The 56,914-nt window shown below is 69.6% G+C and carries 46 protein-coding genes (1 of these 46 cut by a window edge); 25 read left to right on the top strand and 21 right to left on the bottom strand.

The window, feature by feature from the left end:
• Nucleotides 1–44, top strand: the 3' end of a protein-coding gene (locus ACP93_RS11215; protein WP_048490775.1) for a transcriptional repressor. The gene continues 478 nt to the left of window position 1, outside the view; the window shows 44 of its 522 coding nt (coding positions 479–522); the start codon falls outside the window, past its left edge; its stop codon occupies nt 42–44.
• Nucleotides 45–296: 252 nt separating this feature from the next.
• Here the strand turns inward: ACP93_RS11215 and ACP93_RS11210 are convergent, their stop codons facing one another.
• Both ACP93_RS11210 and rtcR read right to left on the bottom strand, forming a co-directional pair.
• The gene (locus ACP93_RS11210) at nt 297–1,598 is read right to left on the bottom strand and encodes a sugar MFS transporter (protein ID WP_048490774.1); all 1,302 of its coding nucleotides are present in this window, start codon (nt 1,596–1,598) and stop codon (nt 297–299) included.
• Between the two features lie 470 nt (nt 1,599–2,068).
• Complete coding sequence (rtcR, locus tag ACP93_RS11205; RefSeq protein WP_048490773.1) at nt 2,069–3,679, bottom strand: RNA repair transcriptional activator RtcR; 1,611 nt, start codon at nt 3,677–3,679, stop codon at nt 2,069–2,071.
• A 184-nt stretch (nt 3,680–3,863) separates the two neighbouring features.
• Between rtcR and ACP93_RS11200 the strand changes: the two genes are divergently transcribed.
• From ACP93_RS11200 to ACP93_RS11185, 4 genes are all read left to right on the top strand, one after another.
• A complete protein-coding gene (locus tag ACP93_RS11200; RefSeq protein WP_048490772.1) occupies nt 3,864–5,411 on the top strand; it encodes a TROVE domain-containing protein in 1,548 nt (515 codons plus the stop codon).
• Nucleotides 5,412–6,216: 805 nt separating this feature from the next.
• Nucleotides 6,217–7,437, top strand: a complete 1,221-nt coding sequence (locus ACP93_RS11195) for an RtcB family protein (protein ID WP_048490771.1) — start codon at nt 6,217–6,219, stop codon at nt 7,435–7,437.
• A gap of 97 nt (nt 7,438–7,534) precedes the next feature.
• Nucleotides 7,535–8,554, top strand: a complete 1,020-nt coding sequence (gene rtcA / locus ACP93_RS11190; RefSeq protein WP_048490770.1) for an RNA 3'-terminal phosphate cyclase — start codon at nt 7,535–7,537, stop codon at nt 8,552–8,554.
• An 8-nt stretch (nt 8,555–8,562) separates the two neighbouring features.
• Complete coding sequence (locus ACP93_RS11185) at nt 8,563–9,921, top strand: hypothetical protein (RefSeq protein WP_131721618.1); 1,359 nt, start codon at nt 8,563–8,565, stop codon at nt 9,919–9,921.
• A 170-nt stretch (nt 9,922–10,091) separates the two neighbouring features.
• On the opposite strand, the gene ACP93_RS11180 is transcribed toward ACP93_RS11185, so the two are convergent.
• From ACP93_RS11180 to ACP93_RS11160, 5 genes are all read right to left on the bottom strand, one after another.
• Nucleotides 10,092–10,691, bottom strand: coding sequence for a hypothetical protein (locus ACP93_RS11180; protein ID WP_048490768.1), 600 nt, complete (start codon nt 10,689–10,691; stop codon nt 10,092–10,094).
• Between the two features lies 1 nt (nt 10,692).
• Entirely contained in the window at nt 10,693–12,435 is a 1,743-nt protein-coding gene (locus tag ACP93_RS11175; RefSeq protein WP_048490767.1) for a S8 family serine peptidase, read from the bottom strand.
• A 425-nt stretch (nt 12,436–12,860) separates the two neighbouring features.
• A complete protein-coding gene (locus tag ACP93_RS11170) occupies nt 12,861–13,640 on the bottom strand; it encodes a LytR/AlgR family response regulator transcription factor (protein WP_048490766.1) in 780 nt (259 codons plus the stop codon).
• On the bottom strand, nt 13,637–14,716 hold the full coding sequence (locus ACP93_RS11165) for a sensor histidine kinase (RefSeq protein ID WP_106407092.1): 1,080 nt from the start codon (nt 14,714–14,716) through the stop codon (nt 13,637–13,639). The genes ACP93_RS11170 and ACP93_RS11165 overlap by 4 nt, the downstream gene beginning before the upstream one ends.
• Before the next feature lie 44 nt (nt 14,717–14,760).
• Nucleotides 14,761–15,615, bottom strand: a complete 855-nt coding sequence (locus tag ACP93_RS11160; protein WP_228136015.1) for a DUF2306 domain-containing protein — start codon at nt 15,613–15,615, stop codon at nt 14,761–14,763.
• A gap of 222 nt (nt 15,616–15,837) precedes the next feature.
• Between ACP93_RS11160 and ACP93_RS11155 the strand changes: the two genes are divergently transcribed.
• The 3 genes from ACP93_RS11155 to ACP93_RS11145 all read left to right on the top strand — a co-directional run bounded on the left by ACP93_RS11155 (nt 15,838) and on the right by ACP93_RS11145 (nt 18,884).
• A complete protein-coding gene (locus ACP93_RS11155; RefSeq protein WP_048490763.1) occupies nt 15,838–16,986 on the top strand; it encodes a winged helix-turn-helix domain-containing protein in 1,149 nt (382 codons plus the stop codon).
• Nucleotides 16,987–17,226: 240 nt separating this feature from the next.
• Nucleotides 17,227–18,279 (top strand): XdhC family protein, encoded by a 1,053-nt coding sequence (locus tag ACP93_RS11150; protein WP_082143435.1) that lies wholly within the window; start codon nt 17,227–17,229, stop codon nt 18,277–18,279.
• On the top strand, nt 18,279–18,884 hold the full coding sequence (locus ACP93_RS11145) for a nucleotidyltransferase family protein (RefSeq protein ID WP_048490761.1): 606 nt from the start codon (nt 18,279–18,281) through the stop codon (nt 18,882–18,884). Before ACP93_RS11150 ends, ACP93_RS11145 begins: the two co-directional genes overlap by 1 nt.
• Nucleotides 18,885–19,170: 286 nt before the next feature.
• Here ACP93_RS11145 and ACP93_RS11140 read toward each other — a convergent pair whose 3' ends face one another.
• The 4 genes from ACP93_RS11140 to ACP93_RS11125 all read right to left on the bottom strand — a co-directional run bounded on the left by ACP93_RS11140 (nt 19,171) and on the right by ACP93_RS11125 (nt 25,938).
• A complete protein-coding gene (locus ACP93_RS11140) occupies nt 19,171–21,366 on the bottom strand; it encodes a xanthine dehydrogenase family protein molybdopterin-binding subunit (RefSeq protein ID WP_048490760.1) in 2,196 nt (731 codons plus the stop codon).
• Nucleotides 21,367–21,388: 22 nt separating this feature from the next.
• Nucleotides 21,389–22,390, bottom strand: a complete 1,002-nt coding sequence (locus tag ACP93_RS11135; protein ID WP_048490759.1) for an FAD binding domain-containing protein — start codon at nt 22,388–22,390, stop codon at nt 21,389–21,391.
• Nucleotides 22,377–23,210: a 2Fe-2S iron-sulfur cluster-binding protein gene (locus ACP93_RS11130; RefSeq protein ID WP_048490758.1), complete on the bottom strand. Its 834-nt coding sequence runs from the start codon at nt 23,208–23,210 to the stop codon at nt 22,377–22,379. Before ACP93_RS11130 ends, ACP93_RS11135 begins: the two co-directional genes overlap by 14 nt.
• A gap of 337 nt (nt 23,211–23,547) precedes the next feature.
• A complete protein-coding gene (locus tag ACP93_RS11125; RefSeq protein ID WP_048490757.1) occupies nt 23,548–25,938 on the bottom strand; it encodes a TonB-dependent receptor in 2,391 nt (796 codons plus the stop codon).
• 453 nt (nt 25,939–26,391) lie between these two features.
• Here ACP93_RS11125 and ACP93_RS11120 point away from each other — a divergent pair, with 453 nt between their 5' ends.
• Nucleotides 26,392–26,724, top strand: a complete 333-nt coding sequence (locus tag ACP93_RS11120) for a DMT family transporter (protein WP_010343489.1) — start codon at nt 26,392–26,394, stop codon at nt 26,722–26,724.
• A gap of 57 nt (nt 26,725–26,781) precedes the next feature.
• Here ACP93_RS11120 and ACP93_RS11115 read toward each other — a convergent pair whose 3' ends face one another.
• Entirely contained in the window at nt 26,782–28,854 is a 2,073-nt protein-coding gene (locus tag ACP93_RS11115) for a TonB-dependent receptor (RefSeq protein ID WP_048490756.1), read from the bottom strand.
• A 155-nt stretch (nt 28,855–29,009) separates the two neighbouring features.
• Here ACP93_RS11115 and ACP93_RS11110 point away from each other — a divergent pair, with 155 nt between their 5' ends.
• Together ACP93_RS11110 and ACP93_RS11105 are read left to right on the top strand one after the other, a co-directional pair.
• Nucleotides 29,010–29,423, top strand: a complete 414-nt coding sequence (locus ACP93_RS11110; RefSeq protein ID WP_048490755.1) for a MerC domain-containing protein — start codon at nt 29,010–29,012, stop codon at nt 29,421–29,423.
• 111 nt (nt 29,424–29,534) lie between these two features.
• The gene (locus tag ACP93_RS11105) at nt 29,535–29,720 is read left to right on the top strand and encodes a 30S ribosomal protein THX (RefSeq protein WP_048490754.1); all 186 of its coding nucleotides are present in this window, start codon (nt 29,535–29,537) and stop codon (nt 29,718–29,720) included.
• A 172-nt stretch (nt 29,721–29,892) separates the two neighbouring features.
• On the opposite strand, the gene ACP93_RS11100 is transcribed toward ACP93_RS11105, so the two are convergent.
• The 4 genes from ACP93_RS11100 to ACP93_RS11085 all read right to left on the bottom strand — a co-directional run bounded on the left by ACP93_RS11100 (nt 29,893) and on the right by ACP93_RS11085 (nt 35,038).
• Nucleotides 29,893–31,326: a chloride channel protein gene (locus ACP93_RS11100; protein WP_048490753.1), complete on the bottom strand. Its 1,434-nt coding sequence runs from the start codon at nt 31,324–31,326 to the stop codon at nt 29,893–29,895.
• A 331-nt stretch (nt 31,327–31,657) separates the two neighbouring features.
• On the bottom strand, nt 31,658–32,932 hold the full coding sequence (locus ACP93_RS11095; RefSeq protein WP_082143434.1) for an alkaline phosphatase family protein: 1,275 nt from the start codon (nt 32,930–32,932) through the stop codon (nt 31,658–31,660).
• A 109-nt stretch (nt 32,933–33,041) separates the two neighbouring features.
• Nucleotides 33,042–33,569 (bottom strand): methylated-DNA--[protein]-cysteine S-methyltransferase, encoded by a 528-nt coding sequence (locus tag ACP93_RS11090; RefSeq protein ID WP_048490752.1) that lies wholly within the window; start codon nt 33,567–33,569, stop codon nt 33,042–33,044.
• Nucleotides 33,566–35,038 carry a DNA-3-methyladenine glycosylase 2 family protein gene (locus tag ACP93_RS11085; RefSeq protein ID WP_048490751.1) on the bottom strand — a complete coding sequence of 491 codons (1,473 nt, stop codon included), beginning with the start codon at nt 35,036–35,038 and terminating at the stop codon, nt 33,566–33,568. Before ACP93_RS11085 ends, ACP93_RS11090 begins: the two co-directional genes overlap by 4 nt.
• Before the next feature lie 223 nt (nt 35,039–35,261).
• On the opposite strand from ACP93_RS11085, the gene ACP93_RS11080 reads away from it, so the two are divergent.
• The 5 genes from ACP93_RS11080 to ubiM all read left to right on the top strand — a co-directional run bounded on the left by ACP93_RS11080 (nt 35,262) and on the right by ubiM (nt 39,016).
• On the top strand, nt 35,262–36,290 hold the full coding sequence (locus ACP93_RS11080) for a COG3904 family protein (RefSeq protein ID WP_228136016.1): 1,029 nt from the start codon (nt 35,262–35,264) through the stop codon (nt 36,288–36,290).
• An 86-nt stretch (nt 36,291–36,376) separates the two neighbouring features.
• A complete protein-coding gene (locus tag ACP93_RS11075; RefSeq protein WP_048490749.1) occupies nt 36,377–36,643 on the top strand; it encodes a hypothetical protein in 267 nt (88 codons plus the stop codon).
• Between the two features lie 62 nt (nt 36,644–36,705).
• Nucleotides 36,706–37,296, top strand: coding sequence for a DUF4019 domain-containing protein (locus ACP93_RS11070; protein WP_048490748.1), 591 nt, complete (start codon nt 36,706–36,708; stop codon nt 37,294–37,296).
• Nucleotides 37,297–37,339: 43 nt separating this feature from the next.
• Nucleotides 37,340–37,729 carry an MAPEG family protein gene (locus ACP93_RS11065; protein ID WP_048490747.1) on the top strand — a complete coding sequence of 130 codons (390 nt, stop codon included), beginning with the start codon at nt 37,340–37,342 and terminating at the stop codon, nt 37,727–37,729.
• A gap of 99 nt (nt 37,730–37,828) precedes the next feature.
• Nucleotides 37,829–39,016 carry a 5-demethoxyubiquinol-8 5-hydroxylase UbiM gene (gene ubiM / locus ACP93_RS11060; protein ID WP_048490746.1) on the top strand — a complete coding sequence of 396 codons (1,188 nt, stop codon included), beginning with the start codon at nt 37,829–37,831 and terminating at the stop codon, nt 39,014–39,016.
• Nucleotides 39,017–39,247: 231 nt separating this feature from the next.
• Here ubiM and ACP93_RS11055 read toward each other — a convergent pair whose 3' ends face one another.
• Entirely contained in the window at nt 39,248–39,577 is a 330-nt protein-coding gene (locus ACP93_RS11055) for a hypothetical protein (protein ID WP_048490745.1), read from the bottom strand.
• Nucleotides 39,578–39,644: 67 nt separating this feature from the next.
• Complete coding sequence (locus ACP93_RS11050; protein ID WP_048490744.1) at nt 39,645–39,866, bottom strand: RNA-binding S4 domain-containing protein; 222 nt, start codon at nt 39,864–39,866, stop codon at nt 39,645–39,647.
• A gap of 263 nt (nt 39,867–40,129) precedes the next feature.
• On the opposite strand from ACP93_RS11050, the gene ACP93_RS11045 reads away from it, so the two are divergent.
• From ACP93_RS11045 to ACP93_RS11035, 3 genes are all read left to right on the top strand, one after another.
• The gene (locus tag ACP93_RS11045) at nt 40,130–42,097 is read left to right on the top strand and encodes a DEAD/DEAH box helicase (protein ID WP_048490743.1); all 1,968 of its coding nucleotides are present in this window, start codon (nt 40,130–40,132) and stop codon (nt 42,095–42,097) included.
• A 227-nt stretch (nt 42,098–42,324) separates the two neighbouring features.
• Nucleotides 42,325–43,044, top strand: a complete 720-nt coding sequence (locus tag ACP93_RS11040; protein ID WP_048490742.1) for a pseudouridine synthase — start codon at nt 42,325–42,327, stop codon at nt 43,042–43,044.
• A 133-nt stretch (nt 43,045–43,177) separates the two neighbouring features.
• Entirely contained in the window at nt 43,178–44,245 is a 1,068-nt protein-coding gene (locus ACP93_RS11035) for a GGDEF domain-containing protein (protein WP_048490741.1), read from the top strand.
• A 284-nt stretch (nt 44,246–44,529) separates the two neighbouring features.
• Here the strand turns inward: ACP93_RS11035 and ACP93_RS11030 are convergent, their stop codons facing one another.
• From ACP93_RS11030 to ACP93_RS11020, 3 genes are all read right to left on the bottom strand, one after another.
• Nucleotides 44,530–45,477: a DMT family transporter gene (locus ACP93_RS11030; RefSeq protein WP_048490740.1), complete on the bottom strand. Its 948-nt coding sequence runs from the start codon at nt 45,475–45,477 to the stop codon at nt 44,530–44,532.
• 52 nt (nt 45,478–45,529) lie between these two features.
• Nucleotides 45,530–46,504 (bottom strand): 2-keto-3-deoxygluconate permease, encoded by a 975-nt coding sequence (locus ACP93_RS11025; protein WP_048490739.1) that lies wholly within the window; start codon nt 46,502–46,504, stop codon nt 45,530–45,532.
• A gap of 201 nt (nt 46,505–46,705) precedes the next feature.
• Nucleotides 46,706–47,545 (bottom strand): DUF72 domain-containing protein, encoded by an 840-nt coding sequence (locus ACP93_RS11020; RefSeq protein WP_048490738.1) that lies wholly within the window; start codon nt 47,543–47,545, stop codon nt 46,706–46,708.
• A gap of 382 nt (nt 47,546–47,927) precedes the next feature.
• On the opposite strand from ACP93_RS11020, the gene ACP93_RS11015 reads away from it, so the two are divergent.
• The 6 genes from ACP93_RS11015 (at nt 47,928) to secF (ending at nt 56,589) form a co-directional block, all read left to right on the top strand.
• On the top strand, nt 47,928–49,541 hold the full coding sequence (locus tag ACP93_RS11015) for a serine hydrolase (RefSeq protein ID WP_048490737.1): 1,614 nt from the start codon (nt 47,928–47,930) through the stop codon (nt 49,539–49,541).
• Between the two features lie 274 nt (nt 49,542–49,815).
• Nucleotides 49,816–51,645: an ABC transporter ATP-binding protein gene (locus ACP93_RS11010; RefSeq protein ID WP_048490736.1), complete on the top strand. Its 1,830-nt coding sequence runs from the start codon at nt 49,816–49,818 to the stop codon at nt 51,643–51,645.
• Between the two features lie 237 nt (nt 51,646–51,882).
• Nucleotides 51,883–53,028 carry a tRNA guanosine(34) transglycosylase Tgt gene (tgt, locus tag ACP93_RS11005; protein WP_048490804.1) on the top strand — a complete coding sequence of 382 codons (1,146 nt, stop codon included), beginning with the start codon at nt 51,883–51,885 and terminating at the stop codon, nt 53,026–53,028.
• A 276-nt stretch (nt 53,029–53,304) separates the two neighbouring features.
• The gene (gene yajC, locus ACP93_RS11000) at nt 53,305–53,649 is read left to right on the top strand and encodes a preprotein translocase subunit YajC (RefSeq protein ID WP_010343515.1); all 345 of its coding nucleotides are present in this window, start codon (nt 53,305–53,307) and stop codon (nt 53,647–53,649) included.
• Nucleotides 53,650–53,705: 56 nt separating this feature from the next.
• On the top strand, nt 53,706–55,550 hold the full coding sequence (gene secD / locus ACP93_RS10995) for a protein translocase subunit SecD (protein WP_048490735.1): 1,845 nt from the start codon (nt 53,706–53,708) through the stop codon (nt 55,548–55,550).
• Nucleotides 55,551–55,623: 73 nt separating this feature from the next.
• A complete protein-coding gene (gene secF, locus ACP93_RS10990) occupies nt 55,624–56,589 on the top strand; it encodes a protein translocase subunit SecF (RefSeq protein WP_048490734.1) in 966 nt (321 codons plus the stop codon).
• Nucleotides 56,590–56,914 lie beyond the last annotated feature (325 nt).

Raw genomic sequence — 56,914 nt, 5'->3', positions numbered from 1 at the left:
GCGCAGGTGCGAGCGACGCCCCTCGCGCGGCGCGCGCGACCTGAGGTTTTGCGCCTCGCTTGATCGCTCTGTGCTGCGATCGAGGTGTTGTCAGGCTTCGCCCGTACCCTCATCCGCCCCCTTCGGGGGCACCTTCTCCCGGTGGGAGAAGGGCCTCAACGCCCCTCTCCCACCGGGAGAGGGGTTGGGGTGAGGGTCCGGCGAACACGTGGAGCAGCGATGCCGGCCGTCTGGCCGAAGCCGATCAACCCACGTTCTCGGGCATCCGTGGAGCCGGCCGCGTCGTCCTCACCGCATCATGGTGCGCGCGGCGCCGGCGTCTTCGCTCCCCACAGGGCATAGAACAGCACATACAGTTCGCAGGCGGCGGTGAGCAGGAAGGCGCGCTGCAGGCCGACGTGGTCGGCGAGCCACCCCTGTACCACCACCAGCGCGCCGCCGGCGATGGCCATGATCAGCAGGCCCGACCCCTCCTCGGTGAGCGGACCCAGGCCCTTGATGCCGAGGGTGAAGATGGTCGGGAACATGATCGAATGGAACAGGCCGACCGCGATCAGCGACCACATCGCGACATGGCCGCTGCTCAATACCGTCGACAGCATCACCGCGAAGGCGCCGATCGAGAACAGCGCCAGCACGGTCTCCGGTGCGACGCGGCGCATCAGCGCGCTGCCGGCGAAGCGCCCGACCATCATCCCGCCCCACAGCAGGAACAGGTAATGCGAGGCCTGTTCGTGGCTGAGGTTGCCGATCTGCGGCTGCGACACGAAGTTGATGAAGAGGTTGGAGACGCCGATCTCGGCGATCAGGTAGATGAAGATGGCCGGGATGCCGAGCATCAGGTTGCGATGCTGCCACAGCGAATGGCGCGCGCGTTGCTGGTGCGTGGCGCGCCGGGTGTCCTGGCCGAGCGCAGGCAGCGTGAAGCGGGCGACGACCACGGCCAGTGCCACCAGCACGGCGGCGACGATGAGATAGGGCAGTTGCACCGATTGCGCGTCGGCCAGGCGTTCGGCCTGGGTCAGTAGCGCATCGCCCTTGGCGGTGCCGGAGGCCGAACGGCCCAGGATCAGATAGCCGCCGAACAGCGGCGCCAGGGTGGTGCCGACCGAGTTGAACGCCTGCACCAGGTTGAGTCGCGCCGAGGCGGTGTCCGTGCTGCCGATCACTGCGACGTACGGATTGGCCGCGACCTGCAGCAGGGTGATGCCGCTGGCGATCACGAACAGCGAGCCGAGGGTGATGCCATAGGAGACCAGGCGCGCGGCGGCGATCATGCCCAGCGCGCCGAGCGCCATGATGCCCAGTCCGGTCACCAGCGCGCGTTGGTAGCCGATCCGCTCGATCAGCTTCGCCGCCGGCAGCGAGGCGAAGAAGTAGGCGATGAACCAGACCGACTCGATCAGCGTGGCCTGGGTGTAGCTCAGCGCGAACACGCTGCGCAGATGCGGCAGCAAGGTGTTGTTGATGACGGTGATGAAGCCCCACATGAAGAACAGCGAAGCCAGCAGCGACAGTGCGGCACGATAGGAGGGTGCCTGCCCGGCGCGTGGCGCGGAAGGCGAGAGCGGAGCCGTCGGCCCCATCGGTCCTGCCATGGTGTGAGTCCCTCTGCGCGGTTGCGGTGTCTTCGGCGGCAGGCGTTCCCGTCATGTGATCGGCGGTGCCGGCGCTGGGGCGAGGATAGGCGGCCATCGCGGCGGCATACCAATGAATTAAATCGCGGCGACCATACGCGCATTGCAATGCTGCACTGCAGAGGCTGCGTGATCGGCCATCCGCCTGCGCTTGGGTTTCCGGCGCGTTGGTGCAGATGCTGGAAGTGCGTGGGCGGTGCGTCGGATTCCCGGGCTGGGCAAGGCCGGCGCCGCCGTGCGCTGGATGCCGGTCACGTGCGGCGTCTGATACGCGGCTGGCCGTCGCCCGCGCTTGCCTCCGGCGTTGTCGCTGCTGCGCCGCGGGCAGGGTGGTTTCGGCCTGCGGCGTTGCGCGTCAGCGGCGCCGTTCCGGTCCTGCCGTCGTCGCAGGGCGGTGTGCCAGATTGTCTGGGCCAGACATGCGGCCTCGGTCAGTCCTGCGATGCGGCGCGCCCACCCTCGCGCACCTGCTCCCAGTCCAGGCCGAACCGCGCCAGGTACTTGCGCAGGCGGTCGGCGTCGTTGGTGCTGGCGCGCTGCGTGCGCGAGACCGCGAACAGTTCGCGCCCGGCCTGCGACAGCGACTTGGCGGTGGCGCAGACCCGGACCACGTCCTCCAGTTGCACGCGGTCGAAGCGGTCCAGCGCCGCCGCCGCCTCACCGAGCAGCGCGTCCAGCGGGGAGGGCGGGGTGCCGTCGCGCCACTGCCGACGCAGGCGCTCGATTTCCTCTTCCACCAACTCGAGCTGGATGCGCCCGGCATTGGCCAGCGTCGCCAGGCGCATCACCGAGGCGCTGAGGTCGCGGAAGTTGCCGTGCCAGCGCGCCTCCGCGCCGGTGGCGAAGGCGAGGTAGCGGCTGCGCGCCTCGCGATTGAAGGTCACCCGCTGGTGCTGCTCGCGCGACCAGCGCTCCAGTTCGAAGTCCAGGTTCGGCTCGATGTCCTCGCGGCGTTCGGCCACGCCGGGCAGGTGGTAGGTCCACAGGTTCAGGCGCGCCAGCAGGTCCTCGCGGAAGCGGCCTTGCGCCACGTGCTGGTGCAGGTCGCGATTGGTACCGGCGATCAGCTGGAACTCGCTCTCCACCTCGCGGTCGCTGCCGACCGGCAGGAACCGCTTCTCTTCCAGTGCCCGCAGCAGCATGGCCTGCTCGTCCAGGCCGAGCTCGCCGATCTCGTCGAGGAACAGCAGGCCCTGGTGGGCCGAGCGCAGCAGCCCCGGGCGGTCGCTGACCGCGCCGGTATAGGCGCCCTTGGTGTGCCCGAACAGTGCGCTCATCGCGCCGTCGCCGCGCAGGGTGGCGCAATTGACCTCGACGAAACGCCCCGGCAACTGATGCTTGAGTTTCTTCAGTTCGAACACGCGCTTGGCCAGCTGGCTCTTGCCGGCGCCGGTCGGGCCCATCAGCAGCATCGGCGCCCTGGAACGCGTGGCCACGGTCTCGATCTGTTCGATCATGCGGTTGAACGCCGCATTGCGCGTGGCGATGCCGCTCTTCAGCAACGCGCGGTCCTGCAGTTGCTGCTGCTGGAAGCGCTGTGCGATGCGGTCGTAGCGCGACAGGTCCAGGTCGATCACGGAGTAGGCGCCGGCCTCGCCGCTGCCCTGTTTGCGCGGCGGCGACGTCTGCAGCAGGCGCCCGGGGAAGTGCCGGCTCTCGGTCAGCAGGAAGCCGCAGATCTGGCTGACGTGGCTGCCGGTGGTGATGTGCAGGTAGTAGTCCTCCTCGTCCGGGCGGAACGCATAGCCGGCGAAGAAGTCGTGCAGGGTGGCGTAGACCCCCTCGAAGTCCCAGGGATCGGCCAGGTAGGTGTCGTGCAGCCGCACCTGCGTGTCCGGCGAGACCTGGCCCAGGTCCTCGCGCACCAGTTGCGCCAGCTTCTGGTAGCGGCGCAGGTCGGTCAGCAGCTCCAGGCGGCTGAGCAGGAAATCCTCGTGCATCCCCAGCGCCACCGTCGGGCGCCACTTTTCCCAGCGCCCGGGACCGCTGCCCGCATCCAGCTGAGTGCCGAGCATGCCGAACACCACCTGTGGCCTGTCCATATCCATCCTTATAAGAACGTCGCCTAAGGTATAGAAATATCTGGTATCGGACAAGCATCGATTGGCTGTTGATCAAATATTTATTATTTTAGATCAATGACTTAATCGATTTTTGGAAAAGTTGGCACGGCCATTGCGATACCTGGTCATCACCAACGCGGGCCGTTCCCGCAAGGAGCCTGACATGGCCAACCTCTCTCTGTTCTCGTCCTCGCGTGGCGCGCTGTTGCCGCCGGCGACCGTGCGCAACGACGCGGGCGGCGCCGCCTATGCGCGTTCGCCGCAGGCGGCGCTGGCGCTGTACGCGGCCACCGGCTGCTTGAACGGCACCTTCTATGCCGGCGCCGAGCTGCAACTGCAGCAGGTGCTCGGGCTGTGCGCGCAGGTCGATCCGGGCTTCGTCGCGCAGACCGCGATCTACGCACGTCAGGTCGCGCACATGAAGGACATACCGGCCTTGTTGTTGGCCACGCTGACCACCCGCGATCCGGACCTGTTCGCACGGGCCTTCCCGCGGGTGATCGACAACGGCCGCTTGCTGCGCAACTTCGTGCAGATCGTGCGCAGCGGGCAACTCGGGCGCAAGTCGCTGGGGTCGCGGCCCAAGCGCCTGGTGCGGCAGTGGCTGCAGCAGGCCTCGGCGCAGACCATCGTGCAGGCGGCGATCGGCCAGCAGCCGTCGTTGGCCGACGTGATCCGCATGGTCCACCCGAAGCCGGCCGACGCCGAGCGCGAGGCGCTGTACGCGTGGGTCGTCGGCAAGCCGTACCGCGAGGAAGCGCTGCCGGCGATGCTGCAGGCGTACGAGGCGTTCAAGCGCGCCCCGTCGGAGGTGTTGCCGGAGCTGCCGTTCCAGTACTACACCGCCTTGCCGCTGACCGCGGCGCATTGGGCGGCGCTGGCCCGGAACGCGTCGTGGCAGACCTTGCGCATGAACCTCAACACCTTCGCGCGGCATGGGGTGTTCGAGGACAAGGCGATGGTGGCGCAGGTCGCGGCACGCTTGCGCGATCCGGCGCAGATCCAGCGCGCCCGGGTGTTTCCGTACCAGTTGCTGGTGGCCAGCACCGCGGCCAGCAGGTTGCCGCCGCAGATCGGGCAGGCGCTGCGCGACGCGATGGAGATCGCGACGCGGCAGGTCCCGCGGTTGGACGGCGAGGTAGTGGTTGCGGTGGATGTGTCCGGGTCGATGGCCGCACCGGTCACCGGCTTCCGCCGCGGCGCCAGCAGCAGCGTGCGCTGCGTGGATGTCGCCGCGCTGATCGCGGCCTGCGTGCAGCGGGTCAATCCGCGCGCCACGGTGTTGCCGTTCGACACCGAAGTGCGGTCGCTGCGGTTGCGGCAGCGCCAGGACGTGATCGCCCAGGCGCAGCAACTGGCCGCCTTGTGCGGTGGCGGGACCAGCGTCAGCGCGCCGCTGCTGCAGTTGAATGCGCAGCGTGTGCCCGTCGACCTGCTGGTGCTGGTGTCGGACAACGAGAGTTGGCGCGACACCCGCAACGGGGCGACCGCGACCATGCAGGCCTGGGCAGAGTTGAAGGCGCGGTGTCCGCAGGCGCGCATGGTCTGCATCGACCTGCAGCCGGTGGCCACCAGCCAGACGGTCGAGCGCGACGACATCCTGCATGTCGGCGGCTTCAGCGATGCGGTGTTCGACCTGCTGGCCACGTTCGCGGCCGAAGGCGCCGGCGCCAAGCGTTGGGTCGAGCGGATCGCCTCGATCGTGGTGTGAGGTCGGTTGAAGGGAAGGTACTACCCGGCGGGCAATGGGGCCCGCCGGGCTGTGGGAGACACAAGATGTCGAGTTGACGGAGGCGGCAGTCGTCGCTTCCCTGTTTCGCCGCCGGCGTCCACGAATGCCGATGGAACTACAGCCTTTGAAGCTCCATGTCGCGGGTTCGATTCCCGCCCACCCCAAGGATGGGGAGGTAGCTCAGTCGGTAGAGCAGGAATGTTCCATCCCTCTTGTCGTGGATGTCGTCGGTCCTGTTGTGTGCGTTGCATGGAAGCACTGGACCCGGCGGGCAATGGGGCCCGCCGGGCTGTGGGAGATGCAAGATTTCAGTTGACGGAGGCGGCAGTCGTCGCCTCCAGGTTTCGCCGCCGGCGTCCACGAATGCCGATGGAACTACAGCCTCTTAAGCTCCAGGTCGCGGGTTCGAGTCCCGCCCACCCTTCGATGGGGTGGTAGCTCAGTTGGATAGAGCGGGAATGTTCCATCCCCCTTGTCGTGGTCGTCGTCGGTCCTGTTGTGCGCGTTGCCTGGCGGATGCAGGCGGAACTCCATCGGTCGCGGGTTCGAATCCCGCCCGCCACATGGCGGTAGCTCAGGGGTAGAGCGATCGTTCCGCGTACGGACTTGCCGCATGAGGCGATGCGTTGGTTTTGCGGTGAATGCAGGTGGAACTCCATTTGGTATCCCTTCACGGGTCGGGTTCGAGTCCCGGCCGCACGGCGGCAGTGCCGCCATGCGGAAGGTTCCACCCTCCCTCGTCACCGCGCTTTTTTCGAAGATCCGTTGCACAAGGAACAACACCATGAATACCGAGCAGTACGATGTCATTGCGCAGCCGGGAGCGGCGCCGATCAAACTGTGGACCCGCGGCGTGCCGCTGGAGGACGAGGCGCGCCAGCAGCTGCAGAACATCGCCAAGCTGCCCTTCATCCATCGCTGGATCGCGGTGATGCCCGACGTGCACCTTGGTAAGGGCGCGACCGTCGGTTCGGTGGTGCCGACCATCGGCGCGATCGTGCCGGCCGCGGTGGGCGTGGACATCGGCTGCGGGATGATCGCCGCGCGCACCTCGCTGGTCGCCAGCGACCTGCCGGACAATCTGGCGCCGATCCGCAGCGCGATCGAGCGCGCGGTCCCGCATGGGCGCACGCCTGGCGCGCGCGACAAGGGCGCGTGGCAGACGCCGCCGGGCGCGGCGGTGGACGGCTGGGCGCAGCTGGCCAGCGATTTCGCGCTGATCTGCGAGCGCCACCCGCGCTTGCGCAAGACCAACAACCTGCAGCATCTCGGCACCCTCGGCACCGGCAACCACTTCGTGGAGATGTGCCTGGACGAGACGCAGCGGGTCTGGTTCATGCTGCACTCCGGCTCGCGCGGCGTGGGCAATGCGATCGGCAACCACTTCATCCAGCTGGCCAAGGAGGAAATGCGGCGCTGGATGATCAACCTGCCGGACCAGGACCTGGCCTACCTGCCGGAGGGCAGCCAGTACTACGGCGACTATGTGTTCGCGGTGGACTGGGCGCAGCGCTATGCGCGGATCAACCGCGAGATCATGATGCGCAGCGTGGTCGAGGCGGTCCGCACGGTCATCGCCAAGCCGTTCGAGGCGCAGGCCGAAGCGGTGAACTGCCACCACAACTACGTCAGCCGCGAGCACCACTTCGGCAAGGACGTGTTCGTGACCCGCAAGGGCGCGGTGAGCGCGCGCAAGGGCGAGCTGGGCATCATTCCCGGCAGCATGGGCGCCAAGAGCTTCATCGTACGCGGGCTGGGCAACGCCGACAGCTTCCACAGCTGCAGCCATGGCGCCGGCCGGGTGATGAGCCGTACCGAGGCGCGTCGCCGCATCAGCGTCGACGAGCACGCCAAGGCCACCGCGCACGTGGAGTGCCGCAAGGACCAGGACGTGGTGGACGAGTCGCCGGCGGCCTACAAGCCGATCGAGGCGGTGATGGCCGCCCAGCGCGACCTGGTGGAGATCGTGCATACGCTGCGGCAGGTGGTGTGCGTCAAGGGGTAGCAACAGGTGCCGGCCGGCATGCAGTGTTGGCGGCCGGCGCCGATCGTCCGTGCGGGCTTGTCCGCATGGGCGTTTTCCAACGATGGATTGTTTGGCAATGGACATGATCGAACTCGATGGTGCGGCCGGCGGCGGGCAGTTGCTGCGCACCGCGCTGACGCTGAGCCTGTGCACCGGCACCGGCTTCACGTTCAACGACATCCGCGGCGCACGTCCGCGTCCGGGCCTGATGCGCCAGCACCTGACCGCGGTCGTCGCCGCGGCCACGATCGGCCAGGCGCGCACGCACGGGGCGCAGATCGGCGCGACCACGCTGCGGTTCGAGCCGGGAGCGGTCGTGCCCGGCGACTATCGGTTCGCCACCGGCAGCGCCGGCTCGACCACGCTGGTGCTGCAGACGGTGCTGCCGGCGCTGTGGCGTGCCGCCGCGCCGTCGCGCCTGACCCTGGAAGGCGGCACCCACAACCCGCTGGCGCCCTGCACCGACTTCCTCGCCGAGACGTACCTGCCGGCGCTGCAGCGCCTGGGGGTGAGCGCCACGCTGACATTGGACCGGCATGGCTTCTATCCGGCCGGCGGCGGCGCGCTGCGTGCCGGTATCGTGCCCTGTGCGCAGCTGCAGCAGGTGTCCTTCGACGCGCGTGGCGCGTTGCAGGCGCTCGACGCGCAGGTGCTGGTCTCGGGCCTGTCCGGCAAGATCGGCCGGCGCGAACTGGCGGTGCTGGCCGAGCGTCTCGGCGTGGATGCCAACCCGCGCCACGTGCACAGCGTGCGTCCGGCGATGGGGCCGGGCAACACCGCGCTGGTGCGGGTGCGGCATGCGGCGCACGTGGAGGTCTTCGCCGGTCACGGCGAGCGCGGCGTCTCCGCCGAGCAGGTCGGCGAACGCCTGGCGGCGCAGGTGCACCGCTATCTGGACAGTGGCGCCTGCGTCGGCGAGCACCTCGCCGACCAGTTGCTGCTGCCGATGGCGCTGGCCGGCGGCGGCGCCTTCACTACCGACACGGTCAGCGCGCACTTGTCCAGCAATGCGCGCCTGATCGAGAAGTTCCTGCCGGTGGAGATCGCCTGGGAGCAGGTGGAAGCGCGGCAGTGGCGGGTGGTCGTGTCCAGCTGAGGGCGGCAGTGCTGCTGGCAGGCGCAAGGGTGTCGATGCCATGGAAGGCATGGCGGGCGCTGGCGTTGCGCGTATGGATCTGGAAGGTCGACCGCGGCGCGGAATGCGGCGTCGCTTGTCTACGCTCGGCGCCGCCGGTTGCCGGATGCAGGACGATAATGGCGCGGCGCGGGCGCAGTCCCGCGCGATGCCGGCGGTGTGTCGGCTTCCTGCCGCAGGATCAGGCGCAATGGAGGATGCACATGGACAAGAACGTGCGCGTGCTGTGCTGGATGTTGTCATCGACGCTGCTGCCGATCGCCCAGGCGATGGCCGATCCCCCGGCCGAACTCATGCAACCGCTGCCCGCGTCGCTGATCTTCAACGACGACAACGGCAAGATCCTTGGGACGTCCGGCCCACAGCAGTCCACCGCGTATGCCCTGGCGCAATGGGGCGCCAATCCGAACAGTTCGGACACCTTGCAGCCGGTCGTCAGCGGGTCGGGGCAGGGCTGGCAAGCCGAGAGTGTGCGTGCGCGGGTGAAGTACTACCCGGTGTATGCCGGTCACGCCAACGCCTATGAACTGGCGCAAGCCGACAACAAGTGCGCGGGCTCGGATCCTGGCAATCCGAATCCATACGATGGCGAAAAGGACTTGTTCCTGGTGACCGCCGATCCGAGGTTCTGGGGCAGTAACGCCCTGCCGGGCTTCACGCCCAGCGCGCCGCTGTCCAGTCTCGGCGCCATTCGTGTCCGCGTCGGGTTGAGCAGGACCTACGAGGACGATGTCCGCTGCGGCGGGACGGCACCCAGCTACACCGGGTATGCCTTCAGCTTCATCCTCGGCAATACGCAGGGCCAGACCCTGTTCTATCAGATCGACCTGGGCCGTACCGGCGCGACCCCGGCGCAGGATCCGTCCACGCCGTGGTGCCCGCAGGGGTACGAAGACACGCCCAGCCTCGCGTTCTGCCTGGACGACGACATCCGCAACATGGGCGGGCAGTGGAATCTCGCCGGCACGGCGACCTCCAACGACGTCGGTTTCCTGCCCAGGCTGCTGCAGGTCATCGGCAAGGGCCACACCAAGCCGGTGCGCGATAAGCAGGGCAATCCCATCAACCTGGACCGCGATCCGAGCCACTGGACGCTGACCTCGGTGTACATGGGGCATATCACCCAGGGCAAGACCATCAGCACCACGATCTGGTACGACCCCAGCGTCAAGACCTGGCCGGGCGGCGCCTTCTGCAGTGCGGCGGGCACGCTGACCCAGTACACCTGCAACATGAGCGCGCAGGACGCGACCCAGCTCGGAGCGGGATGGGTTGCGGTCGGCAATGCCTGCTATCACCGCAACGCGGGCACGTCCTGTCCGCCGTGACGTGCTGCTGCGGTGCGCGGTCGCGGGGCGGGCACGGCGCATGCCGAAGCCCGCGCTGGCCCAGGCGCGCCATGCGTCCCGCCCACTGGTTCAACGAACGCCTGGTTGTGCAGGGGCGCGGCGTCCGCTGCACGCGACCGCCCAGCGTGGCTGGGCGACGCGCATGAACGTCACAGTGCGCGATTGAAGCCCTGCACGATCTCCATGGAGACCTCGCGCGTGCCAGGCGCTCCCTGCAGTTGCCTGGACGCCGCCATCGCCGCGTCGGCCGAGCCGTAGTCGATCATGGCACTGCCATCGACGTCCGAGGCATACACCAGGTGGCCGCCACTGCGGCGGGCCAATGCCCGGGCCGCATCCTGCGTGGTGCCGAACAGCTTGAGCTTGCCGGTGACCACCACCGGTTGGCCGCTGCGCTCGTCGACCGCGGCGCGCAGCGCGGCGCCGTCCGCCGCAAGGGACGAGGCCGCCGCTGCGGTGCCGGCGCGGGCGTTGCCACCGACCACGATGGCATACGGTCCGATCCGGGCGGCGACGGTGCCGCCGCCATCGGCCGCGGCGACCTGTGCGCGTTGCGTGCCGTTGCCTGCCATCTGCGGCGCGGTGCGCACCGTGGCATCGGACAGCAGACGATAGGTGCTGCGGCCGACCTGGAAGCGTTTGCCGCTTGCTGCCTGATGCAGTGCCTGGGCATCGGCGTATTGGGCCGAAGCGGGCGCGGCCGCGGTCAGTGCGAGCGCGGCGAAAAGAAAGAGCGTATTGGTCTTCATGTCAGTGGCCCACCACGCGGAGTTCGAAGTGCTGCAGTTGTTCCTTGCCATGCGCGTCGAGCATGTCGGCGACCTCCAGCGTCCAGGGTCCGGCCGCCGCTTCGTCCAGGAAGGCATTGCTGGCGGTCAGTGGGATCGACATGCCCTGGGTGTAGACGTCCTTGTTCAAGGCCGAGAACGGGGTCATGACGTAGCTGCGGGTGCCATGCGGGGAGATCAGGACCACGCGCAGACGGCTGGGATCCTTGTGGGTGCCGTCGAAATACAGTTGCACGGCCTCGACTTTCATCTGTTGTTTGATGTTGACGGTCAGCCTGGCTGGCGATGCGACACCGCCGATGGTGCTGGCCGCACCGCTGTAGACCTGGTAGTCGGTGTCCTGCAGCGGCGGCAGCGCCGTGAAGTGCGTGGACGCTTCCACGGCCGCGGCCGCATCCACCAGGCCGAAGCCGTACCAATTGCTGAAGCGATGGCCTGCGGCATTGGTGATCCACCCGGGATCGATCACGCTGCCGTTGTAGAGCGCCTTTGGCTGCCCACTGTCGATCTGCCGCGCGGTCGTGGCCAGGATGTACTTCACGTCGCGCCAGGTCAGGTGCGGATTCACACCGAGCATCAGCGCCGTCACACCCGCCACGGTTGGTGTGGCCGAGGACGTGCCGTTCATGCCCGCGGTGTAGTTGCACGACGTGTCGATCGGGGACTTGCTGCCGTCGAGTGCGTTCTCCACCGGTACCCCGTCGCGGTTGTAGCCGGCGGCGCAGCCGCTGAGATCGGTGGTCACCATCGCCGGATCGTAGTGGGGGTCGCTGGCGGTCGGCGCCGACCGGGACTGCTGGTAGCGCTTCTGCTGCCCGTATTCGCCGCCAAAGCCGCTGACCCAGACCGCCGAGCCGGGCGAGGAGTACGAGCTGCGCACGCCTCTCGCATTGACGGCACCGACCACGATGGTGGTGATCAGATCGTTCCTCGGATCGACGTTGGCCAGGCTGCAGGCGACGTTGTAGCGCTTGGGCAGATCCGGGCAATGATCGGCCAGAGCGCCTTGCGCGTCTTCGTAGATGAAGCTGTCGAAGTCGTTGCCGGCCGCCTTGACGTAGATGGCGCCCTTGCCGTTGCGTCCGGCACGCATGAGTTTCTCCCAGGCGTACTGATCTTCGACCGAGACGTTGGGATAGAAATTGGAAACGATGCCCCAGCTGTTGTTGAAGATGTCCAGGTTTCTGGCTTCGGGGCCATTTCCCCATGCATTGCGCAGCTTGTCGTCGCTCTGGTCCGACTGCAGGAAGTTGAAGCCGGCCAGCGACGCTTGCGGGGCGACGCCGCGTCCGCCTTTGCCGTTCCAGCCCACCGCGGCGGCGATGCCGGCCACGGCCGTGCCATGCGCGTCGTCCGCATCGCTCGGTTTGGGATCGTGCGAACCGTCCAGGAAATTGTGCGAGCCGTTGGGAATGATGTTGGCGGCCAGGTCTTCGTGGCGGATGTCCAACCCGCCGTCGATCACGCCGATCCTGGTGCCTGCGCCGCGGATGTTCAGTTCATGCAGGATGTCCACATCCAGGTCGATGCCCGGCGTGGGCCGGGTGTCGCCGATGACGTCCTGGCCCTGATTGTGCAGGTACCACTGATAGCGGAACAGCGGATCGTCGGCTGCGCTCGCGGCGGCCGCGGCGTTGCCTGCGGCCAGGCCGAGCGCGAGTGCCGACAGCAGGACAGTGGCCGGTCGTGTGCGAAATGGTGTCATGTGGCGGATCCAGGGGAGGTGGGGGACGGTCCATGGCGCTTGCCGCCTGCAGGCCAGGCATCGCCTGCGTAATACCGATCGAGGCGTTGCATGCTGGCGTTCGCGATCGGATCGGGTTGCGGTCGATCGCCAGGCGCGGCGCAAACTACCCGCATCTGGATTTCCGTCGCAAGCGCAACGCACGCTCCGAAAATGACGCAGTTCGCATGTGTTCCGGTACTGTGCCGATCGCGGCGCGATGACGTGGGATTTCAGCCGAAACGCGCTGCCGGCGTGGGCAAAGCGTTTGCGAATTGCTCCAGTACATCGACGGCCGCGTGGTCCGTGCAACCGATGGGCCGCCGCGGCCGCGCGAAGCGGAATGCAGGCATGCACGCCATCACCTGGACGCGTGGTGTGGCGCCGGGTCGGCGCGGAGGATGTCGCTACATCGCCCGAAACAACGGCAGATAGGTGCGGCTGACCGGCAGCGTTTCGGCGCGGCCGCGCAAGTGGATCTGTGCGGTGTCGTTGTCGCCACGCACCACATGCAGGATCGCGCGGCGGTTGACCACCACCGCGCGGTGCACCTGCTGGAAGTCATCCGGATCCAGTTGCGCGGCCAGGTCCTTGAGCGGCGTGGCCACGATCGAGGTGCATGCCTGTCCATCCGGGTCGCGCCAGGCCACGCTGGTGTACTTGCTGTCCGAGCGCAGGTAGTCGATGGCCTCCACGGCGATCAGACGCACGCTGCTGCCGCTCTGCGCCTGCAGCCAGCGCAGCGGGGCGGCGCGCTCGGGTGGGCGCAGCCGCTCCGCCAGGCGCAGCAGTTGCTCGGTGAGGTCGGCCGCCGGTTGCGCGGCCTGCAGGCGCTGTTGCAGCCGTGCGACGGTATCGGCCAGGCGCGCGTCCTGTACCGGCTTGACCAGGTAGTCGAGCGCGCCTTCGGCAAAGGCCTGCACCGCGTAGTCGGTGTAGGCGGTGACGAACACCAGATGCGCGCTGCGGCCGATCTGCTGCGCGGCCTGCACCCCGGACAGGCCCGGCATCTGGATGTCGAGCAGGCAGATCTGCGGCGCGTGTTCCTCGAACAGGCGCACCGCCTCGCGGCCGTTGCGCGCCTCGGCGACGATCCGCAATTCGGGCCACAGACGTGCCAGCTGCCGCCGCAAGGCCTCGCGCAGCAGCGGTTCGTCGTCGGCGATTAGCGCGGTGGGCGCGATCATCGGGGCGGTGCCGTCATCGGCAGGCTGAGATCGGCGCAGGTGCCGTGCGGCAGGCGTGGACGCAACTGCAGTTGCGCGGTGTCGCCGAAGCCGAGCGCGAGGCGGTCGCGCAAGGTGCGCAGCCCGGTGCCCAGCCCGCCGCGGTCATGATCCTCGCCGGCGCCGCTGTCCTCCACTCGCAAATGACAACGCTCGCCGCTGCGCCAGGCGCGGATGGCGATGCTGCCGCCGTCTTCGGTCGGGTCGATGCCGTGCTTGACCGCGTTCTCGACCAGGGTCAGCACGGCGAGGGTCGGGCAGCGCACTCCCTGCACGGCGTCCTCGGCATCGATGGCGTAGTGCAGCCGGTCGGGCATGCGCATGTGCATCAGTTCCAGGTAGGCGCGGGCCAGCGCCAGTTCGTCGCCCAGCGTGCTGGTCGCCTCGTGCAGGCGCGGCACCGCGGCGTGCAGGTAGGCGATCAGGCTGCGCATCAGCTCCGCGGCCCGCGGCGAACCGACATCGATCAGCGCCTGTACGTTGGCCAGGGTATTGAACAGAAAATGCGGGGCGACCTGGCGTTGCAACAGCTGCAGGCGCGCGTCCAGCGCCTCGCGCTCCAGTTCGCTGCGCTCCAGCGCGAACGCCAGCGCCTGGTGCCGGGCCAGTGCGTCCTTCTGCCGGACCAGGGCGGCCAGGGCCACCCATGGCGCGATCAGCACGCCGACGATGGTCAGCGTGGCGAAGCCGGCCAGCCGATCCGGGTCCTGCCAGAACGGCGGCGCACCGGACTGGGTGGAACCCAGGTAGATCAGCAGGGTCGTCGTCGGGATCGCCAACGCGACGCCGAACACCTGCAGCACCCAGCGTGCCAGCCAGCGCGGCAGGTGTCGCGGCCAGCGCTCCAACAGCGTGTAGGCGCCCAGCGCGGCGGCGCCCAGCACGAGGCTGCGGACCAGCACCGGCAGGGGAGCGTCCCAGCTCAGACTCATCAGCAGACCGAGCATCCCGGACACCCCGAACACCGGCACGATGCGCGCCCAGGTCAGCAGCGCGGGTGTGCGCGGCGGTGCGGAGAGCGGGGACGGAGGCGACATGGCCGCGAGCATACCGGAGCGCGGACGTTCGGCGCGGCAGCCGCTCAGGCTTGCCGCAGTACTGGCCACCACATGCCCATGACCGCAGCGAGGGTGCCGACCAGGGTGGCCGCGCTCATCGTGGCGAGCACCACCGCCGCCAGCCACTGCGGGCCGCTGCGGCGGCTATCGAGTGCGCGCAGATACAGTTCCAGCACGGCCAGCGGCAACAATGCCTGCGCGAACGCCAATGCGGTCAGCGTCGGGCCGACGAAACGGTCCGGATCGAAGCCGACCGGCGCCTGGTTGAGCGCCAGCCAGCCCATCAACCCGATCCGGAAGAACCACACGCCGCTGACCGCCAGGAACAGGCGCAGCGCCCAGCGCCGATGCGCGGGCCATCGGCCGCGGCGGGCGTGGCGCCAGGCCATGGCCACGCACAGCAGGATCAATACCGCATTGGTGCTGGTGCCCAGATGCTGTCCCAGGTCGCCAGCGACGCCGCCGCGGATCCAGATCATCGCCAGCCCGCCCAGGCTGAGGACGACGGCGCACACGAGGTAGAGGCGTCCGTTCCAGCGATGCAGGGCGGGACGCTTGCGCCGCAACGCCGGCAGCAGCTGCAGTGCGCCGCCGAGCACGATCGCCACGGCCAGGCCCAGGTGCAGCGCCAGCACCGCATTGAAGATGCTGTCGCCGGCGACATGGCCACGTGCCATCACCTGGTTCCAGCGCTCGGGAGTGCCTGCCAGCGCGGTGCGTCCGTAGAAGCCGGCGACGTAGGCGGCGAAGGCGAGCTGACCGCCGATGGCGATGCTCATCCACAGCGCCGCCGCACCGCGCAGCAGGCGTGTTGCCCAGCCTTGCCCGGCGTGCGACTGCGCCAAGTGGGGCGCGGCGGGAGCGGGATGACGAGGCATGGCGGCGATCGAGGGCATGGCGGCGTGAGCAGCGGTGGCGATGGCGCGCAGTGTCGACAGCGCGGCGTCGCCGCGCCTGCGCGATCGGACCAGTGGCGGCCGCGGCGGACGAAGCGCGGCGGGCGTCGACGAAACGCGGCGCAATGGATGCATCGCGGTCCGCGTTGCGCAATCCGGTTGCTATCCTGATGGGCGCTGCCGCGTTGCCAGGAAGGTCGTTCGATGCGCACTCCCATCGCTTCTGTTCCACTCCCGCCCGCCCGGGCGCGCGCACTATGGCTGCACGCGCAGCGCCTGACCACGCCGGCGCCGTTCGGCCATGGCGCCGAGGCGGTGCGGCAGGCCACCGCGCACCTGGGCTATGTACAGATCGACACCATCCACGTGATCGCGCGCAGCCACCACCACGTGCTGCATACGCGTATTCCCGACTACCGCGAACAGGACCTGGAGCAGGCGCAATCGCAGGACAAGTCGCTGTTCGAGTACTGGACGCATGCCTTGGCCTACGTGCCGGTCGCCGACTACCGCATGTACGTGGCGCAGATGGCGCGCCGTCGTGCACAGGCCGATGCAAGGGGCACGGTGGATGCGCAGGATTACGCGCGCTTGCTGCGGCGCATCCGCAGCGAGGGGCCGTTGTCGATCCGCGACATCGACGACGAGGTGCTGGTCGAGAAGACCCATCCATGGGGCAGCCGCAAGCCGTCGCGGGCCGCATTGCAGTACGGCTTCTTCAGCGGCGATCTGGTGGTCAGCCAGCGCAGCGGCATGCTCAAGACCTATGAGCTGGCCGCGCGGCATTTCGGCTGGCGGCAGCGGCCGCGTCCGGTCAGCGAGGCGCAGTACGCGCGTTACCTGCTGCAGCGTGCGCTGCGCGCGCAAGCCGTCGTCGGCGTGGACTCGGTCTGTTATGGCGAGACGGCCGCCAAGCCGGCGGTGCGCGCATTGATCGCCGCGGAAGTGGCGCGCAAGCGCCTGCGTCCGGTGCATCTGCAGGGCCAGGAGGGCATCGCCCTGTGGGCCGAGCCGGAGCTGCTGGACAGCGCGCCGCCACTGCCCGATCCGACGCGGGCGCAGTTGCTGTCGCCGTTCGATCCGCTGGTGATCCAGCGCAAGCGGCTGCAGCAGTTCTTCGGCTACACGCATCGCTTCGAGGCCTATGTGCCGGCGCCGCAGCGGGTATTGGGCTACTTTGCGCTGCCGGTGCTGGTCGGCGACCGCATCGTCGCCGCGCTGGACCTGAAGATGGACCGTCGCGCCGGCCGCCTGCTGGTCCAGCAATGGACCTGGCTGGAACCGCGCCGCCCGGCGCTGCAGGCGGCGATCGACGCGGCGTTGCAGCGCTTCGAACGCTTCCATTTGCTGTAGCGGGGCGTTGCCGCGGCGGGTGTGTGACCTGCGGGCGGCGCAACGTCGCGCCACGGCATCTGGGGCAACGCCGGACTTCGGCGGGATGCCACGCATCGCCGATCGCAGGCGTGGGCTGGTTGCCGCCTTCTTGCGCTGCCGTGGTCGCGAACCCGACGCACACACACGGCGGCCAGGGTCACCTCGCGACTACAGGCTGCCGCTTAGGCTCAGGTTTCTCACGTCGCCCCCTGCCGCCGCATGTCCGCTGCCCGACACTGCCTCCATGACGCCCTCGACGCCTGCCGCCGCGGCACGCCCGCGGTCCTCGCCGTGGCGATGGCCCGCGAGGGCTCCACCTACGCGCATGCCGGGGCGATGGCCTTGTTCGGCGCCGACGGTCTGCAGCAGGGTTGGCTCAGTGGCGGCTGCCTGGAGCCGGAGATTGCGCGGTGCGCTGCGGAGGCCGCCGACGCCGGCACGCCGCTGTGGATGGAGATCGATACGCGCGAGGACGAAGACCTGTTGTCCGGCTCGGCAGCCGGCTGCCGGGGGCGTTTGCACCTGGCCTTGCTGCCGCTGCTCGCGTTGCCTGGCTTCGACGGGCTGGCCCAGGCCTGGCTGCAGGGGCGCGGTGGCTTGACCCTGGCGCTGAAGGCCGATGGCGATTTTGTCGCCAGCGTGGCCGGGCAGACGTTGCGGTGGCGCTTGCCGTGGCGCACCGTTTCTGCGGCGTCGGCGCCGCGCGTCGGCGAAGTGCATGTGCCGCCACCGCCGCGGGTCAGCGTCTTCGGTGCCGGCCCGGAAACCCCCGTGCTGCTGCCCCTGCTGCGCCAGTTGGGCTGGATGACAACCCTGGTCGAGAAGCGGCCGCGCTGGGCTGCGTTGGCGGCGCTGGCCGACCGCGCCCTCGAATGCACGCCGACACGCGCCCTGGCCGGCTGCGCCGACAGCGATGCGGCGCTGGTGATGCACCACAATTTCGAACTGGATCGCGAAGCGCTGGATGCGCTCGCCGGCAGTGCGATCCCGTTTCTCGGCCTGCTGGGGCCGGTGCGGCGGCGCGAAGACCTGTTCCGTTTGCTGAGTCCGACGCAACGCGCGCAGTTGTCGCCGCGCCTGCATTCGCCGATCGGGCTGCGCCTGGGAGGCAACGGCGCGGAGGCGATCGCGCTGAGCATCGCCGCACAACTGCAGGCCAGCCGTGCGGTGCCGCCGCGGCTGAGCGCGGTCGCGCAGGCGGGCGACAGGCCGCGGCGAGCGCATCGCGATGCGTTGGCGGCAGTCCCGCGATTGGCCGAGGGCGGCAGGTGATGGCGCAGGTGCACGCGGCGTTGATCCTGGCCGCCGGCGCCAGCTGCCGCCTCGGCCGCCCCAAGCAGACCCTGACCAGCGACGGCGAGCCGCTGCTGCGCAGGGTGGTGCGCCTGGCGCTGTCCACGGCACCGGCACGCTGCGTGGTGGTGCTGGGCGCGCAGGCCGAGGCGCTGCGCCCGTTGCTGGAGGGATTGCCGGTGGAATGCGTGCGCAATCCGGACTGGTCCACCGGCATGGGCGGCAGCCTCGACTGCCTGCGTGCGGCGGTACGCGACGATGCATCGATCACCCATAGCCTGGTGCTCGGCTGCGACCAGCCGGCGCTGGCCGCGGCGCATCTGCAGGACCTGCTGGCGGCGGCCGCGCGGGCGGTGTCCGGTTGCGCGGTGAGCGCCTACGCCGGCGTGCGCGGCATGCCGGCAGTGGTGGCGCAGCACCGCTGGCAGTCACTGCCATTGGGCGGCGACCAGGGCTTGCGCACGCTGTTCGCGACGCTGGCGCCGGAGAGCCTCGGCTGCATCGTCGCGCCGGCATTGGCACTGGACCTGGACACGCCGGAGGATGTGCAGGCGGCGGTGGCGCGGGGGTGGCTGGATCCGTAGCGGTTGCCGTGGGGCTGGGCGTTACGGTGATCCTGCGGGGATTGCTACGCGATGTCCGATTGAAGCGAGCGGAAGTTTCCGTCAGTCGACGGTCGACGTTATTGAAAGGGCCTCCCCAATGACGACGGAAGCCCTGTTGTAGGAGCGGCTTCAGCCGCGACAGGCGTTACCGGGAACGCCTTTCGCGGCTGAAGCCGCTCCTACGAGGGAGGGCGAGGGCGCGCTGCATATACATTTTTGGAGCCCGCCGCCACAGGGGACGATCGCGCTCAACCCATCAACATGCTCAGCCGATCAACTTGTCCGGCGTGATCGGCAGGTCGCGGATGCGCTTGCCGGTGGCGTGGAACACGGCGTTGGCGATGGCCGCGGGGATGCCGACCATGCCCAGTTCGCCCATGCCCTTGACCCCGAGCGGGTTGACGATGGTGTCGTCCTCCTCGACGAACATGGTCTGGATCTCGTGCACGTCGGCGTTGACCGGCACGTGATAGTCGGCCAGCGAGGCGTTGAGCATGCGCCCGTAGCGATGGTCGATCTCGGTGCCCTCGCTGAGCGCCATGCCGATGCCCATGACCACGCCGCCGATTTCCTGGCTGTGCGAGGTCAGCGGATTCATGATCTTGCCGCAGGCGGTGGCTTCGATGACCCGCGTCACCTGCACCATGCCGGTATCCGGATCGACCTTGACCTCGATGAACTGCGCGCCGTGCGCAGCGGTGGCGTACTGCTTGCGCTCGGCCGAGGGTTTGGATTCGTGCACCACCTCCAGTTCCTGCAGGCCGTGCTGGCGCATCAGCTTGGCAACCTCCAGGCCGGCTTCGGGCTTGCCGGTCGGGCGCAACTGGCCGTCGACCAGTTCCACCGCATCCACGTCCAGCCCGCTGAATGCGGCCTGCCCGTCCTGCCTGGCCAGTTCCAGCAGCTTGCCGCGGATCTCGCGCGCCGCGCCGTGGATCGCGCTGCCGACGCTGGCGGTGGTCCACGAGCCGCCCTGCGCCGGCGCCTTGGGCAGGCGCGTGTCGCCGAGTTCGAACTGCACGCGCTTGGCGTCGATGCCCAGGTACTCGGCAGCGATCAGGGTCATCACCGTGTACGTACCGGGGCCGATGTCGGACGTGGCACTGCCGACGCGGGCGCTGCCATCGGCCTTCAGCACCACCCGCGCCAGCGCCGGCATCTGCATCGCCGCCCAGGTGCCAGTGGCCATGCCCCAGCCGACCAGCAGGCGGCCGTCGCGCATGGAGCGCGGCTCGGGCGTGCGCTTGCTCCAGCCGAAGGTCTCGGCCGCGAGCGCGTAGCACTCGCGCAGCGCCTTGCTCGAGAACGGCTTGCCGGTATCCGGATCGGTCTCGGCGTAGTTGGCCAGGCGCAGTTGCAGCGGGTCCATTTTCAGCGCATGGGCCAGTTCGTCCATCGCGCACTCGATGCCGAACATCTGGCTGATGGTGCCGGGTGCGCGCATCGCCTGCGGCGTCGGCAGGTCGGTCTCCACCACCTCGAAGCGATCCTCCACGTTGGGGCAGGCGTACAGCGAGCGCGCGTTGCGGAAAAAGGCCTCGTTGAACGCCTCGATGCGCGAGGTGTTGAGCACGTGCCGGTAGCGGATCGCCTGCAGCGTGCCGGCGGCGTCGGCGCCCAGGCCGAGTTCCACGCGGTAGTAGGGGCGGTAGCCATGGCCGCTGAACATCTGCCGCCGGGTGTAGACGATTTTCACCGGCAGGCCGACCGCCTTGGACACCGCGCCGAGCAGGAAGGTGTAGTAGTTCGGGCGCAGGCACGAGCCGAACGCGCCGCCGACGAACAGCGACACCACATTGACCTTGTCCACCGGAATACCGAAGTAGCCGGCCAACTGTTCGCGGTCCTGGTAGACGTTCTGGCTCTTGTTGACCACGGTCAGGGTGTCGCCGATCCAGTAGCCGATGCCGCCGTGCGGCTCCATCGGGTTGTGATGCTCGACCGGCATCGTGTACGCAGCCTCCAGCTTCACCGGCGCGGCGGCGAACGCCGCGGCCGGGTTGCCGCGCGGCTTCGGCGAGTCTTCCGGGGTCGGATCGTGCGCCTGGTCGAGCAGCGCGTCGAAGTCGGTGTGCGCGGGCTCGGCGGCGTAGTCCACCCGGATCAGCCGCGAGGCATGCCGCGCCTGCTCGAAGGTACTGGCCACCACCACCGCGATCGGCTGCGCGTTGAAATGGATGCGGTCGTCGACCAGGGCGCGGAACGACAGGTCTTCGCCCTTCTTCTTGACCGCGTCGGACACCGGCTTGATCGCGTTGAGGTGGGTCAGCACCTTGATCACGCCCGGCGCGGCTTCGGCGGCGCGGGTGTCGATGTGCACGATGCGGCCCTTGGCGATGGTGCTGGTGAGGATGTAGCCATGGACCAGATGCGGGATCTGGAACTCCGCCGCATAGCGTGCCTTGCCGGTGACCTTGGCGTAGCCGTCGACGCGGCGCATTTCCTTGCCGATGTAGTTCATTGCCGGTTCTCCGGTTGGCCGCTCACGCGGCGTCGCTGCCGCTGGCGTGGTGCAGGGCGCGGATCATCGCGTGCGTGCCCATCGGGATCTTGTAGGCGTTGTGCGCCAGCGGCCGTGCCGCCGCCATCTCGGCCTGCGCAGCGGCGGCGAAGGCGGCTTCACCGACACGCTGCCCGACCAGCGCCCGTTCGGCGGCGTGCGCGCGCCAGGGTTTGTGCGCCACCCCGCCCATGGCGATGCGTGCTTCGTGAATGCGTCCGTCCGGTTCCAGCGCCAGCGCCGCGGCCACCGACACCAGCGCGAACGCATAGCTGGCCCGGTCGCGCACCTTCAGGTAGTGGCTATGCGCGGCGAAGCGCTGCGCCGGCAGCGTGATCGACTCGATCAGTTCGCCATGCGCCAACTGGTTGTCCAGGTCGGCGCGTGCGTCGGGCAGCAGGTGGAACTCGGCGAACGGGATGTCGCGGTGTGCGCCGGCCGGCGTGCGTACGTGCACCGTGGCGTCCAGCGCGGCAAGCGCCACGCACATGTCCGACGGGTGCACCGCCACGCACTGCGCGCTGTGGCCGAAGATGGCGTGGGTGCGGTTGAGCCCCTCGCGCGCGCCGCAGCCGCTGCCGGGTTCGCGCTTGTTGCAGGGAAGGGCGTTGTCGTAGAAGTAGCCGCAGCGGGTGCGCTGCAGCAGGTTGCCGCCATTGCTGGCCATGTTGCGCAACTGCATCGTGGCCCCGGCCAGGATCGCCTGGCTCAGCAACGGATAGCGTTGGCGCACCAGTGGGTGGTTGGCGGTCTGCGTGTTGTTGGCGAGTGCGCCCAGGCGCAGGCCGCCGTCGGCGGTTTCGGCGATCTCGGCCAGGCCCTTGAGCCGGGTCAGGTCGACGATCTCGTCGGCGCCGGCCACCCCTTCCTTCATCAGGTCGAGCAGATTGGTGCCGCCGCCGAGGAAGCGGGCGTTCGGGTTGGCCGCCACACGGTGCACCGCGTCTTCCGGCGAGGTCGCACGCTGGTACTTAAACGGCGTCATCGGCCACCTCCTTCGCCATCTTCAGGGCGGTCAGCTCGGACTGGTCGACATAGCGCCAGCTCAGCGGCCGCGGCGCGCCGCCGCTGTGCACGTCCTGGATGGCGGCGACGATCTTCGGGTAGGCGCCGCAGCGGCAGATGTTGCCGCTCATGCGCTCGCGCACCTCGGCGTCGCTCAGCTCGGTGACCGGCCGGCTGACGTCGGTGCTGACGTGGCTGGCGTCGCCGCGCTTGATCTCGTTCAACAGTGCCACCGCCGAGCAGATCTGCCCGGGCGTGCAGTAACCGCACTGGAACCCGTCGTGCTGCACGAAGGCGGCCTGCATCGGATGCAGCCGTTCGCCGTCGGCCAGGCCTTCGATGGTGGTGATCTGCGTGTCTTCGGCTTGTGCGGCCAGGGTCAGGCAGGACAGGCGGCGTTCGCCATCGACGATCACCGTGCAGGCGCCGCACTGGCCGTGGTCGCAGCCCTTCTTGGTGCCGGTCAGCGCCAGGTGTTCGCGCAACGCGTCCAGCAGCGTGGTCCGTGGATCCAACTGCAGCGCGTGGCGCTGGCCGTTGACCTCCAGCACCACCGGCAACGCGTTCTGCGGCGGCGCGGCCTTGGCAACGGGCGCCGCGAAGGCGGCCTCGCTGAAGAGGATCTGGCCGCCTGCGCTGCTCAGGCCGGCGGCCGAAAGCAGGGCGATGAACTCGCGGCGCGACAGGCCGTTGATGCCGAGCCGACGCGCGAGCGCGGCCTCGTCCTCGCTCAACGGGGTATCGCGCGCGCTGTCGGCGGCGGCGGACGCGTCATCGGAACGGCGGGGGTCATGCTGCATCGGTCTCTCCTGCCTGGGGACCGCCGCCGCGCGCGCCGTGGCGCAGCATGGAGCGAATCGACCTGGGTACCGGCACCGCCATCGCGGCGCCGGCGAATGGGCACGCATCCGAACCCGGCCGCCAGCATCGCGGCGTTACCGCGAAGGGATTGCGAAGAGAGCGCGAAGGGAGGGTGTCGAGACAGTGAGGTGTCGCGGTTACTTGGGATCGGCGATGGCGCGCGCGCGTCTGCACGAGCGGCTGCCACCGCGACAGGCGCCCGATCGCGTCTGTCGCGGTCGACGCCGCGCTACCGCCGCGGTGATCGCATCACATGCGTCTGCAAGCGTGCAGGCGTTACCAGCGGTACGCCACAGACAGCTGATACTGGCGGCCGGCGATCGGACGGCCCATGAACACGCCCCCGGTGGCCGCACCCGGCACGCGCACATTGCCCTCGGTCAGGCCCAGCGTGTCGGTCACGTTGCTGCCGCTGACGGTGAACTCCCAGTGCTCGCCGCTGTGTAGGCTGGCGCCGACGTCGAGCATGTCGTAGGACGGCAGGCGCTGGCTGTTGGCCAGGTCGGCGTAGCGTTCGCCGATGTAGGAATAGGTGGCGAACACGCGCAGGTCGCCGAACGGCAGCATCCAGTAGTAGCTCGGGGTCAGCCGGAACTGCCGCTTGGGCTGGCGCATGACCTGGTTGCCGGTGTACTCGCGGTAATTGCGGTACCTGGCGTCCAGCCACACTCCGGTGCCGGCCAGTTCGAAGCCGCCGAACGGGCGGATCGCGCCCTCCATTTCCAGGCCATAGGCGCGCGAATCGCCGACCGTGGTGAAGTTGCTGCCGTTGGCCAGGAAGGCCTGGAACGGCGAGTTCCTGAAGGTGTTGTAGAACGCAGTGAGGTACAGATCGTAGTCGGCCGCGCCCGACTTCAATCCCAGTTCGTACTGCCGGATGTCCTGCACCTTGGTCTGCCCGTCGCGCAGGTTGTCGAAGCCGGGAAATTTGACCCCGGCATTGACCCGCGCGAACACGCTGTTGTGCGCGTCCAGCTTGATGTTCAGTCCGGCGGTCCACGACAGCGCGTCGTCGTCCTGGTCGATGCGCCGCGCGCTCGGCAGCGAGATCGAGGTGGCGTTGTCGTAGAGCGTGGCCGGATTGCCGTCCAGGTTCACGGTGGCGGTGTCGTGCACCGTGCCGGTGACGTGCTGGCGCTCGTAGCGCACGCCCAGGTCCAGGCGCAGGCGCTCGTCCAGGTCCCATTCGTCGGCGACGAACACCGCGGCGTTCTCGCCTCGGTAGTGCGCGCGCAGGGCCAGGAAGGCGGTACTGGTGAAGCCGTCGCGGGTGGGCTGGCGGCCGTCGTCCAGGGTCACGTCGATGCGCCGTGCATGGTTCTGCGCGGTCAGCAGCATGGTGTTGCCGAGATACCAGGTGTCGTTGGAGGTATACCTGGCGTAGTAGCTGCCCACGGTGAGCGTATTGCCGGCGAACAGCGTGCGGCTCAGGCGCAGATCGTTGGTGAAGGAGTTCAGGCGCTTGTCCACCGACCACCAACCGGCTTCAAGTACCTGTTGGTTCGGATCGACCGCACCGCCGCCATTGGTATAGCGCGCGCTGCCGGGGCTGCCGTAGCCGGCGATGAAGTCGCCCAGCCGCTGCGGCGCGTCGCCGGTGAACAGCGCATAGGTCGGCGCGGTGCCGCCCATCACGTTGAAGCGGTCGGCGATGGTCCAGTCGCCCACCTGCCAATTCAGCTCGCCGCCGAACACGTCGATGTTGACGCCACGGCCGTCGCCCAGATCGCGCTGGATGGTCTGGCCGTTCGGGCCGACCGGCAGGGTGACGTTGCGGAAGTCGTCGCTCAGCAGCGTGCCGCGCTGCGCGTTGAGGCCGGGGAAGCTGGACAGATCGTGGCCGTTGTTGCGCGACAGCAACGGGATCGCCGTGTAGAAGGCGTTGTTGTCGTCGGTGTGGCGCGCATAGAACGACAGCTCGCCGCTGTCCCAGCGCTTGCTCAGGGTGGCGCTGAACTGACCGCCCTTGTCGGCCGGGAACTGCGGGTCGCGCACGCCGTCGGTCTCGCGGAAGAAACCGCCGACGCTGTAGTACCAGCCGTTGCCCATCGGCCCGCTGTCGAACAGATCGATGCGGCGCAGGGCATCGCTGCCGCCGGTGACGCGCACGCTGCCTTCCGGCTCGTCCTGGCCCTGCTTCTGGATGAAATTCACCGTGATGCCGGCCTGGCCGTTGGAGAAGATCGGGCTGGGGCCGCCGCGCAGCACTTCCATGCGCTCGATGGTGTCGTCGGTGCGGAACAGCGTGGAGTTCTCCAGGAACGACAGGGTCGGCGGCGGGAACAGTGGCGCGCCGTCGAGCTGGAAAGTGACGAACGGCGCGTCGCCTTCGGAGGGCATGCCGCGCACGAAGATGTTGGCGCCGGTGCCGCCGCCGCTGGGTTCGGCCCACACGCCGGGCACGATCTTCAGCAGGTCGGCGCTGCTTTGTGGCACCGCCTGCTGGATCTGCTCGGGCGTGGCGGTGGTGATCGAGAAGCTCGCGTCGCGCTTGCGCAAGCCCTTGAAACGCGCGGTGCCGCTGACCACGACGGTATCCAGGGTGGTGGCATCGGGTTGCGCTGCAGGCGCAGCGGGCGCGTCGACGGTCTGTGCCAGCGCGGGGGGCGCGAGCAGGGCGGCGGCGACGGACAGGGGCAGCAGATGGCGAAGCGGGGCAAGGCGCATGAAGAATCTCTCCTTTCTTCATTCGGAACGATCGGCCGGGATGCGGCACGCGCGTGCAGCGCGCGGCCGCGTCGCATCGGCCGGGACGGCGCGAGACAGGGGGCAACGCGCGGCGCCCTTTGTAACGCCGTCGGGCGATCGAACTGTTGTGCAGCGCGGTACAGACCGCGTTTGCGTGACAGGTTGCCCAGGCAGGTCGCCATCGCACTGCAACCTGCGGCGTGCGCTGCGCAGTGCGGCGTCGCTTCGGTTGGTCGTGCGTGTGGTCATGCGTGGCGTCGCAGGAGGGACGCAGCCGTGACAGAGACGATCCCGGAATGCCCATCGCAGTCTATTTCCAGGAGGGCACAAAGCGCCGCTCCTGCGCAGCGTGCATCCGCGACAATGACCTTCGCCATCGCCACCACGCGCCGCTTGCTATCGTGGCGCGCGTGTTTCCAAGAGTGTCCTGCAATGAAGAACTGGCTGTTCCTGCTGGTGGCCATCCTTGCCGAGGTGGTCGCGACCTCGGCGTTGAAGGCCAGCGAGGGCTTCACCCGGCTGTGGCCGACGCTGCTGGCGCTGTGCGGCTATGGCATCGCCTTCTATCTGCTGTCGCTGACCCTGCGCAGCGTGCCGGTGGGCGTGGCCTATGCACTCTGGTCGGGCATCGGCATCGTATTGATCTCGCTGCTGGCGTGGTGGCGGTTCGGCCAGGCACTGGATCCGCCGGCGATCGTCGGCATGGCGCTGATCGTCGCCGGCGTGGTGGTGATCAACGTGTTCTCGCGCAGCGCGCCGCATTAGCCGGAAAAAAGAGGCCGCCCGAAGGCGGCCTCGTCACGCTGCGGCGAACGTGCCCGATCAGAAGAACAGGCGCACACCGAACGAGGCACTGCGGCCGGGCAGCATGACATCGTCCTTGAGGAACGAGGTGTGCACGCGCGCGTCCTGGTTGGTCAGGTTGTTGCCGTCCAGGAACACTTCCCAGGCGGTGCTGCCGGTATCGACGTGATACGCCAGGTGCGCATCGACCAGGGTATAGCCGGCGGTCGGGGTCTCGTTGACCGCCACCTTGTCCTGCTTCTGGTAGCGGGTGGCGCCCAGCGCGGCGCGCCAGTGGCTGGCGTCCCAGCGCAGCTGCGCGCCGTAGCGCGCCGGCGCGATGCGCGGCAGGTTGCCGCCGTCCTTCAGGCGCGCACGCACGGTGTCGCCGAACACACGCAGGTCCCACGCGCCGTTGTCGTTGTTGGCCAGGTGGAAGGTGGCCTCGCCCTCGAAGCCGTGGAACACCGCATCGGCCTGGGTCCACTGGCGGATCGGCAGGAAGTCGTTGTCTTCCTCGTGGAACCACTGGCCGCCGGTGTCGACGATGTAGATGAAGTCGTCGTAGCGGTTGTAGTAACCGGCCACCTTGGCGTCGACCCAGTCGTTCTTGAAGATCAGGCCCAGTTCGGCCTGGTTGGCCTTCTCGGTCTTCAGATCGGGGTTGCCGATCTCGTAGGCGAGGGTGGCGATGTGCGGGCCGTTGGCGAACAGTTCTTCCTCGGCCGGGGCGCGCTCGGCGTGGTCGAGGTTGGCGGTCAGGCGCCACTGCTCGTTGAAGCGGAAGCCGCCGCTCAGCGACAGGCTCTTCGGAGTGAAATCGCGGTCCACGCCGGTGTCGGTCTCGTACTTGGTCTTGTCCACGCGCGCGCCGACCTCGGCCTGCACGCGGTCCCAGCTGTTGCGCGCCAGCGCGAACACGCCGATGGCGCGCGTGTCGGTCTTCGGCACGAAGGCTTCTTCGCCGACCGCCTGGAAGGTCGAGTCGCTACCCTGCACGCCGACCGCGGTCTGCCAGCCGCCGCCCAGGCCGAAGGAGGCCTCCACGCGGCCTTCGTTGGCGCGCTTGTCGAACTTGGTGCCCACTTCCGCGCCTTCGAACTCGGTATGGGTGTAGGCGGTGTGGCCGAAGCTGTAGCGCAGTGCGCTGCCGTCGCCCCACGGGTCGTTCAGCGCGCCCTTGAGTTCGAAGCGGTCCTGGTGCAGCTGCAGCGACACGCCGCGCTCGCCGGCGGCCGGATCGCCGGGCTCGCCCGGGTTGCCGTAGTTGTCGCGGAAGCGTGAGACCGACACGCCGACGAAGCCCCAGTCGCCGGCCAGCGAGCTGCCGATCGAGCCAACCTTGGACTTGACGAACGAGTTGAGCTGCGGGCCCTGCGGCGTGTCGTAGTCCTTCAGGTTGCGATACACGCCGTCGGCATGGATCGACAGGCCGCTGCCGTTGCCGGCGTCGACGCGGAACATGTCGGTGTTGCCGCTCTTGTCGCCGCCTTCCCAGCGCGCTTCGGCACGGCCGTGCACGCCGTCGACCGGGGTCTCGGCGATGCGCCCGTCGACCACGTTGACCACGCCGCCGATGGCGCCGGAGCCGTACAGCAGGGTGGACGGGCCCTTCAGCACTTCGATCTGGTCGGCCAGGAACGGCTCCACCGCCGGCGAATGGTCCTGGCTGACCGTGGACACGTCCTGCGAGGACAGGCCGTCGTTGAGCACCGCCACGCGCGGGCCGTCGAGGCCGCGGATGATCGGCCGGCCCACGCCGGGGCCGAAGTTGGAGCTCTGCACGCCCGGCAGGCTGGCCACGGTCTCGCCGATGCTGGCGCCGCGGTTCTCGTCCAGGCGTTCGCCGGCCAGCACGTCCACCGGCTGGCTCAGCGCGCCGGCGGCATCGCGCAGCGGGCTGGCGGTGACCACCACCTGGTCCATGTCCTTCACGTGCCGATCCTGCCTGTGACCTGCGCCGTGGCGGCTGTCGCTGGCCGGCGGGGTGGCGTCGGTCGCGGTCGTCGTGGGGGTCAGGTCGGCAGCCAGGGCCAGCGACGGGCTCAGCAGGCCGAGCAGGGCCAGGGACAGGGCGGAACGGCGGAGCAGGGCGGGACGGGGAGAGGGCATGGGCATTCCATTAGGAGGGACAGTCGGGGGCGACGTGCGCGCTGCCGGCACCGCACAGCGGCGGTGGACGGTCGGGGAAGGGACTCGGGGCGCGCTGGTCGCCGGCGGCCGAATGTTATATTATTCCGTAACACTTTCAACCCGTGCCGACCGTCATGTCCTCACCGTTCGATCTGCGCGCCGCGCTCGACCGCCTCGGCGCCACCGGTTCGCTGCTGTGCGCGGTGCATTGCGCGGTGTTGCCGCTGGCGCTCGCCGTGCTGCCATCGCTGGGGCTGTCGATGTGGCTGGGCGACGGCGTGGAGCGCACCCTGGTGCTGTTCGTGACCTGCCTGGGCCTGTTCAGCCTGATGCTCGGCTATCGCCGGCATCGCGTGTGGCAGGCGTTGGGATTGCTGCTGCTGGGCCTGCTGTCGTTGTGGGCCGGGCTGCTGGTGCCGGCGCTGCACCACGCGGTGGCGCCGCACGCGGCGATCATGACCTTCGGCGGCACCCTTGTCGGCTTGGCCCACCTGCTCAACCTGCGCCTGAACCACGGCCACGTGCACGACGCAAGCTGCGCCCATTGAGCGCACGTGGTAGGCTTGCCGCCCTTGCGCGAGGGCGCTGACCGCGTTGGCCTCGCCAAACCCCGTGCATCTCGCGGGGGTTTTCGCAAACACATTCAGGAGTCGATGAGCATGGGTAAGGGTGACCGCAAGACCGCCAAGGGCAAGCGCTACAACGCCAGCTACGGCAATTCGCGCTCGCACAGCGTGAGCAAGGTGGCCGTGGGCGCTGCCTCGCCGGCCGCGAAGAAGTCGGTGGTCAAGGCGCCGGCGGCAAAGAAGGCCGTGGCCAAGAAGACGGTCGCCAAGGCCGGCTGAGCCAGCCACCGGTTGCGACGAAGAACGCGGCGCTTGCGCCGCGTTTTTTTATGCCTGTTTTCCTGCGGGCGCTCGCCGGAAGACGAGCGGCCTTGCGCAGGGCGAAGCGGGAAGTGCACTGTCCGGGGCGCGCCGCCACGCAGGGCATCGGCTGCGCAGGGCAAGCCGCCGCTCAGTGCGGACGTGGCGCGGTGGGGCCGTCGTCGCGGTCGTCGTGCTCGCTGCCGGCCAGATCGGCGACCAGCGAGGTCGGCGCGTCCTCTTCGGCGGGCGGCGTAGGCGCCGGCGGCGGCGCCACCAGCAACAGCTCGGCCAGGCCGCGGTAGATCGGCGTACGGCACACCAGCGCCGAGGCGCCGCGTGCGATCAGCACCGTGGCCAGGATCGGCAGCAGCATGTCGCTGCTGTCGGTGAGTTCCAGCGAGATCACCGCCGAGGTCAGCGGCGCCTGGGTCACCCCGGTCAGATAGGCGCACATGCCCAGCAGCACGAAGATGCGCGGGTCCACGCCCGGCATCAGCACGGCCAGGTTGTGGCCGAGCCCGGCGCCGACCGCCAGGGCCGGCGAGAACAGGCCGCCGGGAATGCCGGCCACGTAGGACACCAGGTTCGCCAGCAGCTTCATCAGGCCGAATTCATGGCCGACGCTGGCATGCCCCTGCACCAGGCTGCGCGCCTGCTCGTAGCCGGTGCCGAACGCGCCGGCGCCGAAGATCAGGCCCAGCAACACCAGCGCCAGGCCGCACAGCGCGGCCAGCAGCACCGGCTGGCGTCGGCGCAGCTCGCCCAGCCAGCGTGGCCTGCCGGCGGCGCTCGCCAGCACCATGCGCGAAAAGGTGCCGCCGAGCAGGCCGGCGACCACGCCGCACAGCAGGATCGCCAGCCACGCCTTGCCCAGCGGCAGGCCGGCGGTGGCGACCCGGCCGAAGTAGGTGTAGTCGCCGAGCAGGCCCAGCGAGATCACGCCGCCGACGATCACCGCGGTCAGCAGGGTGCCGGAGAAGTGGTGCTCGAAACGCCCGCTCAGTTCCTCGATGGCGAACACCACCCCGGCCAGCGGCGTGTTGAACGCGGCGGCGATGCCGGCGGCGCCGCCGGCCAGCAGGAAGTGGCTGGCCTGGCGCGCGTCGCGGAAGCCGAACCAGCGCCCGAACACGTACATCAGGCTGGCGCCGACGTGCACGGTCGGGCCTTCGCGGCCGATCGAGGCGCCGCCGAACAGGGCCATCGTGGTCAGCATCAGCTTGCCGGCGGACACGCGCAGCGACAGGTTGGCCTGGCGGAAACCGTCGTCGGGACGTTCCAGCGCGGCGATCACCTGCGGGATGCCGCTGCCGCGGGTGGGGCGCAGCGCGCCGTTGGTCAGCCAGGCGAGCAGGGCGAACACACCCGGGGTCAGCAGCAGCGCCCACCACGGCGAATGCGCGGTAATGCGTTGGAACACGTGGAAGGCGGCGTCGCTGGCCTTGGCGAAGACGATGGACACAAGGGCCACCGCCACCGCACCGCCCCACAGCACGGCGCGCTGCTTCCAGCTCTCCTGCGAGATCAGCGGACGCAGACGATGGCGCAGGCGCGGCGGTTGCGCGGAGTCGGGCGAGTGCATGCGGCCATTGTCGCACGCGTCGCCCAACGTGGGCGCCGGCGGGACGCGGCCGTTGCCCCGACGCTTAGGGCGTGTCACCCATTCCCGAGTATGCCGCGTTGGGTCTGGCAGGCGCGCTGCCGGCGTTGCGTGGCGCAGCGCCTGACTGGCCGTCAGGTCAAGCCGCGCGGCGCCGGCCGCGCGCCTGCCAGGCCCAACCCGAAGGGCCGCGGTTGCGCGCGCCCGCGGCCGCGTCATCGCTCGGGCGTGGACGGACGTCCACTTCCTCGCTCTTCCTTGCCACAGGCACGCGCAATCGCGGCGCGGCATGCTCGGGGATGGGTGGCCCGCCCTAACGGAGCGCCGGCAGCAGCGCCTGCGGATCGCCGTCGTTGGGCGCGGCGGGGATGCCGAGCAGGCGGGTCAGCAACGGGTAGACGTCGACGTTGTCGATCGGCGCCAGGGTGACGCCGCGGCGGAACGCCGGGCCGCGGGCGACGAACACCGCGCGCATCGACGGCAGCGCCGGGTCGTAGCCATGCGAGCCGCGCAGGCCGCGCGGTTTCTCGGCGATGCGCGCACGCGGCAGCGCATCCCAGCCCTCGTGCATCTGGCACACGATCGGCGGAATGCGCGGGTTGCTGCCGTAGTGCCAACGCGCCGGCAGCTCGCCCTTGCGCCAGCAGTCGTACTGCGGGTGCGCGCCGAGCAGCCGCGCTTCGACCGCCGCCTCCTGGCCCGGACGCGGGGCGATGCCCACCGATTGCCCGTAGCTGATCACCGTGACCTGCTGCGGCGGCACCATCTCCTCGACCGCCAGCACCTGCTTGGGCGGCACCGCGGCCATGCCGTGGTCGGAGACCAGCACTAGGTTGACGCGGTCCAGTTCGCCACGCTGCGCCAGGCCGTCGAGCAGATGCCCGATCGCGGCATCGATCCGGGCGATGGCCTGCGCGTAATCCTTCGACTCCGGGCCGTGGTCGTGGCCGGCTTCGTCCACCTGTTCGAAGTACAGCGTCAGCAGTTGCGGACGCGGCGCGCTGGTATCGTCGAGCCAGCCCAGCACCTGATCGACCCGTGCGTTCGGCGGCATGTCCGCGTCGAAGGTCTGCCGGCGGCTGGGGCGCACGCCTTGGATGGCCGCCTCGCTGCCCGGCCAGGCCCAGGTCGCGGCATGCAGGCCGGCCTTCTCGACGCCGACCCAGATCGGCTCGCCACCCCACCAGCGGCCATCGCCGACCGCGGCGCGATCGCTGATCTGGAACGCGCCCAGCAGCGGGTCCTGCATGCTGTTGTGGACGATGCCGTGATGGTCCGGGCGCAGGCCGGTGGCGATGGTGTAGTGATTGGGGAAGGTCAGCGACGGATACGAAGGCGTCATCCACTGCGCGCGCACGCCGTCGTGGACCATGCGGCTGAGGTTCGGGGTGATGCCGCGATCGAGCATGTCCGCGCGCAGGCCGTCGATCGAGATCAGCAGCACTGGCGCGGGCAGTCTGGCCGGTGCGGCGGCGTTGGGCGCGGCGGCCGCGGCGGTCGCGTGCGACGGCGTGGAGGGGGCGGAGGCGCAGGCACCGAGCAGCAGGGTGGCGCAGACGAGCGTGGAGCGCAGGACGGAGGACATCATCGCGGCATCATAAGGCGCGCACGGTGACGTGGCGAAGACAGGGCCGTCGCGCGTCCATCGGCACTGTGGCGGCGCGCGACGCCGTCGCATTCGCTGCAGGGCGCGGGGATCAGCCGAACAGCGAGGCCATCGTGCCGGCGGTTGCGTCGCCGCCCTCGCGCCGTTCCAGCGCCAGCAGCGCGGCCTTGGTCGGCAGGCCGCCGCCGAAGCCGGTGAGCGCGCCGTTGGCGCCGATCACCCGATGGCAGGGCAGCACGATCGGCAGCGGGTTGCGGCCGTTGGCGGCGCCGACCGCACGCACCGCACGCGGCTGGCCGAGATGCTGTGCCAGCTGCGCGTAGCTCCAGGTCGCACCGAACGGAATCTCGGCAAGCGCGAGCCACACGCGGCGCTGGAAATCCGTGCCGTGCGGGGCCAGCGGCAGGTCGAAGCGTTCGCGCTCGCCGGCGAAATAGGCCAGCAATTGCTCGCGGGCCTCGCGCACCGGCGCTGGGTCGTGGATCCAGTCGGCGCGGCCGCGCGCGTCGTAGCGGTTCTCCGGGAACAGGATGTGGCGCACGCCATCGTTGCCGACGGCGACGGTCAGGGCGCCGATCGGCGTGTTGAAGCGGTCGTAGTACAGCGGGGACGCGGTCATGCAAAGGTCTCCTCGGGAGGATCGTTGGCCAGGTGCCACAGGTGCAGCACCGCGTAGGCGCGCCAGGGCCGCCAGGCCTGCGCGCGTGCCTCGGTGGCGCGTTCGCTCAGGCGCGCACCGTCCGCACCGAGCATGCGCTGCAGCACCAGGTCGCCGGCGGGGAAGGCGTCGGGCTGGCCGAGCGCGCGCAGCGCGATGTACTGCGCGGTCCAGGCGCCGATGCCGGGCAAGCTGATGGCGTGGGCGACGAAATCGTCCAGGCGCTGGCCGGCCCGGAAGGACAGGCGGCCGTCCAGCACCGCCTGCGCCAGCGCACGGATCGTCGCGGCTCGCGAGCGCGGCAGGCCGATGGCTTCCAGCGGTGCGTCGCGCAGCGCCTGCGGCGTCGGGAACGCGCGATCCAGCCCCGGCGGCTGGCCGGGCCGCGTGGCGCCATGCCGGTCGACCAGGCGCGCGGCCAGGGTCGCGGCACCGGCGACGCTGACCTGCTGGCCGAGCACCGCGCGCACCGCCACTTCGAAGCCGTCCCAGCCGCCCGGCACGCGCAATCCGGGGCGCCGGGCGATGGCCCGCGCCAGCAGCGGATCCTCGCCGAGCGTGGCATGCACAGCGCGCAGGTCGGCATCCAGATCGAACACGCGGCGCACCCGGCGCACGATGTCGGGAATGGCGCGCGGATCGGCTGCGGCGATGTGCAGGCGCAGCTCGTGGCGCTGCGGATCGGCCTCGACGCGGATGCGGGTGGAGGCCTCGCACGGGCCGAGCACGCGCTCGTAGCTGGCCTCGCCGATGCGTTCGATGCCGGGGATCGCGCGCTTGCGCAGGAACGCCAGCATCGCCGGGAAGTCCAGCGGCGGCCGGTAGCCCAGGCGCAGCACCAGGTCGCCGCCGGGGCTCTCGGCGCGCTGCTTGCGGATCGCCGATGGCGGCATGCCGCAGCCGTCCAGGAAGGCGGCGTTGAAGCGGCGCAGGCTGTTGAAGCCGGCCGCCAGCGCCACCTGGGTGATCGGCAACGCGGTCTCGGTGAGCAACTGCTTGGCCAGCAACAGGCGCCGGGTCGCGTGCACCGCCGCCGGGGTGGCGCCGAGCTGGGCCACGAACAGGCGCTGCAGCTGCCGCGCGCTGATGCCCAGTTCGGCAGCCAGCGCGGCGACGCTGGCGTCCTGCAGCGCGCCCTCGGCGATCAGCGCCAGGGCCCGCCGCACGACCTCTTCGCCCAGGTGCTGCTGCGCCTCCGGCGACAGTTCGGGCCGGCAGCGCAGGCACGGCCGGTAGCCGGCCGCCGCGGCCGCGGCCGCGCTGGGGTAGTAGCGCACGTTGCTGCGCTTGGGCGGCGGTGCCGGGCACACCGGCCGGCAGTAGATGCCGGTGCTGCGCACTGCGGTGAAGAACACGCCGTCGAAGCGCGCGTCGCGGGATTGGCGGGCGCGGTCGTAGAGGGCGTGGTCGGTGGCGGCGAGGGCAGGCATGGCGCCAGTCTAGTCGGCCTCGGCGCGGCGCACTGGCCGTTTTCGGACAGCAATGCCGCCGCTGCCGCGTGGCCGCGGCGTCCGCGGTTTAGGCGCAGTTGGGGAGGTTCCGCGCGGCGGCACTAGACTAGGTCCGCAGGTGCCTGGCGCCTGTCTTTCGTATCGTCCATGGATCCTTCGTTTGGCCGCTCCGTTCAGACTCTGCTGGTTGTCGCTGTGTTGCCTGGGCCTGTTGGCCTGCGGGCAGCAGCCGGCGTCGGCACCGCGGACCGTCGCCGACAGCCCGTCCGCCGATGGCGAGCACATGGTCTCGATCGGCGCGCCGCCGCCACCGCCGCCGCATGCGGCCACGCCCAAGCGCGACCCGCAGGCCTGGGACGAGGCCACCCTGGAGAACGGCGAGGCCTTCGTCAGTTGCGACACCGACTATGCCGCCGAAGCCGGCGACGGCCAGCCATTGGCCGGGCTGGATCGGCCCGCCGTGGAAGCGGCGCTGGCGCCGTGCCGCGAGCGTGGACTGATGCGGGTGCGCTATGTCGGCAAGATCAACGCCGGCTTCGCCGACATGGTGCGGCGGCTGGCCGAGGTGGCTAAACAGACCGGTATCGGCAAGCGCGTGCTCGACCTGGATTCCAGCGGCGGCCAGGTCGAGGCGGCGATCCGCGCCGGCGATGCGATCGGCGAATCCGGCTGGACCGTGTGGGTGCGCGAGGGCTCGGTCTGCCACAGCGCCTGCGTGTTCGTGCTGGCCGCCGGCGACAACCGGCTGATCTCCGGCAAGGTCGGCATCCACCGGATGATGCGGATCAGTTCCACCGCGACCTCGCGCGCCGAACTCAACCGCGAGCTGCAGGAGGTCTACGGCAACGTCAAGGATTACCTGGAGCGCAACGGCGTGGCGGTGGCGGTGGCCGACCTGATGATGACCGTGCCCAACCGCAGCCTGCGCCTGCTCACTAGCGACGAGCTCAAGCAGTACGGGCTCGACGGCACCAACGCGGTGCAGGACGATCTGGAGCGGATCAAGCAGTTGCGCAAGTGCGGCGACGATTTCGTGCGGCGCAAGGATGCGTTCCTGGTCGCCTTCGACCAGGAGTGCAAGACCCGCAAGGACGTGGATCTGGAAAGCCTGACTGCCTGCGGCCAGGCGCTGAAGCAGCGCTTCGGATTCCCGGACCAGGCCTGCCCGATGGAAAGCCCGCTGTCGGAGATCGACGTGGCGACGCTGCCGCTGGCTTCCCCCGGCGCCTGAACGGCCGCTGCGGCGCGTGCCACCCATTCACGTGGCGGGCATGGACGCGGGGCTAGCGTCGCCGCATCCCATCCCGGAGCACGCGCATGGCCGCCGGAACCCGCTTGATGCTGCGGCTGTATCTGCCCCCGGCGTTGCTGGCGTTGGGCGGCTTCGTGATCGCCGAAGTGCTGCTGCACCTCGCCAACGGCCTGCACGCGCCCTGGCTGGCGCGGATCGGCTCGCTGCTCAGCCTGTTCGGCCTGCTGGCGGCCACCGCCTGGGCGTTGTGGGTGAGTTGGCGTGCCTGGCACCGCCAGCGTTACGCCGCGCCGGCCGCCGCCGTCGCGGCGCCTGGGGAGGAGACGCCGTAGGCGCTGCGCTGGCGCGCGAGCGCGGCGTAGACTGCGGACCTTGCCACCGCCGCTGCCGAGCGATGTCCTTGTCCATCTCCGTCCCGTTTCGTCTGGCTGTTGTCCTGCTGACTCTCGTTTCCGGTGCCGCCGCTGCGCAAACCGCGGCGCCGACGCCGTCGGCTGCACCTGCGCCGCCTGCTGCTCCGCCAGCGGCACCCGCCGCACCTGCTGCCACTCCCGCGGCGGCCCCGAAACCGGTGCCGCGCCATGCCGGCGCTGCCGCACCCGCGCCCGGACCGCTGGCCAAGCAGGACGCGCAGATGGCGCAGGCCGGCCTGCGCGCCGCGCAACTGGTCGATGCGGGGCGCACCGGCGAGTTGTGGGACGGCGTCTCGGTGGTGGCGAAGAAGGCGGTGACCCGCGCCGTGTTCGTGCGCGAAATCGATGCCGCGCGCGCGCGGCTGGGTGCGCTGCTCGGCCGCGGCGTCGCCAGCGTGGCGCGGGTGCAGTACGCCGCCGGCTCGCAGGTGCCCCCGGGCACCTACGTCAACATCAGCTTCCCCAGCCGCTTCGCCAATGCGCCGCAGCCGGTGCGCGAACTGGTGTCGTTGCGGCTGGACGAGGACAAGACCTGGCGCCTGGTCGGCTATCACGTCGGCCTGCCCGACTGAGCGGCATGCTGCGCGCCGTCTTCCCTTTCCCTTAGAGGCTCCGATGCCCGTCGAAATCCGCATGCTGGCCTGGGCGATCCTGCTCGGGATCGCGCAACTGCTGCTCGCCTCCGCCTTCGTCACCGCGCAGCGCGGGGTGAAATGGAACGCCAGCGCGCGCGATGCGCCGCAACCGCCGCCGGCTGGCGTGGCCGGGCGCCTGGACCGCGCGCTGCGCAACTTCCTGGAGACCTTCCCGTTCTTCGCCGCCGCGGCGGTGGCGGTGGCGGCGCTGGGCAAGGGCGATGCGCACACCGCGCTGTCGGCGCAGATCTACCTGTGGGCGCGGGTGGCCTACGTGCCGCTGTACGCGGCGGGCGTGCCGTACGTGCGCAGCCTGGTATGGGTGGTGTCGCTGTGGGCGATCCTGCAACTGGTGTGGGCGTTGTTCTGAGCATGGCAGGCTGCGACCGATCGTCGCAGCGCTGATCCAGATCAAGGACGCGGCGCGCAGCGGTCGTATGCTGGCCGGGTCCGATCACGGAGTCGCCGCATGCAAGTGGATATCGCCATCGTCGGGGCCGGCCCTGCCGGCCTGTGCTTCGCCCGCGCGCTGGCCGGCAGCGGCCTGTCGCTGGCGCTGATCGAGCCGCAGCCGTGCGTGGCGCTGGCCGAGGCCGCCTTCGACGGCCGCGAGATCGCGCTGACCCATGCCTCGCGGGCATTGCTGGAACAGTTGGGCCTGTGGGTGCGGATCGACCCGCAGGCGATCGCGCCGCTGCGCGATGCGCGGGTGATGAACGGTTCCTCGCCGTTCGCGCTGACCTTCGCCGCGGGCGAGGGCGGCCGTGGCGACCTCGGCTGGCTGGTGCCCAATCACCTGATCCGCCGCGCCGCGTTCGCCGCGGTGCAGGACCAGCCTGGTCTGACCCTGCTCGACGGTGTCTCGGTGCAGGCACTGCGCCGCGACGCGCGCCAGGCGCAGGTGCAGCTCTCCGACGGGCGCAACGTGGCCGCGCGCCTGGTGGTGGCGGCCGACAGCCGCTTCTCCAGCACCCGGCGCATGAGCGGGATTGGCGCACAGCTGCGCGATTTCGGCCGCACCATGCTGGTGTGCCGGGTGCGCCACGAGCGCCCGCACCATCAGACCGCCTGGGAGTGGTTCGGCTACGGCCGCACCATGGCCTTGCTGCCGCTGCACGGCAGCGAGGCCTCGGCGGTGCTGACCCTGCCGCCGGAGCGCGCGCAGGCACTGCTGCAGATGGACGAGGCAGAGCTGGGGGCGGAGATCAGTGCCTGCTTCGAGCATCGCCTGGGCGCGATGACGCCGCTGGTGCGGCCGCAGGCCTATCCGCTGGTGGCCGTCTATGCGCAGCGCTTCGTCGCCGAGCGCTATGCCTTGATCGGCGACGCCGCGGTGGGCATGCATCCGGTGACCGCACATGGGTTCAACTTCGGCCTGCAAAGCCAGGCACGGCTGGCGCGCGCGCTGCACGCGGCGGTGGCGCGTGGCGGCGATATTGCCGCGCCCGACCTGCTGGCCGCCTACCAGCGCGGCCACCGCTTGGCCACGCGGCCGCTGTACGAGGCGACCAACGCGATCGCCGCGTTGTACACCGACGACCGCCTGCCGGCCCGTGCCCTGCGCAGCGCCGCGCTACGCGTGGCCGACCGGGTCGCGCCGTTCAAGCGTGCCATCGCTGCACATCTGACCCAGCGCGTTGCGGCCGTGGCGCGCTGAGGGGCGGTCGTGCCGATGCATGCGTGTCTATCGATGCTCTGCGCGGCTTGGCTTTCGCCAGGAGGGATTTGAAGCGCTTCCGTTTGTCGTAGGAGCGGCTTCAGCCGCGATGGGCGTTACCGGTGGCGCCTGTCGCGGCTGAAGCCGCTCCTACGCGGGGACGCGATACACACTGGGCGGCGCTGTGGCGAATCTTCAATCCCGAATCCCGACTCCCGATCTCAGCGGCGGCTAACTGGCGTCGCCGCGCCGCTGTTCCGCACCGGCGACCAGCGCGTCGAGGGCGCTCTGCAGTTCGCCGGAGCGCAGCGCCGCTTCGATCGGGGCGATGGCCCAGGCGCAGCCGGCGTGGCGCAGGTGCTGGCGCCAGTCGCCAGGCCAGGCCTCCAGTTCGTCCAGCGCCAGGTGGATGGAGCCGCCGCGCTCGGCATGCCCGCCGCGGATGGACTGCCCCAGGCAGAACGGCCGCGCTGCGTCGGGATCGAGCTGCGCGATGTACACGTCGTGGCGCGGATCCTCCGCGGACGGCGCGATGTTGCGGATGCCGAGCGTGATCAGCATCGCCCGGCGACCCGTGGTATCCGGCAGCGCCGGCCGGCGAGGGGCAGGCCGGGCGCGCCGATGGCGGTCATACCTTGCCGAGCACCTGCACCTGTACGTCGCCCAGCTGCACCACCTGGCCCGCGCGCACCTTGCAGGCCTTGCGCAGTTCGACCTCCCCGTCCACGCGCTCCTGGCCTTCGCTGATCACGGCCTTGGCCGCACCGCCGCTGTCGCACAGGCCGGTCAGTTTCAACAGGTGCTTGAGTTCCACATAGTCGCTTTCTAGCTGGAGATCGATGGTCTGCATTGGGGCTTGCTCGGAAATCGGCGCCCATTGTCGGTCATTCACGGGCAAAACGCCCGCCATGTTTGCGGTTGCCGCTGTCGCCGTTGCCGCGGCCTGCGGCGCCGCGCCTGCTGGAGGCGGCCGCGATGGCTGGCGGCCGGCAGTGCGGAGCGGGTCACGCCTGAACGGTGCCGTTCACCTGGTTTCGACATGCGGCCCGGCAGGGCGCACAATAGGGGCTTCTTTGCGCCTGCCGGTTCTCTGCGGCGCCCCCGGAGTCTCCCATGTCCCAAGATACCCCCGCGCCGCTGCTGTTCGCAGATCTCGGCCTCTCCCCTGCTGTGATGAAGGCGGTCGCCGACGTCGGCTACGAGTCGCCGTCGCCGATCCAGGCCGCCACCATCCCGGCGCTTCTGACCGGCCGCGATCTGCTCGGCCAGGCGCAGACCGGCACCGGCAAGACCGCCGCCTTCGCGCTGCCGATCCTGTCGCGGCTGGATTTCGCCCAGCGCAAGCCGCAGGCGCTGGTGCTGGCGCCCACGCGCGAACTGGCGATCCAGGTGGCCGAGGCGTTCCATCGCTACGCCGCCGCGATCCCCGGCTTCCAGGTGCTGCCGGTGTACGGCGGCCAGCCCTACGTTCAGCAGCTGTCGGCGCTCAAGCGCGGCGTGCACGTGGTGGTGGGCACCCCCGGGCGCGTCATCGATCACCTCGACCGCGGCACCCTGGACCTGTCCGAGCTGAAGACGCTGGTCCTGGACGAAGCCGACGAGATGCTGCGCATGGGCTTCATCGACGATGTCGAGGCGGTGCTGAAGAAGCTGCCGGAATCGCGCCAGGTGGCGCTGTTCTCGGCGACCATGCCGCCGGCGATCAAGCGCATCGCCCAGACCTATCTGAACGATCCGGCCGAGGTGATCATCGCCTCCAAGACCACCACCTCGGCCAACATCCGCCAGCGCTACTGGGCGGTGAGCGGGCTGCACAAGCTCGACGCGCTGACCCGGATCCTGGAGGTCGAGCCGTTCGACGCGATGATCATCTTCGCCCGCACCAAGGCCGGTACCGACGAGCTGGCGCAGAAGCTGCAGGCGCGCGGCCTGGCCGCGGCGGCGATCAACGGCGACATCCAGCAGGCGCAGCGCGAGCGGGTGATCCAGCAGCTCAAGGACGGCAAGCTCGACGTCCTGGTCGCCACCGACGTGGCCGCGCGCGGCCTGGACGTGGAGCGGATCAGCCACGTGCTGAACTACGACATCCCCTACGACACCGAAAGCTACGTGCACCGCATCGGCCGCACCGGCCGTGCCGGGCGCAGCGGCGAGGCGATCCTGTTCGTCAGCCCGCGCGAGCGCGGCATGCTGCGCGCGATCGAGCGTGCCACCCGGCAGCCGATCGAGGAGATGCAGCTGCCCAGCGTCGACGCGGTCAACGACCAGCGCGTGACCCGCTTCATGGAGAAGATCAGCGAGACCATCGCCAGCGGCGGCATCGACATGTACCGCGATCTGCTGCAGAAGTTCGAGGCCGAGAAGAACGTGCCGATGGTGGAAGTGGCCGCGGCGCTGGCGCGCCTGCTGCAGGGCGACACGCCGCTGTTGCTGGCTCCGGACCGTCCGCGTCCGCCGCAGGGCGAACGCTTCGAGCGCCGCGAGCGGCCCGAACGTGGCGAACGTGGCGAGCGCCCGGAGCGCCCCCGCTTCGAGCCGAAGTTCGAGCGCGAGCCGCGTGCGCCGCGTCGCGACGACGGCGAGCGTCCGGCGCGTCCGGCCCCGGCCGCGCGTGGCGAGGATTTCGATTACCACCGCGACGTCGGCAGCTTCGAGGCACCGCGCCGCGACAAGGCGCCGAAAGCACCGCGCGGCGCGCCGGAAGTGGGCATGGAGACCTACCGCATCGAGGTCGGCCACCAGCACGGGGTCAAGCCGGCCAACATCGTCGGTGCGATCGCCAACGAAGCCGGGCTGGAGAGCAAGTACATCGGTCGCATCGACATCCATGACGACCACTCGGTGCTGGACCTGCCGGCGGACATGCCGCGCGAACTGCTGACGCATCTGAAGAAGGTCTGGGTGTCCGGCCAGCAACTGCAGATGCGCAAGCTCGAGGGCGACGATGCCGGCGGCGCGCCGTTCAAGCCGAAGTTCGCCCGCACCGGCAAGCCCGGCGGCAAGCCCAACGCCGCAGGCCCGCGCCCGGCCGGCCGCTTCGCCGCCGACCGCCCGCCGCGCAAGGGTCCGCCGAAGCGGTGAGAGGCTGGGATTGGGGAGTCGGGATTGGGGATTCGCAAGCGCGTTCCCCGATTCTGATTTTTCCCTGCGATGCCGTGGACTAGGCAGTCACGTGCTATGGCTCAGGCGTGCGGCAAACGGCTACGTTCGTTCCAGTCTTTCGCGCCGCTGTCCGACTTCCTGTGTTCCCGCACGACACGCGACCCTGCTTTGACGAATCCCCAATTCCCAATCCCGAATCCCAGCCCATGCCAGTCCGCCTCAACAAGCACATCGCCGAGACCGGTTTTTGCTCGCGCCGCGAGGCCGATCGGCTGATCGCTGCGCGCCGGGTCACCGTCAACGGCATGCCGGGCGGGGTCGGGTCGGTGGTGGGCGAGGGTGACGAGGTCAAGGTCGACGGGCAGCCGTTGCGCGCGCGCGCCAAGGCCAAGAGCGGCCGCCGCCACGTCTACATCGCGCTGAACAAGCCGGTCGGGGTGACCTGCACCACCGAGAGCGCGGTCAAGGGCAACATCGTCGACTTCGTCGGCCACGAGCAGCGCATCTTCCCGATCGGGCGCCTGGACAAGGAGTCCGAGGGGCTGATCCTGATGACCAGCAACGGCGACATCGTCAACGAGATCCTGCGCGCCGAGAACCGCCACCAGAAGGAATACCTGGTGGCGGTGAACAAGCCGGTCACCGACGAATTCCTGCGCGGCATGGCGCGCGGCGTGCGTGTGCACGACCAGATGACGCTGCCGTGCCGCACCGCGCGGATCGCCAAGTTCGGCTTCCGCATCGTGCTGGAGCAGGGGCTCAACCGACAGATCCGGCTGATGGCGGCCGCGTTCGACTACCGCGTCACCCAGTTGCGCCGCGTGCGGATCGACAACATCAAGCTCGGCGCGCTGAAGCCGGGCCAGTGGCGCAATCTTACCGAGCAGGAACTGCACGGCCTGCTGCCGCAGCGTCAGGAGTGGTAACCACGTCGCAGTGTCGGTGGCCGGCCGCCGCCACGCGGCCAGCCTGCGCCGGCGGTGCGTCCGCCTGGGCTGGCGTCCGCCGCGGATTTGGCCATACTGCGCAACGCGAACCATCGCCGCCGCCGGGTATCCCGTGATCAAGCCCCGCAAGCCCGACAACGAAGCCGCGCGCCTGCAGGCGCTGCACGCATTGCAGATCCTCGATACCGAACCGGAAACGTCCTACGACGATTTGGTCGACATCGCCGCCAAGCTGTGCAACGCGCCCTCGGCGCTGATCTCGCTGGTGGACGACGAGCGCCAATGGCTGAAGGCGCAGCGCAACGTGTGCCTGTTGAGCGACGCGCGCGACGAGTCGTTCTGCGGCCACACCATCCTGACCCCGGAGCAGGTCATGGTGGTCGCCGATGCCACTGCCGATGCGCGCTTCCAGCAGAATCCGCTGGTCACCGAGGGTGGAGTGCGGTTCTACGCCGGCGCGCCGTTGCTGACCCGCGACGGCCTGGCGGTCGGCACGGTCTGCGTGCTCGACAACCGTCCGCGCACCCTGGAGCCGGCGCAGTTGGAAGCGTTGCAGGCGCTGTCGCGGCAGGTGATGCAGTTGATCGAGCTGCGCCGCAGCAGTCACGCGCTGGCGCTGCAACTGCGCGAACGCGCGTGGTACGAGCAGCAGTTGCTGCAGTACCAGGACGCGTTGGAATCGCTCAACGCCGAACTGCTGGAGCAGGCGCGCACCGATCCGCTGACCGGCTTGCTCAATCGCCGTGCCTTCGCCACGTCGCTGATGATCCATGCCGAGGCGGCGCAACTGAGCGCCGCGCCGCTCAGCGTGGCGATCCTGGACCTGGATTATTTCAAGAGCGTCAACGACCTGCACGGCCACGACAAGGGCGACGAGGTGTTGTTGGCGCTGGCCGAGATGCTGCGCACGCGGATGCCGCCGGACAGCGTGGTGGCGCGCTACGGCGGCGAGGAGTTCGCGTTGCTGCTGCCGGGCCTGGATGCGGCGCGGGCGGTGCACGCCTGCGAACGCTTGCGCCAGGACACCAGCCTGCTGCAGCTCGGCGTGCCGCTCACTGCCAGCATCGGCGTGGCCGCGCTGCAGGGCCGCGAGAGCGCCGAGGACCTGCTCAAGCGTGCCGACCAGGCCCTGTACGAGGCCAAGCGCGCCGGCCGCGATTGCGTGTCGCTGGCGGCGTAGGCGCGTCACTTCATTGCGGGACGATGCTCAGGCTCCTCCTTCTTCCACGGGAAAAAGTACCCCGCAGGGGGGAGGCGCGTCGTCTCGCGAACGCAGAGTGCGTAGACGCTTTCGCGCCGTACCCTCACCCCAACCCCTCTCCCGGGGGGAGAGGGGCTAGAAGTACCGCGCCTCCCCGAACATGCCGAGCCCATCGCATTGGGCCTGCGGCCATGCCGCACATGCGCAGGGCCGGGCCAATCCCGACTCCCCAATCTCCAATCCCGGAGTGAGCGCGCCAGCGCTCACTCCATCACGTTCTTCGCCTCGCAGGTCGCCAGCAGCTCCGGGTGCCGCACCGTGCGGGTGCGGGTCAGCAGCGGATGCAGGAACACCGCGCCCAGGATCACCGCCACGCCGAGGTAGAACAGCCCGGTGAGCTGGCGCTGCTCGTCCAGCAGCACGATCGCGAACACGATCGCGTAGACCGGTTCCAGGTTGGTGACCAGTTGCACTGCGTAGGCGCTGAGCCGGCGCAGCGCGACCAGGGCCAGGGCGAACGGCAGCAGCGTGCACAGCAGCGCCAGCGCCAGCAGCAGCGCGGTGTCGTGCAGGCTGGGCAGCACCAGCAAGGGCCCGCTCAACGCTGGCAGCACGAAGGGCAGCAACGGCGCCAGTGCGGTCAGAGTCAGGGTGCCGGCGCCCAGTTCCAGCGCGGTCACGGTCAGCGGATCGGCATGGTCGACCAGGCGCTTGTTGAGCGAGCCGAAGGCCGCCACCAGCAGCGCCGACACCGCACCGATCGCCACGCCGGCGCGCATCCCGTGCGGGCCGCCGCCGACCACCAGGGCCACACCCGGCAGCACCGCCAGGCCGAAGGCCAGTTCGCTGGGGCGGAACGGCCGCTTCGCCACCCACGGTTCGATCACCGCGGTGAACACCGGCGCCAGCGCGATGCAGGTCGCTGCGACCGAGGCGTTGGCCAGCTTGATCGCGCCGTAGAAGGTCAGCCAGTGCAGGCCGACCAGGGCGCCGACCACGGCGTAGCCCAGCGCCAGTTTCGGCGTCAGTGCGGCCAGGCTGCGCCACACCCGCGGCAGCAGGGCCAGCGCCGCCACCACCATCAGCATGCGCCACCACACCAGCGGCAGCGCGGGCAGGGTGATCAGCTTGCCGAGAATCGCGGTGATTCCCCACAGCAGGACGCAGAAATGGATTTGCAGCTGGGCTTTGGTGGTGGGGTGCATCGGCATCCGCGTATTGTCGCGCAAAGCGCGGCGCGACGGTCGCGGATCGGGTTACGGATCAGCCGTCCGCTGCGGACGGCGACGCGGTCCGCGCCATCCTGCGCGCGTAGGCGGCGGTGAGCGGCGGCACCAGCAATGCCGTCACCACCACCGAGGTCGCCACCAGCGCGGTCGCGGCCGGCGCGGTGGCCTGGAACTGCGGCGCCACCGTCGCCACCAGTGCGGGCGTGGCCACCGCCGCGCCTGCGGTGCTGGAGGCGGCGAGGCCGGCGCTGCCGTTGCCGCCGGCCAGCCAGCGGTCGGCCAGCAACAGCGGGATCCCGGTCGCCACGATCACCAGCAGGCCCAGCGCGACGCCGGCCACGCCGGCGTGGGCGACCATGCGCAGGTCCAGGGTGTTGCCCAGGGCGAAGGCGAAGAACGGGATCAGCGCCGGCACCGCCCGCGCGAACAGGGCGCGCAGCGCCGGGTCCAGGTTGCCGAGCGCAAAACCCGCCAGCAGCGGCAACACCGCGCCCAGCAGCAGCCGCGGTTCGAAGCTGGCAACGCCGGCGCTGCCCAGGATCAGCATGGTCACCAGCGGTCCGGATTCCAGCGACATCAGCGCCATCGCCCCGGCCTCGCCGCGGCCGCCGTACTGCTGCATGAGCGCGGCGAACAGACCGGCGTTGGTCATGTCCATCGCCGCGACCAGTGCCAATGCCGACATGCCGCTCCACACGCCAGCAACGATGCCGCCCGGAGGCAACAGCCGCGCGGCGAGCACCGCGGTCAGCCATGCCACCGCGATCTTGGTCAGCACCAGCACGCCGGAGGCGCGCAGCACGCGGCCGCCGCTGCGCAGCCGGATCGAGGCGCCCAGGCAGAAACACCACACCGCCAGGATCGGCACCAGCCCACCGATCAGGCCCTGGGTGAACGAGCCGAACCAGGCGCCGGCCTGCGGCCACAGGGTGTGGCAGAGCGCGCCGAGCAGCAGCGGCGCCAGCATCATGCCGCCGGGAAGACGTTCGAGCGTGCGCTTGATCCGCATCGATGGGCTCCGTGTGTGGAGGTGCGGCGCGTGGCCGCGGCCCGGCGACGGCGCCGGACGGGCGCTTTTGTACCGCAGCGCGGCGACCGCCAGGTGTCGCCGGGTGCGCGCGGTCGAGGCCCGGTTCAGCCATCTTGCGCCCGTGGCGTCGGCGGTCGCGCTTGCGCTGTGCCGCACGTCGCGTGCGTGCGGCACAGCGCGTCACGCCTGTGCGGCAGACCCGAGGATCTTCAGCAAGGCCATCGCCGCCGCAGGATTGCGTTCCTTGGCAGCGCTGATGAAGTAGACGAACACCTCACGCGGCGTGGGTTTGGCCAAGCTCGTGTCGGCATGCGGCAGCGCCTGCGGATCCTCGCCGCGGCGCCAGGCCTGCGCGTGCGCGGCCCAGGCCTGCAGTTCCTTGGCGGTGTAGCCATGGGCGAGGTCGGCGCGGCTGCGCATCAGCCGCGCATAGACGAAGTCGGCGCCCAGGTCGGCGAAGGAGGGGAACTCGGGGGAATCGGTGAACACCGTGGCCACGCCGTGCCGGCGGGTCAGTTGCAGCAGTTCCGGGCCGACACAATCGGGATCGCGCACTTCCAGCACGTGGCGCAGCCGGTGTCCGTCGGCCTTGCGCGGCAGCAGGTCCAGGAACGCGGCCAGGTCGTCCAGGTCCAGGCGATGGCCGTGCTCGAACTGCCACAGCAGCGGACCGAGGCGGTCGCCGAGGCTGGCGATGCCGCCGACGAAATCCTCGATCTGCGTGCCGGCGCCGGCCAGCCGCCGCAGCGCGGTGATGCGCTTGGGCGCCTTGGCCGAGAACAGGAAACCCGGCGGCGTTTCGTCGCGCCAGCGCGCATAGGTGTCCGGCTTCTGCGCACCGTAGTAGGTCCCGTTGATCTCGATGCTGGTGACGTGGCGGCTGGCGTATTCCAGCTCGCGGCGTTGCACCAGGCCCTGCGGATAGAACATGCCGCCGCGCCACGGCGCGTAGGTCCAGCCGCCGATGCCGACGCGGATGCCGTCCGGCGCGGCCGGGGCGGAGTCGAAGAGGTCGTTCATGCGGGCGTGTCCGGCGGCAGGCGGGGAGCGATTGTGCCGCAGCGCGGCGTTGCGGGGTGTCGTCGCGGGCGCCAACGGCCTCGTGGCGTCGCCAGGCGGTGCGCGGCGCGCGCCTGTGCAGCGTGTTCGTCGCCTACGCGATGGCGTGCGGCGTGCGGCATGCAAGCGTGGAAGCGGGAATGGCCGCCAGGCTCCGCTGGCCGCTGCGTGCGGGATCGACGTCGGCGGCAGGTGTCGGCGCCCGTCTGGACGGCACCCGGAACTGCGCGGCGTCGACGCAGCGCAGCGTGGCTCCGCCGCAAACGGCCCGGCAGGCTCTACACTCGCCCTCGACGCGCGCGGCTGCGTGCGGCCTTGGTTTCCCTTCTCAGGAGCGACGCAGTTGAAGAGCATCTCGATGGGCTGCGGCCTGTTGTTGGCGGTGAGCGACACCGTGCAGGCGCAGGCGCCGGCCCCCGACGCGGCCCCTGCACCGGCCCCGGCCGCGTTGCCGCCGGCCTTGCAGGACCTGGATGCCCAGGTGGAGCGCGTGCGCAAGCAGTTCGACGTGCCGGGCATCGCCATCGCCATCGTCAAGGACGGGAAGGTGGTGCTGGAGCGTGGCTACGGCGTGCGCGAACTCGGCAAGCCGGAACCGGTGGACGCGCAGACACTGTTCGCCATCGCCTCCAATACCAAGGCCTTCACCTCCGCGGCGCTGTCGATCCTGGCCGACGAAGGCAAGCTCAAGCTCGAGGACCGGGTGGTGGACCACCTGCCGTGGTTCCAGATGTCCGACGCCTACGTCACCCGCGAGATGCGCGTGCGCGACCTGCTCAGCCATCGCAGTGGCCTGAGCCTGGGTGCGGGCGACCTGCTGTTCTGGCCGACCACCAGCTACAGCAACGCGGAGGTGGTGCGGCGCCTGGCGCACGTGCCGCTGAAGGGCGGTTTTCGCGACCGCTACGCCTACGACAACATCCTGTACGCGGTGGCGCAGAAGCTGATCGAGCAGGTGTCCGGGCAGAGCTATGCCGAGTTCGTGCGCCAGCGCATCTTCGTGCCGGTGGGCATGGCCGGCGCGCGCATCAACAGCGACCATCTGCAGCCGGGCGACGAGGCCGCGGTCGGCCACGCCAAGTTCGATTTCCGCGAGCTGCGCACGGTGGCGCCGCTGACCTGGTCCAACAATTCCGGCGCCGGCGGCATCTACGCCAATGTGCACGACATGGCCAAGTGGATGCAGGTGCAGCTCGACGGCGGGCGCCTGCCGTCCGCCGATGGTCAGCCGCATCAGCTGTTCAGCGCCCAGCGCCAGCAGGAGATGTGGCAGATGATCACGCCGATCGCGGTGTCCGAGCCGAGCGTGCCGGAACTGCTTCCGGCCAAGCCCAACTTCGCCGGCTACGGCGAGGGCTGGAGCCTGAGCGACTACCGTGGCGCCAAGCTGGTCTGGCACACCGGCGGCTGGCCGGGCATGGTCTCGCGGTTGACCCTGGTACCGGAGCGCAAGCTGGGCGTGATCGTGCTGACCAACCAGGAGGTGGGCGCCGCCTTCAACGCGATCACCCTGCGCGTGCTGGACGCCTACCTGGGCGCGCCGGCGACCGACTGGACCGGTGCCTACGCCAAGGCCGTGGCCAAGGCCGACGCCAACGCCGACGAGGACTGGGCCAAGCACGTGGCCGCGCGCGACGCCAAGTCGACGCCGTCGCTGCCGCTGTCCGGCTACGCCGGCACCTACCGCGACCCGTGGTACGGCGACGTGGTGGTGCGCCAGCAGGGCAAGCGCCTGGAACTGCAGTTCAGCAAGACCGCGCAGCTGGTCGGCACCCTGGAGCACTGGCAGCACGACACCTTCATCGTGCGCTGGCGCGACCGCTCCCTCAACGCCGACGCCTTCGTCAATTTCGCGCTGACGCCCGACGGCAAGGTGCGCGAGGCGCGCATGCAGGCGATCTCGCCGCTGACCGATTTCAGCTTCGATTTCCAGGATCTGGTGCTGACGCCGGAGTGAGGCCGGGATTCGGGAGTGGGGATTCGGGATTCGTAGGAGCGGCGTCAGCCGCGACCAGGCGTTATCGGTAACGCCTGGTCGCGGCTGAAGCCGCTCCTACAACAGAAAGCGATAGGCGCCATGCGCGCGGGATGCCGCTCTTGCGATTCCCCAATCCCGAATCCCCAATCTCGGCTTCACCTCGAATCCCCAATCCCGAATCCCCATTCCCGGCGTCACAGAACGTGACGCCCGATACGCTACCCTGGCGCCCCTTTTTCAGCATGGCGTGGCGATGTTCCGCTGGTTCGAGTCCCTGATCGAGGTCTTCCCGAAGATCGAGACGCAGATGCCGCCGCGCGGGGTGGTGCGCTTCTATCTGCACTACCTGCGCCCGTTGTGGCCGCTGCTGCTGGCCACGGTGGTGGCGGGGTTGCTGCTGGCGCTGGTGGAAGTGGCGATGTTCGATTTCCTCGGGCGCATCGTCGACATGGTCGCCGAGCAGCCGGGGCCGGACTTCTTCCAGCGCCACGCCGGCGAGCTGCTGTGGATGGCGCTGATCGTGCTGGTGGCGCGGCCGTTCTTCGTCGGCCTGCACAACCTGCTGGTGAACCAGGCGATCGTGCCCGGCCTGAGCAACCGCGCGCGCTGGCTGATGCACAACTACGTGGTGCGGCAGAGCCTGGGCTTCTTCCAGAACGACTTCGCCGGGCGCATCGCCAACCGGGTGATGCAGACCGGCACCTCGCTGCGCGAGTCGGCGGTGCAGATGGTCGATGCGCTGTGGTACATCCTGGTCTACACGACCAGCGCGCTGTGGCTGTTCGCCCAGGCCGACCCGTGGCTGATGGTGCCGCTGATCGCGTGGCTGCTGGTCTACGTGGGGTTGATGGTCTACTTCGTGCCGCGGATGAAGCAGCGCGCCTGGATCGCCTCGGACGCGCGCTCCAAGGCGATGGGTCGCATCGTCGACGGCTACACCAACATCGCCACGCTCAAGCTGTTCTCGCACGCCGGTCGTGAGCAGGGCTACGTGCGCGAGGCGATCGACGAACTGGCGGTCAAGCATCGCCGGCAGACCCGCATGACCACGGCGATGGATACCGCCATCGCCATCGCCAACGGCTTCCTGATCGTCGGGACCTGCGGCCTGGCGCTGTGGCTGTGGAACCGCGGCCAGATCAGCGTGGGCGCGATCACCGTGGCCACCGGCCTGGTGATCCGCATCCACAACATGTCCGGCTGGATCATGTGGACGGTCAACGGCCTGTTTGAGGACATCGGTGCAGTGCAGGACGGCATGGAGACCATCGCGCAGCCGGCGCAGGTGCAGGATCGCGCCGATGCCGTACCGCTGCAGGTGCAGCGCGGCGAGGTGCGCTTCGAGCACATCCATTTTCACTACGGCAAGCGCGGCGGGGTCATCGCCGGGCTCGACCTGCAGGTGCGTGCGGGCGAGAAGATCGGCCTGGTCGGGCCGTCGGGCGCCGGCAAGTCGACCCTGGTCAACGTGCTGCTGCGGCTGTACGACCTGGAGCAGGGCCGTATCCTGATCGACGGGCAGGACATCGCCGGCGTCACCCAGGAGAGCCTGCGCCAGCAGATCGGCCTGGTCACCCAGGACACCTCGCTGCTGCATCGCTCGATCCGCGACAACCTGCTGTACGGCCGCCCCGACGCCAGCGAGGCGCAGCTGCGTGCGGCGGTGGCCAAGGCGCGCGCCGGCGAGTTCATCGAGCAACTGCTGGACGGCGAGGGCCAGCGCGGCTACGACGCGCAGGTCGGTGAGCGCGGGGTCAAGTTGTCCGGCGGCCAGCGCCAGCGCATCGCCATCGCCCGCGTGCTGCTCAAGGACGCGCCCATCCTGATCCTGGACGAGGCGACCTCGGCGCTGGATTCGGAAGTGGAAGCGGCGATCCAGGACAGCCTGGACGAGCTGATGGCCGGCAAGACGGTGATCGCGATCGCCCACCGGCTCTCCACCATCGCGCGGATGGACCGGCTGGTGGTGATGGACCGCGGCGCCATCGTCGAGACCGGCACCCACGCCGAACTTGTGGCCCGCGGCGGCCTGTACGCGCGGCTGTGGGCGCGCCAGACCGGCGGCTTCGTCGCGTCGGACTGACGCGGCTCGCCATCCAGGATGGCTGGCGACGGCGCGACATCGGTGTCGCGCCGTCGGGGCAGGGCGGCGCCGGCTACGCGCCCCGGCATGGTCCTGGGCGGCGCCTGCGCTGTGCGTGCCCGATGCGGATGCGACCAGCCGACCGTGGTGCTTCCGCTGGGCGGCGCACTGCCAGGCGGTTCGGCGCCGACGGCCCGGCAATGCGACAATGCGCGGCTTACCGAGATGCGCCAGACCATGTCCCGATTGCAGTTCGAGCTCCACACCACCGACGGCGCCGCGCGCCGCGGCCGCCTGACCTTCCCGCGCGGAACGGTCGAGACTCCCGCGTTCATGCCGGTGGGCACCTACGGCTCGGTCAAGGGCGTGCTGCCCGAGCAGATCAAGGCGCTGGGCGCGCAGATCATCCTCGGCAACACCTTCCACCTGTACCTGCGCCCGGGCCTGGACGTGATCGGCGACCACGGCGGCCTGCACGGCTTCGCCCGCTGGGACGGGCCGATCCTGACCGATTCCGGCGGCTTCCAGGTGTTCTCGCTGGCGCACCGGCGCAAGATCAGCGAGCAGGGCGTCACCTTCGCCTCGCCGACCGACGGCGCCAGGGTGTTCCTGGGGCCCGAAGAGAGCATGCAGATCCAGCGGGTGCTCGATTCGGACATCGTGATGATCTTCGACGAGTGCACCCCATACCCGGCCACCGAGGACGTGGCGCGGCGCTCGATGGAACTGAGCCTGCGCTGGGCGCAGCGCTCGCGCGACGCGCACGACGCGCTTGGCAACGACGCGGCGCTGTTCGGCATCGTCCAGGGCGGCGTGCATGCGGACCTGCGCACCCGCTCGATCGAGGGGCTGCAGGCGATCGGTTTCGACGGCTATGCGATCGGCGGGCTGGCGGTGGGCGAGCCGGAGCACGAGCGCAACGCCATGCTCGAGCACCTGCATCCGCGCCTGCCGGGCGACCGCCCGCGCTACCTGATGGGCGTTGGGCGCCCGGAGGACCTGGTCGAAGGCGTGGCCCGCGGCGTGGACATGTTCGACTGCGTGATGCCGACCCGCAATGCGCGCAACGGCCACTATTTCACCTCCTTCGGCACGGTGCGCATCCGCAACGCCCGCTACGAGCGCGATCTGGACCCGATCGAGCCGGGCTGCGGCTGCCATGCCTGCAGCAGCGGCTACACCCGCGCCTACCTGCGCCACCTGGACCGCTGCAACGAGATGCTGGCGCCGATGCTGGGCACCCTGCACAACCTCTGGTACTACCAGAAGCTGATGGCCGACATGCGCGCGGCGATCGCCGCGGGAACCTTTGCCCAGTTCCGGCGGTCCTTCTATGCGGCCCGCGGGGTGGAAGCCACCCCACTCCCAACGGAGCACGGATAAGCCCCTCTCCCCCCGGGAGAGGGGTTGGGGTGAGGGTCGGGCGAAGCCTCGTGCGGTCGAAATGACACGAGGCTGCGCCCGTACCCTCATCCGCCCCTGCGCGGCACCTTCCCCCGAGAAGGGGGAAGGTGCCGAAGGGAGAAGGAAAAGCGCGCTGCGGCCGTTCCGGGGGTTGGGGGAAGATCGTGGCATAATCGGCGGCTGCTTGCTGCCGCAAGGCAAACCAGCGGTCCGTGCCCCAGGGCGTCGGGCTGCCCAAACCATAGGACGTACCCGATGAATCCGCTCGATTTCCTGATTCCCGTCGCCCAGGCGCAGACCGCCGGCGGCACCGCCCCGGCCGGTGGCGGCCTGCAGATGTTCCTGCTGCCCATCATCCTGATCGCGGTGATGTATTTCGTGATGATTCGGCCGCAGATGAAGCGCCAGAAGGAACACAAGTCGATGCTGGACAAGCTCGGCCGTGGCGACGAGGTCATCACCTCCGGCGGCGTGGCCGGCGTGGTCACCGACATCGGCGACAACTTCATCACCATCGAAGTGGCCGACAACGTGCGCATCCGCGTGCAGAAGGGCGCCGTCGGCAATGTCCTGCCGAAGGGCACGCTGAAGTCCGCCTGATCCATTTCTCCTACTGCTAGGCGCGACGCCGGCGTGGCGTCGTGCGGGGTCCCGCAATGCTTGAGTTTCCGCGCTGGAAGTATGTCCTCATCCTGATCGTGCTGGCGTTGAGCGCGTTGTACGCGCTGCCCAACGTGTACCAGAAGGATCCGTCGGTCCAGATCACCGCCAGCCGCGGCGGCAAGATCGACGACGTCCTGCGCGAGCGGGTCCTCGCCGACCTGAAGACGGCCGGGATCACCCCGAAGCGGGTCGACAAGGAAGGCGACAGCCTGATGGTGCGCCTGCCGAACCTGCAGGCGCAGACCCGTGCCAACGACGTGCTGCGCCAGCAGGTGGGCGAGAACTACACGGTGGCGCTGAACCTGGCCTCGACGGTGCCGGACTGGCTGTCGCGGCTGGGCGGCAAGCCGATGGTGCTGGGTCTGGACCTGGTCGGCGGCGTGCACTTCGCCCTGCAGGTGGACCAGAAGGCGGCGCTGGAAAAGCGCCTGGACGCCTTCGCCGAGGACATCCGCACCACCTTGCGTGACGCCCGCCTGGCCTACCGCTCGGTCGATCGCCGTCCGGACAACAGCATCCAGGTCAGCCTGGGCGAGGGCGTCGACGCCGCCGCCGCGCGCGCCGCCATCGCCAAGGCGCAGCCGACCCTGAGCTACGCGGTGTCCGGGCAGACCATCACGGTCACCGTGCCGGAGGCGGAGCTGAAGCAGATCGCCGCCGGCGCCATCGAGCAGAACCTGACCACGCTGCGCAACCGCGTCAACCAGTTGGGCGTGGCCGAACCGATCATCCAGCGCCAGGGCGACGACCGCATCGTGGTCGAGCTGCCGGGCGTGCAGGACACCGCCGAAGCCAAGCGCATGATCGGCGCCACCGCCACGCTGGAGTTCCGCGGCGTGGTCGACGGCAATGCCGAGGATGCGGTGCGCAGCGGCAACATCCCGCCCGACGCCAAGGTCTACCGCTTGCGCGACAGCGGCGCCCCGGTGCTGCTGAGCAAGCGCGTGCTGGTGTCCGGCGACCAGATGGTCAACGCCACCGTCAGCACCGACCAGAACGGCATGCCGGCCGTGGCGGTGACGCTCAACAACGCCGCCGGCCAGCGCATGTTCGACTACACCAGCGCCAATACCGGCAAGCTGATGTCGGTGGTCTACATCGAGCGCATCCCCACCGTGACCATGGTCGACGGCAAGGAAGTGCGCAGCGTGCGGGTCAACGAGGAGGCGCTGGCGCCGACCCGGATCGCCGGCGTGTTCGGCAAGAATTTCCAGACCACCGGCCTGGAGAAGACCGAGGCCGAGAACCTGGCCAAGCTGCTGCGCGCCGGTTCGCTGGCCGCGCCGATGGACTTCGTCGAGGAATACGTGATCGGCCCCAGCCTGGGCGCGGAAAACGTGGAGCGCGGCGTCACCGCCGTGGTCTACGCCTTCCTGTTCACCCTGGTGTTCTTCAGCGTGTACTACCGCATGTTCGGCCTGATCACCTCGGTCGCGCTGCTGATGAACCTGCTGATCGTGGTCTCGGTGATGTCGCTGTTCGGCGCGACCATGACCTTGCCCGGCTTCGCCGGCCTGGCGCTGTCGGTGGGTCTGTCGGTGGACGCCAACGTGCTGATCAACGAGCGTATCCGCGAAGAGCTGCGCCTGGGCGTGCCGCCCAAGTCGGCGATCGCGGCCGGTTACGAGAAGGCCGGCGGCACCATCCTCGACGCCAACCTGACCGGCCTGATCGTCGGCGTGGCGCTGTACGCGTTCGGTACCGGCCCGCTGAAGGGCTTCGCGCTGACCATGATCATCGGCATCTTCGCCTCGATGTTCACCGCGATCACCGTGTCGCGCGCGCTGGCGGTGCTGATCTACGGCCGTCGCAAGAAGATCAAGTCCGTGGCCATCTGAGCCACGCACGCCACCTTCCGCACGTCCCCGCGCCGGCAGGCGCGGGGTCCAAAAAAACGCAGAGCGGTCTCTAATGAAAATCTTCCCGCTTCACCTGATCCCCAACGACACCAAGATCGACTTCATGCGCTGGCGGCACCCGACCCTGGTGCTGATGCTGCTGCTGGCGCTGGCCTCGTTCGCGGTGATCTTCGCCAAGGGCTTCAACTACGCGCTGGAGTTCACCGGCGGCGCGCTGGTGCAGACCAGCTTCCAGAAGCCGGTCGACGTGGACCAGGTGCGCGAGCAGCTGGCCAAGGCCGGCTTCGAGAACGCGCAGGTGCAGAACGTCGGCAGCGGCAACGAGGTGGTGATCCGCCTGCAGCCGCAGGGCGAGCACAACAACGAGGACATCACCAAGAACCTCGCCGAGCAGGTGCGCAAGGCGGTGAGCACCGCGCAGAACCCGGCCACGGTCAAGCCGGGCGAGTTCGTCGGCCCGCAGGTCGGCAAGGACCTGGCCTTGAATGGCGTCTACGCCACGGTGTTCATGCTGGTCGGCTTCCTGATCTACATCGCGTTCCGGTTCGAGTGGAAGTTCGCGGTGGTGGCCAGCCTGACCGCGCTGTTCGACCTGCTGGTGACGGTGGCCTACGTGTCGGTCACCGGCCGCGAGTTCGACCTGACCGTGCTGGCCGGCCTGCTGTCGGTGATGGGCTTTGCGATCAACGACATCATCGTGGTGTTCGACCGCGTGCGCGAGAACTTCCGCAGCCTGCGCGTGGAACCGATCGAGGTGCTGAACCGCTCGATCAACCAGACCCTGTCGCGTACGGTGATCACCGCGGTGATGTTCTTCCTGTCGGCGCTGGCGCTGTACCTGTACGGCGGCGAGTCGATGGAAGGCCTGGCGCTGACCCACATGATCGGTGCGGTGATCGTGGTGGTCTCCTCGGTGATCGTGGCGGTGCCGCTGCTGTCGATCGGGCCGTTCCAGGTCACCAAGCAGGACCTGCTGCCGAAGGCCAAGGATGTGGAGGCGCTGGCGCGTCGGCCCTGAGTGGGGCCGGGAGTGGGGATTCGGGAATGGGGAATCGTAGAAGCGTGATTTCCTGGTCCTGAAACACTCCTCCTGCGAACAAAAAAGCCGCGCGGATGCGCGGCTTTTTCTTTGTGCGGATGGCGGAGCCGGGCAGCGTCTCTTTTGCCGTAGGAGCGGCTTTAGCCGCGATGCCTTACCGGTAACGCGTCGCGGCTAAAGCCGCTCCTTGTATCTGGACGTGACGCCCCTAAACAGGTGTCATGTCTTCCGACTGATCATCGGAGGAGGTGCGGGAAGTCCAGTCGCTCCTAAAGCTTCGAGCTTGCATCGTAGATCGGCTCCG

The organism is Xanthomonas sp. NCPPB 1128 (assembly GCF_001043115.1).
GTDB lineage: Bacteria > Pseudomonadota > Gammaproteobacteria > Xanthomonadales > Xanthomonadaceae > Xanthomonas_A.
The sequence above is the reverse complement of the archived record's forward strand: the minus strand, read 5'-3'. Positions and strand labels throughout refer to the sequence as shown.

What these genes read in the sequence shown, in the direction of transcription:
- ACP93_RS11210 (WP_048490774.1), bottom strand. Translation starts at nt 1,598, where the DNA reads ATGGCAGGACCGATGGGGCCGACGGCTCCGCTCTCGCCTTCCGCGCCA.
- rtcR (WP_048490773.1), bottom strand. Translation starts at nt 3,679, where the DNA reads ATGGACAGGCCACAGGTGGTGTTCGGCATGCTCGGCACTCAGCTGGAT.
- ACP93_RS11200 (WP_048490772.1), top strand. Translation starts at nt 3,864, where the DNA reads ATGGCCAACCTCTCTCTGTTCTCGTCCTCGCGTGGCGCGCTGTTGCCG.
- ACP93_RS11195 (WP_048490771.1), top strand. Translation starts at nt 6,217, where the DNA reads ATGAATACCGAGCAGTACGATGTCATTGCGCAGCCGGGAGCGGCGCCG.
- rtcA (WP_048490770.1), top strand. Translation starts at nt 7,535, where the DNA reads ATGGACATGATCGAACTCGATGGTGCGGCCGGCGGCGGGCAGTTGCTG.
- ACP93_RS11180 (WP_048490768.1), bottom strand. Translation starts at nt 10,691, where the DNA reads ATGAAGACCAATACGCTCTTTCTTTTCGCCGCGCTCGCACTGACCGCG.
- ACP93_RS11175 (WP_048490767.1), bottom strand. Translation starts at nt 12,435, where the DNA reads ATGACACCATTTCGCACACGACCGGCCACTGTCCTGCTGTCGGCACTC.
- ACP93_RS11170 (WP_048490766.1), bottom strand. Translation starts at nt 13,640, where the DNA reads ATGATCGCGCCCACCGCGCTAATCGCCGACGACGAACCGCTGCTGCGC.
- ACP93_RS11165 (WP_106407092.1), bottom strand. Translation starts at nt 14,716, where the DNA reads ATGTCGCCTCCGTCCCCGCTCTCCGCACCGCCGCGCACACCCGCGCTG.
- ACP93_RS11160 (WP_228136015.1), bottom strand. Translation starts at nt 15,615, where the DNA reads ATGCCTCGTCATCCCGCTCCCGCCGCGCCCCACTTGGCGCAGTCGCAC.
- ACP93_RS11155 (WP_048490763.1), top strand. Translation starts at nt 15,838, where the DNA reads ATGCGCACTCCCATCGCTTCTGTTCCACTCCCGCCCGCCCGGGCGCGC.
- ACP93_RS11150 (WP_082143435.1), top strand. Translation starts at nt 17,227, where the DNA reads ATGTCCGCTGCCCGACACTGCCTCCATGACGCCCTCGACGCCTGCCGC.
- ACP93_RS11145 (WP_048490761.1), top strand. Translation starts at nt 18,279, where the DNA reads ATGGCGCAGGTGCACGCGGCGTTGATCCTGGCCGCCGGCGCCAGCTGC.
- ACP93_RS11140 (WP_048490760.1), bottom strand. Translation starts at nt 21,366, where the DNA reads ATGAACTACATCGGCAAGGAAATGCGCCGCGTCGACGGCTACGCCAAG.
- ACP93_RS11135 (WP_048490759.1), bottom strand. Translation starts at nt 22,390, where the DNA reads ATGACGCCGTTTAAGTACCAGCGTGCGACCTCGCCGGAAGACGCGGTG.
- ACP93_RS11130 (WP_048490758.1), bottom strand. Translation starts at nt 23,210, where the DNA reads ATGCAGCATGACCCCCGCCGTTCCGATGACGCGTCCGCCGCCGCCGAC.
- ACP93_RS11125 (WP_048490757.1), bottom strand. Translation starts at nt 25,938, where the DNA reads ATGCGCCTTGCCCCGCTTCGCCATCTGCTGCCCCTGTCCGTCGCCGCC.
- ACP93_RS11120 (WP_010343489.1), top strand. Translation starts at nt 26,392, where the DNA reads ATGAAGAACTGGCTGTTCCTGCTGGTGGCCATCCTTGCCGAGGTGGTC.
- ACP93_RS11115 (WP_048490756.1), bottom strand. Translation starts at nt 28,854, where the DNA reads ATGCCCTCTCCCCGTCCCGCCCTGCTCCGCCGTTCCGCCCTGTCCCTG.
- ACP93_RS11110 (WP_048490755.1), top strand. Translation starts at nt 29,010, where the DNA reads ATGTCCTCACCGTTCGATCTGCGCGCCGCGCTCGACCGCCTCGGCGCC.
- ACP93_RS11105 (WP_048490754.1), top strand. Translation starts at nt 29,535, where the DNA reads ATGGGTAAGGGTGACCGCAAGACCGCCAAGGGCAAGCGCTACAACGCC.
- ACP93_RS11100 (WP_048490753.1), bottom strand. Translation starts at nt 31,326, where the DNA reads ATGCACTCGCCCGACTCCGCGCAACCGCCGCGCCTGCGCCATCGTCTG.
- ACP93_RS11095 (WP_082143434.1), bottom strand. Translation starts at nt 32,932, where the DNA reads ATGATGTCCTCCGTCCTGCGCTCCACGCTCGTCTGCGCCACCCTGCTG.
- ACP93_RS11090 (WP_048490752.1), bottom strand. Translation starts at nt 33,569, where the DNA reads ATGACCGCGTCCCCGCTGTACTACGACCGCTTCAACACGCCGATCGGC.
- ACP93_RS11085 (WP_048490751.1), bottom strand. Translation starts at nt 35,038, where the DNA reads ATGCCTGCCCTCGCCGCCACCGACCACGCCCTCTACGACCGCGCCCGC.
- ACP93_RS11075 (WP_048490749.1), top strand. Translation starts at nt 36,377, where the DNA reads ATGGCCGCCGGAACCCGCTTGATGCTGCGGCTGTATCTGCCCCCGGCG.
- ACP93_RS11070 (WP_048490748.1), top strand. Translation starts at nt 36,706, where the DNA reads ATGTCCTTGTCCATCTCCGTCCCGTTTCGTCTGGCTGTTGTCCTGCTG.
- ACP93_RS11065 (WP_048490747.1), top strand. Translation starts at nt 37,340, where the DNA reads ATGCCCGTCGAAATCCGCATGCTGGCCTGGGCGATCCTGCTCGGGATC.
- ubiM (WP_048490746.1), top strand. Translation starts at nt 37,829, where the DNA reads ATGCAAGTGGATATCGCCATCGTCGGGGCCGGCCCTGCCGGCCTGTGC.
- ACP93_RS11055 (WP_048490745.1), bottom strand. Translation starts at nt 39,577, where the DNA reads ATGCTGATCACGCTCGGCATCCGCAACATCGCGCCGTCCGCGGAGGAT.
- ACP93_RS11050 (WP_048490744.1), bottom strand. Translation starts at nt 39,866, where the DNA reads ATGCAGACCATCGATCTCCAGCTAGAAAGCGACTATGTGGAACTCAAG.
- ACP93_RS11045 (WP_048490743.1), top strand. Translation starts at nt 40,130, where the DNA reads ATGTCCCAAGATACCCCCGCGCCGCTGCTGTTCGCAGATCTCGGCCTC.
- ACP93_RS11040 (WP_048490742.1), top strand. Translation starts at nt 42,325, where the DNA reads ATGCCAGTCCGCCTCAACAAGCACATCGCCGAGACCGGTTTTTGCTCG.
- ACP93_RS11030 (WP_048490740.1), bottom strand. Translation starts at nt 45,477, where the DNA reads ATGCCGATGCACCCCACCACCAAAGCCCAGCTGCAAATCCATTTCTGC.
- ACP93_RS11025 (WP_048490739.1), bottom strand. Translation starts at nt 46,504, where the DNA reads ATGCGGATCAAGCGCACGCTCGAACGTCTTCCCGGCGGCATGATGCTG.
- ACP93_RS11020 (WP_048490738.1), bottom strand. Translation starts at nt 47,545, where the DNA reads ATGAACGACCTCTTCGACTCCGCCCCGGCCGCGCCGGACGGCATCCGC.
- ACP93_RS11010 (WP_048490736.1), top strand. Translation starts at nt 49,816, where the DNA reads ATGTTCCGCTGGTTCGAGTCCCTGATCGAGGTCTTCCCGAAGATCGAG.
- tgt (WP_048490804.1), top strand. Translation starts at nt 51,883, where the DNA reads ATGTCCCGATTGCAGTTCGAGCTCCACACCACCGACGGCGCCGCGCGC.
- yajC (WP_010343515.1), top strand. Translation starts at nt 53,305, where the DNA reads ATGAATCCGCTCGATTTCCTGATTCCCGTCGCCCAGGCGCAGACCGCC.
- secD (WP_048490735.1), top strand. Translation starts at nt 53,706, where the DNA reads ATGCTTGAGTTTCCGCGCTGGAAGTATGTCCTCATCCTGATCGTGCTG.
- secF (WP_048490734.1), top strand. Translation starts at nt 55,624, where the DNA reads ATGAAAATCTTCCCGCTTCACCTGATCCCCAACGACACCAAGATCGAC.